The 46,501-nt window shown below is 63.8% G+C and carries 39 protein-coding genes, 1 tRNA gene and 1 pseudogene; 27 read left to right on the plus strand and 14 right to left on the minus strand.

What is annotated here, in order from left to right:
- A partial coding sequence (locus tag H7007_RS07790) for an inorganic diphosphatase (RefSeq protein ID WP_287154485.1) occupies positions 1 to 226 on the minus strand: 226 nt, incomplete at its 3' end.
- A gap of 164 nt (positions 227 to 390) precedes the next feature.
- Positions 391 to 2,916, minus strand: coding sequence for a magnesium-translocating P-type ATPase (mgtA, locus tag H7007_RS07795; protein ID WP_287154486.1), 2,526 nt, complete (start codon positions 2,914 to 2,916; stop codon positions 391 to 393).
- A 198-nt stretch (positions 2,917 to 3,114) separates the two neighbouring features.
- Between mgtA and H7007_RS07800 the strand changes: the two genes are divergently transcribed.
- The 7 genes from H7007_RS07800 (at position 3,115) to phoU (ending at position 10,532) form a co-directional block, all read left to right on the plus strand.
- Positions 3,115 to 3,813, plus strand: a complete 699-nt coding sequence (locus tag H7007_RS07800) for a response regulator transcription factor (protein WP_287154488.1) — start codon at positions 3,115 to 3,117, stop codon at positions 3,811 to 3,813.
- Between the two features lie 4 nt (positions 3,814 to 3,817).
- A complete protein-coding gene (locus tag H7007_RS07805) occupies positions 3,818 to 5,611 on the plus strand; it encodes a sensor histidine kinase (protein ID WP_287154490.1) in 1,794 nt (597 codons plus the stop codon).
- Positions 5,612 to 5,829: 218 nt separating this feature from the next.
- Positions 5,830 to 6,684 (plus strand): phosphate ABC transporter substrate-binding protein, encoded by an 855-nt coding sequence (locus tag H7007_RS07810; protein ID WP_287154492.1) that lies wholly within the window; start codon positions 5,830 to 5,832, stop codon positions 6,682 to 6,684.
- A 113-nt stretch (positions 6,685 to 6,797) separates the two neighbouring features.
- Entirely contained in the window at positions 6,798 to 7,664 is an 867-nt protein-coding gene (gene pstC, locus H7007_RS07815; RefSeq protein WP_287154493.1) for a phosphate ABC transporter permease subunit PstC, read from the plus strand.
- Positions 7,665 to 7,684: 20 nt separating this feature from the next.
- Positions 7,685 to 8,632: a phosphate ABC transporter permease PstA gene (gene pstA / locus H7007_RS07820; protein WP_287154495.1), complete on the plus strand. Its 948-nt coding sequence runs from the start codon at positions 7,685 to 7,687 to the stop codon at positions 8,630 to 8,632.
- Positions 8,633 to 8,645: 13 nt separating this feature from the next.
- Complete coding sequence (pstB, locus tag H7007_RS07825; protein WP_287154497.1) at positions 8,646 to 9,542, plus strand: phosphate ABC transporter ATP-binding protein PstB; 897 nt, start codon at positions 8,646 to 8,648, stop codon at positions 9,540 to 9,542.
- Between the two features lie 354 nt (positions 9,543 to 9,896).
- Positions 9,897 to 10,532 carry a phosphate signaling complex protein PhoU gene (gene phoU, locus H7007_RS07830; protein WP_287154499.1) on the plus strand — a complete coding sequence of 212 codons (636 nt, stop codon included), beginning with the start codon at positions 9,897 to 9,899 and terminating at the stop codon, positions 10,530 to 10,532.
- A gap of 46 nt (positions 10,533 to 10,578) precedes the next feature.
- On the opposite strand, the gene H7007_RS07835 is transcribed toward phoU, so the two are convergent.
- Positions 10,579 to 12,105 (minus strand): phosphoenolpyruvate carboxykinase (ATP), encoded by a 1,527-nt coding sequence (locus tag H7007_RS07835; protein ID WP_287154501.1) that lies wholly within the window; start codon positions 12,103 to 12,105, stop codon positions 10,579 to 10,581.
- 724 nt (positions 12,106 to 12,829) lie between these two features.
- Between H7007_RS07835 and H7007_RS07840 the strand changes: the two genes are divergently transcribed.
- From H7007_RS07840 to H7007_RS07865, 6 genes and pseudogenes are all read left to right on the plus strand, one after another.
- Positions 12,830 to 13,906, plus strand: coding sequence for a hypothetical protein (locus H7007_RS07840; protein ID WP_287154503.1), 1,077 nt, complete (start codon positions 12,830 to 12,832; stop codon positions 13,904 to 13,906).
- A gap of 348 nt (positions 13,907 to 14,254) precedes the next feature.
- A complete protein-coding gene (gene gltX / locus H7007_RS07845; protein ID WP_287154504.1) occupies positions 14,255 to 15,673 on the plus strand; it encodes a glutamate--tRNA ligase in 1,419 nt (472 codons plus the stop codon).
- A gap of 242 nt (positions 15,674 to 15,915) precedes the next feature.
- Positions 15,916 to 16,548 (plus strand): annotated as a pseudogene (cysE, locus tag H7007_RS07850) (serine O-acetyltransferase); the annotation flags it as partial.
- 233 nt (positions 16,549 to 16,781) lie between these two features.
- On the plus strand, positions 16,782 to 18,290 hold the full coding sequence (cysS, locus tag H7007_RS07855) for a cysteine--tRNA ligase (protein WP_287154506.1): 1,509 nt from the start codon (positions 16,782 to 16,784) through the stop codon (positions 18,288 to 18,290).
- Positions 18,287 to 19,027, plus strand: a complete 741-nt coding sequence (gene rlmB / locus H7007_RS07860) for a 23S rRNA (guanosine(2251)-2'-O)-methyltransferase RlmB (protein WP_287154507.1) — start codon at positions 18,287 to 18,289, stop codon at positions 19,025 to 19,027. Before cysS ends, rlmB begins: the two co-directional genes overlap by 4 nt.
- Positions 19,028 to 19,100: 73 nt before the next feature.
- Positions 19,101 to 19,610 carry an NYN domain-containing protein gene (locus tag H7007_RS07865; protein WP_287154509.1) on the plus strand — a complete coding sequence of 170 codons (510 nt, stop codon included), beginning with the start codon at positions 19,101 to 19,103 and terminating at the stop codon, positions 19,608 to 19,610.
- Positions 19,611 to 19,618: 8 nt separating this feature from the next.
- On the opposite strand, the gene H7007_RS07870 is transcribed toward H7007_RS07865, so the two are convergent.
- Positions 19,619 to 19,693, minus strand: a tRNA-Thr gene (locus tag H7007_RS07870).
- 432 nt (positions 19,694 to 20,125) lie between these two features.
- Here H7007_RS07870 and H7007_RS07875 point away from each other — a divergent pair.
- Positions 20,126 to 21,022 carry a DMT family transporter gene (locus H7007_RS07875; RefSeq protein ID WP_287154510.1) on the plus strand — a complete coding sequence of 299 codons (897 nt, stop codon included), beginning with the start codon at positions 20,126 to 20,128 and terminating at the stop codon, positions 21,020 to 21,022.
- Between the two features lie 91 nt (positions 21,023 to 21,113).
- Here H7007_RS07875 and H7007_RS07880 read toward each other — a convergent pair whose 3' ends face one another.
- Positions 21,114 to 23,513, minus strand: coding sequence for an efflux RND transporter permease subunit (locus H7007_RS07880; RefSeq protein ID WP_287154512.1), 2,400 nt, complete (start codon positions 23,511 to 23,513; stop codon positions 21,114 to 21,116).
- Positions 23,514 to 23,760: 247 nt separating this feature from the next.
- Positions 23,761 to 24,231, minus strand: coding sequence for a MarR family winged helix-turn-helix transcriptional regulator (locus H7007_RS07885; protein ID WP_287154514.1), 471 nt, complete (start codon positions 24,229 to 24,231; stop codon positions 23,761 to 23,763).
- A 189-nt stretch (positions 24,232 to 24,420) separates the two neighbouring features.
- Between H7007_RS07885 and H7007_RS07890 the strand changes: the two genes are divergently transcribed.
- Both H7007_RS07890 and mnmA read left to right on the plus strand, forming a co-directional pair.
- A complete protein-coding gene (locus H7007_RS07890) occupies positions 24,421 to 24,546 on the plus strand; it encodes a hypothetical protein (RefSeq protein WP_287154515.1) in 126 nt (41 codons plus the stop codon).
- A gap of 253 nt (positions 24,547 to 24,799) precedes the next feature.
- Positions 24,800 to 25,888 carry a tRNA 2-thiouridine(34) synthase MnmA gene (gene mnmA, locus H7007_RS07895; protein WP_287154547.1) on the plus strand — a complete coding sequence of 363 codons (1,089 nt, stop codon included), beginning with the start codon at positions 24,800 to 24,802 and terminating at the stop codon, positions 25,886 to 25,888.
- 50 nt (positions 25,889 to 25,938) lie between these two features.
- On the opposite strand, the gene H7007_RS07900 is transcribed toward mnmA, so the two are convergent.
- From H7007_RS07900 to H7007_RS07915, 4 genes are read right to left on the minus strand one after another with little or no spacing between them, the layout of a single operon-like run.
- Positions 25,939 to 26,334 (minus strand): DUF169 domain-containing protein, encoded by a 396-nt coding sequence (locus H7007_RS07900; RefSeq protein WP_287154549.1) that lies wholly within the window; start codon positions 26,332 to 26,334, stop codon positions 25,939 to 25,941.
- A 50-nt stretch (positions 26,335 to 26,384) separates the two neighbouring features.
- On the minus strand, positions 26,385 to 27,194 hold the full coding sequence (gene thiM, locus H7007_RS07905; RefSeq protein WP_287154516.1) for a hydroxyethylthiazole kinase: 810 nt from the start codon (positions 27,192 to 27,194) through the stop codon (positions 26,385 to 26,387).
- Positions 27,194 to 27,916 carry a class I SAM-dependent methyltransferase gene (locus tag H7007_RS07910; protein ID WP_287154517.1) on the minus strand — a complete coding sequence of 241 codons (723 nt, stop codon included), beginning with the start codon at positions 27,914 to 27,916 and terminating at the stop codon, positions 27,194 to 27,196. Before H7007_RS07910 ends, thiM begins: the two co-directional genes overlap by 1 nt.
- A gap of 51 nt (positions 27,917 to 27,967) precedes the next feature.
- Positions 27,968 to 29,620, minus strand: coding sequence for a glycerol-3-phosphate dehydrogenase/oxidase (locus H7007_RS07915; RefSeq protein WP_287154519.1), 1,653 nt, complete (start codon positions 29,618 to 29,620; stop codon positions 27,968 to 27,970).
- A gap of 744 nt (positions 29,621 to 30,364) precedes the next feature.
- Here H7007_RS07915 and H7007_RS07920 point away from each other — a divergent pair.
- Together H7007_RS07920 and H7007_RS07925 are read left to right on the plus strand one after the other, a co-directional pair.
- Positions 30,365 to 31,693 (plus strand): GAF domain-containing sensor histidine kinase, encoded by a 1,329-nt coding sequence (locus H7007_RS07920; protein ID WP_287154521.1) that lies wholly within the window; start codon positions 30,365 to 30,367, stop codon positions 31,691 to 31,693.
- A gap of 448 nt (positions 31,694 to 32,141) precedes the next feature.
- Positions 32,142 to 32,534: a response regulator gene (locus H7007_RS07925; protein ID WP_287154522.1), complete on the plus strand. Its 393-nt coding sequence runs from the start codon at positions 32,142 to 32,144 to the stop codon at positions 32,532 to 32,534.
- 134 nt (positions 32,535 to 32,668) lie between these two features.
- Here H7007_RS07925 and H7007_RS07930 read toward each other — a convergent pair whose 3' ends face one another.
- Positions 32,669 to 34,081 (minus strand): FAD-dependent oxidoreductase, encoded by a 1,413-nt coding sequence (locus tag H7007_RS07930; RefSeq protein ID WP_287154524.1) that lies wholly within the window; start codon positions 34,079 to 34,081, stop codon positions 32,669 to 32,671.
- A 375-nt stretch (positions 34,082 to 34,456) separates the two neighbouring features.
- On the opposite strand from H7007_RS07930, the gene H7007_RS13725 reads away from it, so the two are divergent.
- The gene (locus H7007_RS13725; protein ID WP_287154525.1) at positions 34,457 to 35,638 is read left to right on the plus strand and encodes a thiolase family protein; all 1,182 of its coding nucleotides are present in this window, start codon (positions 34,457 to 34,459) and stop codon (positions 35,636 to 35,638) included.
- A gap of 187 nt (positions 35,639 to 35,825) precedes the next feature.
- A complete protein-coding gene (locus tag H7007_RS07940) occupies positions 35,826 to 36,218 on the plus strand; it encodes a Zn-ribbon domain-containing OB-fold protein (protein WP_287154527.1) in 393 nt (130 codons plus the stop codon).
- Between the two features lie 531 nt (positions 36,219 to 36,749).
- On the opposite strand, the gene H7007_RS07945 is transcribed toward H7007_RS07940, so the two are convergent.
- From H7007_RS07945 to yedE, 3 genes are all read right to left on the minus strand, one after another.
- A complete protein-coding gene (locus tag H7007_RS07945) occupies positions 36,750 to 37,001 on the minus strand; it encodes a putative Se/S carrier protein (protein ID WP_287154529.1) in 252 nt (83 codons plus the stop codon).
- 67 nt (positions 37,002 to 37,068) lie between these two features.
- A complete protein-coding gene (locus H7007_RS07950; RefSeq protein WP_287154531.1) occupies positions 37,069 to 37,287 on the minus strand; it encodes a sulfurtransferase TusA family protein in 219 nt (72 codons plus the stop codon).
- Positions 37,288 to 37,333: 46 nt separating this feature from the next.
- Positions 37,334 to 38,398, minus strand: a complete 1,065-nt coding sequence (gene yedE, locus H7007_RS07955; RefSeq protein WP_350340633.1) for a YedE family putative selenium transporter — start codon at positions 38,396 to 38,398, stop codon at positions 37,334 to 37,336.
- A gap of 901 nt (positions 38,399 to 39,299) precedes the next feature.
- Between yedE and H7007_RS07960 the strand changes: the two genes are divergently transcribed.
- The 7 genes from H7007_RS07960 to H7007_RS07990 form a co-directional block, all read left to right on the plus strand.
- Positions 39,300 to 40,412, plus strand: coding sequence for a hydrogenase small subunit (locus tag H7007_RS07960; protein WP_287154534.1), 1,113 nt, complete (start codon positions 39,300 to 39,302; stop codon positions 40,410 to 40,412).
- Positions 40,412 to 42,007: a nickel-dependent hydrogenase large subunit gene (locus H7007_RS07965; RefSeq protein WP_287154536.1), complete on the plus strand. Its 1,596-nt coding sequence runs from the start codon at positions 40,412 to 40,414 to the stop codon at positions 42,005 to 42,007. Before H7007_RS07960 ends, H7007_RS07965 begins: the two co-directional genes overlap by 1 nt.
- A 16-nt stretch (positions 42,008 to 42,023) precedes the next feature.
- The gene (locus H7007_RS07970; protein ID WP_287154538.1) at positions 42,024 to 42,521 is read left to right on the plus strand and encodes a hypothetical protein; all 498 of its coding nucleotides are present in this window, start codon (positions 42,024 to 42,026) and stop codon (positions 42,519 to 42,521) included.
- The gene (gene rsxC, locus H7007_RS07975; protein WP_287154539.1) at positions 42,521 to 43,846 is read left to right on the plus strand and encodes an electron transport complex subunit RsxC; all 1,326 of its coding nucleotides are present in this window, start codon (positions 42,521 to 42,523) and stop codon (positions 43,844 to 43,846) included. The genes H7007_RS07970 and rsxC overlap by 1 nt, the downstream gene beginning before the upstream one ends.
- A 6-nt stretch (positions 43,847 to 43,852) precedes the next feature.
- Entirely contained in the window at positions 43,853 to 45,007 is a 1,155-nt protein-coding gene (locus tag H7007_RS07980) for an RnfABCDGE type electron transport complex subunit D (protein ID WP_287154541.1), read from the plus strand.
- Between the two features lie 72 nt (positions 45,008 to 45,079).
- Positions 45,080 to 45,568 (plus strand): HyaD/HybD family hydrogenase maturation endopeptidase, encoded by a 489-nt coding sequence (locus H7007_RS07985; protein WP_287154543.1) that lies wholly within the window; start codon positions 45,080 to 45,082, stop codon positions 45,566 to 45,568.
- A 170-nt stretch (positions 45,569 to 45,738) separates the two neighbouring features.
- On the plus strand, positions 45,739 to 46,501 hold a 763-nt coding region (locus tag H7007_RS07990; protein WP_287154545.1), incomplete at its 3' end, for an acylphosphatase.

Here is a 46,501-nt window from a genome sequence, read left to right on the forward strand (position 1 = left end):
CCGAGAAGGTGGGCTCGTCGAGGAGGACCAGGATGTCCACCTCGTCGCCGTCCTCGGCCAGGGTACCCTCCACGTAGCCGTAGTCGGCCGGGTAATGTACGGCGCTGAACAGCACGCGGTCGAGCTTTATACGGCCCCTCTCCCGGTCGTATTCGTATTTGTTCTTGGAGCCCTTGGGCACCTCCACGATAACCGAGACGACATCCGGGAATTCGGCCGTGGGCATCTCTCTCACCTCCATATAGAACAGGCGGCCACTTGTTGCCGTCATGCCCGGACCATGCGCTTTCTCGCGTCTTCCGGCGATCCTCCTTGAATCATAAGGTTTCTTTGCCGCGCCCGCCACCGCTCGCGCCGGGTGAAGACGCCTTTCGCGCGGGAACCTTTATCTCAGGTCGGGAGATGCCGGTAGAACAGGCGTTTGGTCAGCTCGGCCCCCAGGGCATAGAGTAAGACGATGAGGGCCAGCACGGGTAAGAAGGCGGGGGGGATTTTCCTGAAACCGAAGACCTCGCCGAGCGGCGTGAAGGGCAGCGCGAGAGCGGTCAGGATGACCAGGAAAGTGGCGACGGCCAGGAATTTTCCGGGACGGCTGCGGAAAAACGGCTTACGTGTGCGGATGATCAGGACGACGAGGGAGGCGGAGACCACGGACTCCATGAACCACCCGGTGCGGAACCCGGAGGCATCGGCGTGGAGCAGCAACATGAGGGCACCGAAAGTGAGGAAATCGAAAAGGGAGCTGAGCGGGCCGAAGACCAGCATGAACCTCCTTATGAACTTCACGTCCCACCGGCGTGGCGCCTGCACCAGCTCCTGGTCCACGTTGTCGGTGGCGATGCCCATTTCCGGGAAGTCCGTCAGGAGGTTGGTCAACAGTATCTGCCCGGGCAGCATGGGCAGGAAGGGCAGGAAGAGAGAGGCGCCGGCCATGCTGAACATGTTCCCGAAGTTGGCGCTGGTGGCCATGAACACGTATTTCAGGGTGTTGTTGAAGGTCTTCCTTCCCTCCATCACCCCCTGCACCAGGACCTCCAGGTCCTTCTCCAGAAGGACAATCTGAGCGGCCTCTTTGGCCACGTCCACGGCGCCGTCCACGGAGATGCCCACGTCGGCTGCATGCAGCGCGGGAGCATCGTTTATCCCATCGCCCATGAACCCCACCACGTTTCCCGCTTTCTTCAGGGCCAGGATTATCCTTTCCTTCTGGTTGGGCTCGATGGAGGCGAAGATGTCCACCTCGTTCACCTTGCCCAGAAGGGCTTCATCGCTCATGTGGTGCAAATCGGTGCCCGTGAGCACCCGGGGCGAGGCCATGCCTATCTCCTCCCCCAACCGCCCGGCGGTAAGCGGGCTGTCCCCGGTGATGACCTTGAGCTCCACCCCCAGTTCACGCAATCTCCGCACCGTCTCTTCCACCCCAGGTTTAGGGGGGTCGTGAAAGACGAGAAGTCCGGCGAAGGTCATCTCCTTCTCTTCTTCGGTGGAAATGGCCGTCTTGTCCCGCATCCTGCGGTAAGCCACGCCGAGCAGGCGGAGGCCTTGACGGCTCTTTTCCTCGGACAGCCGGTGGATCTCCTCGGCCGCCTCTTTCAGGTCCTTCGTCTCGCCGTCGGAAGTATCCACGTGAGTGCAGATCTCCAACACCTTGTCCAGGGCTCCTTTGGTGACCATGAGGGCGCCCTCCCCGTTCTCCACCAGGATACTGAGGCGTTTGCGGAGGAAATCGTAGGGGATCTCGTCGAGTTTACGGTAGGCGCTGAGGTCGAAGTCGCATTCCCGCCGCAGCGCCTCGTCTATGGGATTCGGAAAACCCGTCTCCAGGGCGGCGTTCAGACACCCCAGATGCAGGACCCTCCGGTCCGGCCGGCCCTCCGGTCCCAGGGCGGAATCCAGGTGGACCTCGCCCCTGGTGAGGGTTCCTGTCTTATCCGAACAGAGTACGTTCATGCTTCCGAAGTTCTCGATGGAGGCCAGGACCTTCACGATGACCTTCCTCTGGGCCATGCGCCGCGCCCCGTGGGAGAGGTTCACGCTGATGATGGCGGGAAGCAACTGGGGAGTCAGCCCTACGGCAAGGGCCAGCGAAAAGAGCAGCGAGTCCAGGACGGGTCTATGGAAGGCCACATTGACGGCGAAGATGAAGAGCACCAGGATGAGGGTGACCTCCATGAGCATGTAACCGAACCGGCTTACTCCGCGCTCGAATTCCGTTTCCGCTGCTCTTGACCTCAAGCGGTCGGAGATCTTTCCGAATTCGGTGTCCCGACCGGTGAGAACCACCAGGGCTCTGGCCTCCCCGCTGACCACGTGGGTGCCCATGAAGAGCGTGTTGGTCCTCCCGGAGAGAGGGGTATCCGCCGGAAGTACGCCGGGTCTTTTCTCCACCGGGAAGGTCTCACCCGTGAGCACCGCCTCGTCCATGTAGAGGTCGGTGGATTCCAGTATCAGGCAGTCTCCCGGAACCGAGGAGCCGGCGGCCAGGAGTATCACGTCTCCGGGTACCAGAGCCTCGACGTCCGCCTCCACGGGTTTCCCGTCGCGCAGCACGCGGGCTTTGGTCTTCACCAGGGAGAGGAGCCCGGCCGCGGCATCGGCGGCCCCCTTTTCCTGCCAGAAGCCGAGCAGCCCGCTTATCAGGACGATGGAGAGGATGATGATGCCGTCCGAGGGGTCGTGCAGGAAGAAGGATACCGAGGCCGCGAAGACCAGGATGAGGATGATGGGGCTTCGAAACTGGTTTAAGAGAAGGGAGGGAATGCCTCTCCTCCTCTCCTTACTCGGCAGGTTGGGCCCGTACAGTTTGAGCCGGCGTAGCGCCTCTTCCGAACGCAGGCCCTGAGGAGAGGACTCCAGGCGACTAAGCGCTTCCTCCGGGGAAAGGCCCCAGAATCGTCCCAGGTCCCGTTGATCCATGCCCTCGCCTTCTTATCCCTGGCTACGCGTTTTGGATTTCGTCATCTCCTACAATTCTACCCCCGACCGTACCCGCGGTTTCCGGTTCTCCGCCCCTTCTCTGGCCGCGGTCCGTTTCCCTCACATTCGGTTTAAGAGGCCGTTGATGTATATTACTTCAGGAGCCCGTTAATCGAGCTGTCGGTAACGAGGGGAGACGTGAAGAGGATACTCATCATCGAGGACGAGAGACCGCTGGCGGAAGCCGTGGCCTTCAACCTGGAAAGGGAAGGGTTTCGGGTGGACGTCGCCCTGGACGGGGAGAGCGGCTGGGAAAAATGCCTGGAGGGAGGCTACGACCTGGTCATACTTGATCTCATGCTGCCGGGCGTGGACGGCATGGAGATATGTCGTCGGCTGCGCAGGGATAGCGATGTGCCGGTGATCATGCTCACGGCCAAGGATTCCGAGGTGGACAAGGTCCTCGGGCTGGAGATGGGAGCCGACGACTACGTTACCAAGCCCTTCAACATGCGGGAGCTCCTGGCACGGGTCAAGGCCGTCCTGCGCCGCTGGGCGAGGGAGAGAGAGGAGAGAGAGGGTAAGGAGAAGGGTCTCCTGCGGGCCGGAGACATCATTCTCGACCGGGAACGGCATGAGGTCAAGGTAGGGGGAAGGGTAGTGGACATGCCACTCATGGAGTACCGCCTCCTGGAGCTCTTCATGCGCCATCCCGGAAAGGCCCTTCCCCGCGAGTACCTCCTGAGCCAGGTCTGGGAGGGCGATTACTTCGCCCAGAGCAAGACCCTGGAGGTGCATATAAGGCGGCTGCGGGAGAAGATCGAGGCGGATCCGTCCCGCCCCAGCCGCATAATCACCGTGCGTGGGGTGGGCTACCGGTTCGAGGCCGGCGGTTAGGACGTTGAAGAGCCTGAATCGCATCCTGATAACCCGTTATACCGCCATCGTCGCGGCGATACTGGTCGTTCTCTCCTTACTGGTAATCGTTCCCATCAGGAATTACACCCTCTCCAGGGAGAGCAGGGACCTCAAGGTGCAGGCCCAGCTCTTTGCCGGGCACGCGGAGTCATACTTCCGCGAGGGGATGTCCGTGGAGGAGATCGACGACCGCCTCGAGGATCTGGCGGGCCAACTCCCCGTGAGGCTGACCCTCATCGACACGGAGGGGAAGGTCCTCGGTGACTCCGAATACCCAGCCGAACACATGGAGAACCACGCCGGCAGGCCGGAGGTGGCGGCAGCCCTGCGCGGCGAGGTCTCCTCGGCCCGGCGCGAGTCGCGCACCCTGGGCGAGAAGTTCATCTACGCGGCCGCTCCGGTGCAGGTGGACGGGAAGATCGTCGGGGCGGCCCGCGTCTCCGTTCAGGAGGAGGACGTGATGCCGGTCATCCTCAGGGTCTGGTGGATATTCTTGGCAGCCTTCGGATTGCTACTGCTGGTCATCGTGGGCGCCAGCCTCTGGACGGAAAGGACGGTGATGGGGGCGCTGAGGGAACTACGGGAGGCGGTGGCCTCCGTGGCCAGGGGGGAGCTGGAGAGAGGGGTCACCGCGCCCCGCATCGCTGATTTCTCGGAGCTCGCCGAGAGCTTCAACGTCATGGCCGGTGAAGTACGCAAGCGCGTGGAAGAACTGGACTCGGAAAGGAAAAAGCTGGAAGCCATATTGAAGAACGTGTCCACGGGGATTCTGGTCGCCGACGGGGAGAACCGCGTGCTGCTCCTCAACCCCGCCGCGGAGGCCATCCTGGGCGTGAGGCTCGAAAAGGCGAGCGGGCGGAGGCTTGTCGAGGTCTTCACGGGCACGGAGTTGGAGGAGGCCGTTAGGATTGCCGCGGCGGGGGAGAAGGTGGAGAGGGAGATGGAGCTCCTCTACCCCCGCCGCATGACCCTGCACCTGAAGTCGCAGCCGGTGATCGGAGCGGACGGGAAGGTCTCCGCCACCGTGAGCACCCTGGAGGACGTCACCCTCTTGAGGCGCGTGGACCGCATACGTCAGGATTTCGTGGCCAACGTCTCTCACGAGCTGCGCACCCCGGTGGCCACAGTGCGCGCCCTCGTGGAATCCCTGCTGGGCGGGGCCCTGGAGAGGAGGGAGACGGCTGAGAGGTTCCTCCACGACCTGGACCGCGAGACTTCCAGGCTCTCCCAGCTGGTGGAGGACCTGCTAGCCCTGAGCCGTCTGGAGGCGGGCGAGACCGTCTTGAGGATGGAGGAGATAGACCTGCGCGAACTGGTGGACGAGCGACTGGAGGGCAAGGCCAAGCTGGCCGCTGAATACGGAGTGGAGATGGACGCCACATCTTGCGGGGAGATGATGGTGACGGCGGACCGGCGGCTCCTGGCCACCCTCCTGGACAACCTGCTGGACAACGCCATCAAATACAACCGTCCGGGAGGGCGGGTATTCGTGGGTTGCCGGGCCGAGGAAGGTGCCCTGGTCCTGGAGGTCAGGGACACGGGTGTGGGTATGCCCCCCGAGGAGCTCCCGCGCATATTCGAAAGGTTCTACCGTATCGACCGGGCGCGCTCCCGGGAGACGGGGGGCACGGGGCTGGGCTTGTCCATCGTCAAGCACATCGCCGAACTGCACGGCGGCACGGTGAGCGTGCAGAGCGAGCCCGGAGAGGGGTCTGCCTTCTCCGTGCGCCTTCCACGGCCCCCGGGAGGCGATCGGGGGATGGGTTCACCGGCATAAAGGCCAAAGCCGATTCATCGCTCGCGGTTAAACACCTGTTAAACTGCCCTTGTTCAAGAATTTACCTTGCATCAACCCGCTTTTAAACGCCATGCCTTTAATTCGTTTGGTGGGAAAAAGGAATGGCGGAGGCCTGGGTTCCCCCACGTGACGGACGCGCGTTTGTGTTCGAGGCGGCCGGGAGCGGATGCCCGGCGGAAAAGAAGAAGGAGGTAGGTATGTCAGTCAAAAGGTACGTTTTCGCCGCTTTCGCCGTGATGGCGTCGCTGCTCCTGATGCTGGCAGCGGGATGCGGCGGGAACGAGAGCGTGGAGGGAGGGCAGCAGGAGCCAAAGCTTTCGGGTATCTTGAACCTCTCCGGTTCCACCACCGTCCTTCCCATAGCCCAGGAAGCGGCGGAGATGTTCATGGATGAGAACCCGGGTGTGACGGTCAACGTGCAGGGTGGGGGGTCAAGTGTGGGCATCTCCAACGTCGCAGAGGGCGTGGTGGATATCGGCGATTCCTCCCGCGAGCTCAAGGACGAGGAGAAGGGCCTGGGGCTCGTGGACAACAAGATCGCCCTCGACGTCATCGTGGTCATAGCCCACAAGGACGTTCCCGTGGACAACCTCACCGCCGCTCAGGTCAAGGACATCTTCACTGGGAAGATCACCAACTGGAAGGAAGTGGGAGGACCGGACCAGCCCATAAAGGTGGTCATCCGCGACGAGGCTTCCGGCACCCGCGAGATGTTCGACGAGAAGGCCCTGAAGAAGGAAAAGCCGGTGGCCGGCGCCATCGAGTGCAACAGCAACGGCATCGTGCGCCAGACGGTCTCATCCACCCCATTCTCCATCGGGTACATCTCTTTAGGGTACCTGGACAACTCGGTCAAGGCCCTGAAGTACGACGGGGTGGCAGCGAACAAGGAAAACGCGGTGAACAACACCTACCCGCTCTCTAGGTACCTGCACATGTTCACCAAGGGCGAGGCAACCGGACTGGCCAAGGCCTTCATCGACTTCGTCCTCTCGGACCGGTTCCAGAACGAGGTCGTGGCCAGGGAATACATACCCATGACGCAGATATAGGCTAAGGGCGATGGGAGCGGGCGTTGCATGAAGGCTTCACCTTTTGCAGTGCCCCTCCTTAGCTTGACCGCCGTACGGATGGAGATGGCGGGAAAAGGGGAGCGAGTGTCCCGATGACGGTGATAGACAGGGAATGGTTGGTGAGGAAGATACTTATGACGGCGGCCATGGTGGTCGTGCTGGGGCTTGCCTTAGTCGTCTTCTTCGTCGCCAAGGAGGCCTTTCCCAGCCTGAGGCATGCCGGACCGGCAAATCTCTTCTCCTCCGAGTGGGATCCCGGGGAGGGGCGTTACGGGATGCTCGTCTTCCTCGTCGGTACGCTTGTCACCACCGCCGGGGGGCTGCTCCTGGGCACCCCCCTAGCCCTGGGCTTGGCCCTTTTCCTCACCCAGGTCGCCCCTCGGCGTCCTCGCGAGATCATCAGCAGGGCCGTGGAACTCCTGGCGGGAATCCCCTCCATCGTCCTGGGATGGCTGGGTTTCACCGTCCTCGTCCCCCTCATAAGGAAGGCGACGGGGACCTCGGGCAGCGGGATACTCACCGCGTCCGTGATACTGGCGGTGATGGTGGTGCCGACCATAACCACCATATCGAGGGACGCCCTGGAAGCCGTGCCCAAGTCCTATTACCAGGCGTCCGTGGCCCTCGGGGCAACCCGCTGGCAGACGGTGAAGGGGATCATACTCCCGGCCGCGAAGAACGGCATAATGGCCGCGATCGTCCTGGGGATGGGCCGGGCTATAGGAGAGACCATGGCCGTGGCCATGGTCATAGGCCCGGCCTCTGTGTTCCCCACATCCCTCACCTCGCCCACCCACACCATGACCACCAAGATACTCATGGAGATGGGTGAATCCACCGGCATCCAGCGCTCGGCTCTCTTCTCCATGGGACTGGTCCTACTTTTGCTGGCCATGGGGTTGGTGATGCTCGTGCGCCGGGTCTCCAGGACTGGGCACGGATATTCATGGGTGGAGTGATGGGCGAGAGGAACGCTTTTGTGGCCTTGGATAAAGCGGGCATGCCCTGGGAGTCCGGCCGGGGCACATCGAGAGGGGCGGCCCCGGCGCGGCGGGCTCGTGCCCCGCGCTCCAGGCAGGCGATGGCCGATCGGTTGGCCACGGGGGTGATATGGACGCTCGCCATGGCGGCGCTGGCCGTCGTGGCCGCGATCATCGCGCTCGTCCTCTGGAACGGCCTGGGTACGGCGCTCGACCCCTCCTTCGTTTTCGGCAAGCCTCAGGCCATGCGGGAGGGAGGGGGAATCTGGCCTATGGTGGTATCGTCCTTTTACCTTGCCGCCCTCACCCTCCTCCTGGTCATCCCCCTTGGGGTGGGGGCGGCGATCTACATGTCGGAGTTCGCGGGAGATGGACGGATGTCGCGGTTGATACGCTTCGGGGCGGATTCCCTCTCCGCGGTCCCCTCCGTGGTCTTCGGCGTCTTCGGCATGTTGGTCTTCGTCATCTACCTCGGACTGGGTTATTCGTTGCTTGCCGGCGCTTTGACCCTGACCCTGCTGAACCTGCCGACTGTCATGCGCTCCGCTGAGGAGTCCGTCAGGTCCGTGCCCCGCTCCTACCGCGAGGCGGCGCTGGCCATGGGTTGCACGCGGTGGGAGGCGGTCAAGAAAGCCGTACTCCCCGTGGCTATGCCGGGCATCGCCACCGGGGCCGTCCTCACGGTGGGAAGGATAGTGGGCGAGAGTGCCGCCGTAATCTATACCGTGGGGCTCTTCGTGCGCAAGGTACCCTGGTCGCCGTTCCGGCCGGCCGCGCCCATGGCGGCCAACATATGGCACATGTACACGGAGGGGGCTCTGGTGCCGGACTGGTTCCGGGTGGCCAGCGGTGAGGCAACCTTCCTCCTTCTCGCGGTGCTGGTGCTCAACCTGGCGGCCAGGGCCTCGGCGGAGCTGCTCAGAAAGCGGATGGGCTATCGGACATGAAAGGATGTGGGCGGTGGGTATTCTTGCCCTGATGGGGAGGACCTATCCCCGGCGCGAGGTAATGGAGAGTGCAGGTGGAGGCGCGGCGCCCCGCTTCCGGGAGCTCGCCAGCGCCCGCGAAGAGGATGCTTCGGCGGAGAGGGTGAAGTTCAGCCTTCGGGGTCTGAACCTCTATTACGGGACCAGGAAGATATTGGAAGATATTACCATAAACATACCCGAGAGGAGGATTACCGCCGTGATAGGGCCTTCCGGCTGTGGCAAGTCCTCCTTTCTGCGCTGCCTCAACCGCATGAACGATCTGGTGGAGGGATGCCGCGTGGAGGGCGAGGTCCTTCTGGACGGCGAGGACGTCTACGGCAGGGACTGCGACGTGACCTCCCTGCGGCGGAGAGTGGGGATGGTCTTCCAGAGGCCCAATCCTTTCCCCAAGACCGTCTACGACAACGTCGCTTTCGGTCCCCGGGTTCTGGGGATCAAGGACCGCGGGACGCTCGACGGGATAGTGGAGAACAGCCTGCGCCGGGCCGCGCTCTGGGAGGAGGTGAAGGACAAGCTGAGGGAACCGGCTCTGGCCCTCTCGGGTGGTCAACAGCAGCGCCTTTGCATCGCCCGCGTCCTGGCCGTGGAGCCGGAGGTCATATTGCTGGACGAACCCTGCTCCGCCCTGGACCCTGTAGCCACGCAGCGCATCGAGGACCTTCTGGCCGAGTTGAAGGAAAAATATACCATTGTAATCGTGACCCACAACATGCAGCAGGCGGCCCGGGTCAGCGACTACACGGCCTTTTTCCTCATCGAGAAGCAGGGAGACCCCGGGCGGCTGGTGGAGTTCGGGGAGACCGGCGCCCTCTTCACCGCCCCGGCGGACGAGCGAACGGAGAGGTACATCACCGGGAGGTTCGGTTGAATCTTCGAGATGGGACTAGCGTCCGCGGATCGCTCCACAGGGCGGTGAGCCGCTCGCGGATGAGCTGCGCTCCACACGAGCCTTGCGAAGGGGCCTCGGCAGGAAAGACGAGGGGCCCGGGCGGGCGGACCGTTTCGGCCTCCGGTTCGCCTCCTGTCCGGGTGCCAGTTTCCGGGAACGCAGGAGGCCGGATGCACCACGGGTCGAGCATAGGGGGAGGGAAACGGGAGGCGGCAAGAGCTTCTTCGGCGGGGCTCGTCGAGCCGCACGGGTTGCTCCCGCTCGTGGAAACGCCCTCCCCGTGTTTTCGGTGGCCGTTGGATGAAACCGGCATCTCTTAACGGAGGAATGATGGTGGAGCCGCGAAGGGACTTTCACCACAGGCTTGACGAGCTATACGTGGAATTGCTGCGCATGGGCGGCGGACTCCTGGCCACCATGGAGAAGACCCGCCTGTGTTTCCTGGAGCTGGACCATGTCGCCGCCGACGAGATCATCGCCGGGGACCACCTTTTCGACGATTACCGCAACCGGCTGGAGGAAGAAGGCCTTGAGCTCCTGGCGCTGCAAGCCCCGGTGGCCGTGGACCTCCGCATGATCGTCGTCATCATGCGCATCGCCCAGAAATTCGAGCGCATGGCCGACCTGTGCGAGGATATCGCGGTGGCGGTGAAGAACATCCGCGCGGTGAGCCTCCATTCCTGGATAAAAGAAGCCATCGACGAGATGGCTCGCCGTTCCCTGCGGCTGGTGGAAAGGGCGCTGGAGGGCTTCAAGGAGCGCGACGCGGGCATGGCCCGGGAGCTGGAGGCCATGGACGATTCGGTTGACCGGCTTTACCGCGGCTTCTTCAGGGAATTCGACCGGGGCAGGGATGAGGAGCTCGACGTGGCCGTGAGGGTGATCATGGTCGCCCGCTTCTTCGAGCGCATCGCCGACCATGCCGTGGACATCGGCGACAACGTCCGTTTCCTGGTCAGCGGGAGGTGACAGTGGCGGTCCGGCGGACAGGCGGTTTCCACGCAGTGGGGCGCGGTCATCCTCCCTGGATGGCCTCGAGGATGTCCGGGTCCAAGCCCTCGAACCTCTCCAGCCACTCTATGCGCTCCCTCCGTAAGGATTTGTTGAGGGACTCGATCTCGTCGGGCTGGTAGAAGTTCTCCAGGTCGAATCGCTGGTAATCTATGCCCGGCACCTCCTCGGGCACCTCGTAACCCCAGAAGGAGTCCTCCTTCCACTTGATTTCGTCGCGGGCGATCATCTCGATTATCTTCGCGGAATCCCTGATGGTTATCTTCTCCCCCTCCGATCCCTCTTTGGCGCCAACCCTTCCCGTGTTGATGAGGTAACAGTTGATGTCCGGGTTGGCCCTGAGTATGGAGAGGAAGATGTTCCCCTCCTCGGCCTCGGGCCCGATGATGAAGGGGTTGGTGCCCACAACCCTGATCGCCCTCCCGGCCATGGTGGGATCGCCGGCCGAGGTCTCGACCGACTCGCCGAGCATGAAGACCGCGGCGGCGAATTCCGGGCTGAGCTTGGCCACGGGAGGCACGACATCGTTGCGGCGGGTTATGAAGACCACGTTCTGCACCTTGTCCAGGTCGATGCGGTCGTCGGTGAAAGCCACGTCGCTCCTCTTGACCATGGCCCGGCCGTTGGAGGTGATGGAGGTGTCGTGGAAGTCTATCCGCCGGTCCTCCTTGTGCACCTTGACGTTCTCCAGAATGGTGCGCGGCGAGAGGCAGGCGGCGTAGAGTAGGGGCTGGGAGTCGAGGTCCAGGGCGTCGGTCTTCACGTAATATGAACTCTCCGTGCCCAGCGCGCTTCCGTCCGGACGCAGGATGACCACGTCGTCCTGGCGTATGATCACCCGCTCCGGGTGTTCCAGCCAGTGGGAGTGGCAGGTCAGGCTGGTCTTTCCGGTGCCGGACAGGCCGAAGAAGAGAAACCCCACGTCGGTGAGTTGGCCCCCGCGCCTGACCCTGATGACTTTGGAGCCGGCGTGTAATCCCAGGCACCCTCTTTTCTTGACCGCGTACATGAGCTGGCGCAGCATGGCCTTCTTGTTCTCGCCTTTGTAATCGCTGCCCAGGATTATGGTGATTCCCTGCTCGGGGAACACCATCACGCGCCGTGTGGGCCATTCGGCCACGGTGATGGTGACGAAGTCCGGGTCGTCGTCCTTGTCCTCGATGGGGAACAGGGTGTTGCCCCACATGAGGGGGATGCGGGCATATTCGGAGGTTATGTAGACGCGGGCGTGAAAGTGGAAGTCCGGGTGCGTGCACATCCGCCTGTCCAGCCGGATGACCTCCTTGTTCCTCAGGTAGTCGAAGACCTCTTCCAGAAGTGCCAGGTCCTTCTCGTCCGGGTCCTTGCCGTGGTAGATCTCGGTGAACTTCGCGCTCCTGCTCCTGACGTTGGTGATCACCGCCAGGTTGCCTACCTGGGTTATTATCCCGCCCTGCTCGATAGCCCAGGCCCGCAGCTGCTCGTCGTCCGGGTTGTCCAGGACCTTTCCCGGTTTGAACGTCCTCCCGTAGAGCTCAAAGGTGTCGTTCATCCTGCTCTCCTTTTATAGACGGCTTCATATGGTCGAAGGGCTGCGTTCGTTCGTTATTTCATAGGTGTAGAAATATATAGCATCATAGGGCGGCTCAGTTCAAGGAACCCTTGCGGGGGGACGCCGGGAGGACTTTTCGCCCTCTCGACATGATGGTCAAGAGGATATCTCACGCACCCTTCCCCATCACCCGTCACGGTGCATCATCGCTTGAGGAACAGGCGCACTCGAAAGGTACGCAGCCGTCTCCTCCGACGCCCACAGGAGACGCCGCGGGTCCTTTCGTCGACACTCCTCACTTTGTTCCTTTTCCCATTCCCGCGGGAGGCGGAGGACAACAAGTCCCTTGTGCCCGAAAACTCGGGATGATCGCTGATTCCCCCTCCCAGTGGAGGCAGGGAAATGAGCCCTACCGGGTAAAGGTGGGAAGCCGACCCGGCCCGGGACGGGTTTTAACGGCCGGGGAACCGGATTCGCCTCGGCTGTTCGTCTTTCCGTGGGGTCGAACGTGCCGAACATCGGCGGGTGCTTGTTGCCCCCCATTGGTCACGGCGGCTAAAATAACTGCACGGCGATGATGTCCTCGACGTCCGGGACGATTGCCCCCGGGATATCGGCCTGCCAGGGTACACGGTTCGTTTAACCTCATCCCGTTCGGCATTGAATGTGGTGCCGGCGGGTCGAGGAAAGCGCGGAAAAGCACGAAACCGAAAGGAAGGCGGACATGACGGAAACCGACACTTGTACCCGGTGCGGGCTTCCCCTCTACATCAGCAGCCAGCATGTATGGATGGACAACGGGGTCATCACCGCGAAGAGGGACGCCCGGCAACGCCTGGTTCTCTTCGAGTGCGGGAACTTCGACCCCTTGTTCCAGGGCATCGGCGAGATCATCGGTGTACCCATTGAGCGGCTGGTCATCGACGCATCGCGGAGGTCCACCAGGGAATACATGCGCTTCGTGGTCCCCGACGACGTCAAGGAGACGATCAGGAAACGGGAGATAGACCTCCGGCTGGTGTTCGATTCCACCTTTCTCATCTGGAGGGCAATGGGCTACGGAAAGCTCTCTTTGGAGGATGTGAGGTACGAGGGAGGCGAGGGGGACTTCATCGCCGTCATCGCCGAGCGCCCATACTCGGTGCCCCTGGCGGTGGGCAATTTCGCCGGGTCGCTGGAGGCCATCGTGGGAAGGGAGCCGGGCGTCAGGTACGAGGAGACGGCACCCGGAATTTACCGCATCACCGTCTTCGAGGCGGAGAATCCCCCCGAGTTGAAGGACAGGCTGCGGTGGAGAGGGTACGAAAGGGAGTACAAGCCGGGTGATTTCAGGCCGGAGAGGTGCGAGAACTGCGGGGCACCCCTGGCCCTTCAGGAGTTCAGGTGGGACCTGGCCAACGGCTCCATCCGCAGTTCCGTCACCGGGCGGAGGATGGTCATGACCGGGCCTTCCATGATCGACCCCGTCTTCGAGGAGCTGGAGAGAGAACTTGGCGAGACCATCCCGCGGGTGGTGGTGGAGGCCCAGAAGCGCTTCGTGAAGTCCGGCTTCTTCGCCGTGGAGGAAGTGGCCGGCGAGGAGGGGATGCGCGAGAAACTGGCCATCCGGGGGCTCGGGTACCTCCGTTACCTGCGCGTCGGAAGAAGAGGCGTGCAGGTCAAGGTGGAGAACGTGGCCCTTCCCCTTCTGGGCGTGGGGCTGGCCCAGGGACTCTATGAGAGGGCTTTCCAAGTGGAGAGCGACGTGGAATGGGAGCTGAGCGAGGAGGGCGACCTGCTCGTGGAGGTTACCCCGCGTTGAGCGCGTTGTGCATGTCGTGAAACCCGATCCAGGCAATAAATGGTAATATAACATGATCTGGCGGATTCCTCTTGATCGTCATGACAGGGTTGGTGAAAGCGCCGGCTTTTCCGGTTAGGCGGCAAAGCGCCGTCGATGTCATGGCTCGCTATGGGTCGATGCCCTCCATCGGGTAGGCGCTTTCGGGTTTAAGGCAGGCCGGGAGGCCACCCTGTGGTCCTGACAAGGCTGGATGCAGTCTGACAGGGCGAAGGGGGCGATCTCTGGGGCCGGCTTTACGGAAGGCCTGATAAACACGAACATCTACAGGATGCGGACGACGGACCTCTTGTGCGAAAGGGGCAGTATATGGTCAGGGTGAGGTTCGCCCCATCTCCGACGGGCCGCCTGCATCTGGGCTCGGCGAGGACGGCGCTTTTCAACTGGCTTTTCGCCCGCGGACAAGGCGGTTCTTTCATCCTGCGCATAGAGGATACCGACGTGGAGAGGTCCAGCCGGGAGATGGAGGAGTCCATCCTCGAGGACCTCAAATGGCTGGGGCTGGACTGGGACGAGGGCCCCGACGTGGGCGGGCCTCATGCCCCCTACCGGCAGAGCGAACGGGGAGAGGTCTACCGCGAACACGCACGCCTGCTGGTGGAGAAGGGGATGGCCTATCCGTGCTTCTGCACCCCGGAACAGCTGGAAGAGAAGAGAGAAAGGGCCCTGGCCGAGGGGCAGTCTCCCCGTTACGACGGTGCCTGCCGCGACCTTGAACCGCTGGAGGTGAGGAAGAGGGAAGGGCGTGGCGAGAGACCGGCCCTCCGGTTCCGGCTACCCGAAAAGGAGGTCGTCTTCCAGGACCTCCTGCATGGGCTGGTCCGCTTCCCCCCGGGTTCCTTCGGGGATTTCATCATCATGCGTTCCGACGGGCGGGCCGGTTTCCATTTCTCCGTAGTGGTGGACGACGCGGTCATGGGGATAACCCACGTCATAAGAGGCGAGGACCACCTCACCAATACCGCCCGCCACGTGCTGCTCTTCGAGGCACTCGGGTATCCGGCGCCCATGTACCTGCACCATTCCCTGCTCCTGGGGCCCGACGGGGGCAAGATGAGCAAGCGCCACGGAGCGACCTCGGTCCGCGAATACCGGGAGATGGGTTACCTCCCCCAGGCCTTGGCCAACTACCTGGCCCTCCTCTCCTGGTCCCCGCCGGAGGGCAGGGAAGTGCTGGACCTCTCGGAGCTGGTGGAACTCTTCGACATCGGCGACCTCTCGCGGAGCCCGGCGGTCTTCGACCGGGAACGGTTGGACTGGCTTAACGGGAAGCACCTGCGCCGCATGCCCCTGGACGAACTGGTGAGGGTCGCCGGGGTCTACGCCCCACGCTGGTCGGGGCACCCTCTCTTTGCGGTCATGTTGGAATCCGTTCTGGATAATATTACCAATTTGGGAGAGCTTCCCTCTTACCTGGAGGCCTACGGCGAGCCCGCACGACCGGGGGAACGCGCTGCGGAATGGCTGCGGGGTGAGGTCGCCGGGAGGGTCCTGGAGAAAGCGGAGGAGATTCTGAGGGAGGAGGGGATCCGGGATCTGGAGCACGCCCATCACCTGGTGGCCAGGCTGCGCCACGCCTTCGACGAGCGGGACCTGAAGCCCAGGGAGATCCTCATGCCCCTTCGGGTGGCCCTCACCGGAAGGGACCGCGGTCCCGCCCTTCCCTACCTGCTCTACGTGCTGGGGAGGGACGAATGCCTCCGAAGACTCCAGGGGGTCAGGTCTTGAATCGTGATACCCCCATGGGTATAAATTTCGGGGCCTCCGGGTAACGGTATCGCTCCGCAGGCTCCGCTGCGACTGGCCCGTGCGGCCCCGCAGGGGAGGATGGAGGCGGGCTCGTCCTCCGAGACACCCGCGGCGGCCAAAACCCGGCTTCCCAGGAAAAGTGCGCAGTCCTTTTCCGAGCGGCAACCTTTATAATATTCTTTACGCCGCGGGAAGAGGAGGAAGAGTGGATGCTGCGGGAGATACTGGAAACCCTGAAACAGGACATACAGGCGGTACGGGACCGTGACCCGGCCGCTCGGAGCGCCCTGGAGATAATCCTGGCCTATCCCGGCGTCCACGCCCTGTGGATGCACCGCGTGGCCCACTGGCTGTGGAACCGCGGCATTCCCCTCGTCCCCCGTCTCCTCTCGCACCTTAACCGCTGGCTGACGGGAATCGAGATACATCCGGGAGCCCGCATCGGAAAGGGCGTTTTCATCGACCACGGCATGGGGGTGGTGATTGGGGAGACGGCGGAGATAGGGGACAACGTCACCCTTTACCAGGGGGTGACCCTGGGAGGAACCGGAAAGGAAAAGGGCAAGCGCCATCCCACGGTGGGGAAGAACGTGGTCATCGCCGCCGGGGCCAAGGTGCTGGGCCCCATAACCATAGGCGACGATTCCAAGGTGGGAGCCGGGGCGGTGGTCATCCGGGACGTCCCTCCCCGGTGCACGGTGGTGGGGGTGCCCGGGAAGGTGGTGGTAAGGGAGGGTGAACCGGTGATAGACCTCCATCACGAGGCCATCCCCGACCCGGTGATGGACAGGATCGAGGCGCTGGACGGGATGATACGCAAACTGGAGGAGAGGCTGGAGAAGACCCACCGCGAGCTGGAGAGCGCGGAGAGGAAGTTGCGCCGCGCCGAGGAGGAGCTCAAGACCGTGGAGCGCAGGATAGGGCTGACCGGGGAGGCGGAAGAGGGCAGCGCGAGAGCCGCCGCGAGTGGAGGCTCATCCCGCGGGAAGGGCGAAGGGAGCGCCGCGAGGAAGGGAGAGGGAAGCGGCGCGCGGCGGAAAAGATCCGGGGGCGGCACGGAGAGCGAAGGGGAGGACTGAAAAAGGCCATGGGCCTCAGGGTTTACAACACCATGACCCGCAGGAAGGAGGAATTCGTGCCCCGCGAGGAGGGCAAGGTGTCCATGTACGTCTGCGGGCCCACGGTGTACAACTACATCCACGTGGGAAACGGGAGGGCCTACCTGGTCTTCGACGTCATCCGCCGCTACCTCCAGTACAAGGGATACCAGGTCTACTGCGTGCAGAACTTCACCGACGTGGACGACAAGATCATCGCCCGCGCCATGGAGGAGGGAAAGACACCCGAGGAAGTGGCCCGTTTCTACGAGCAGGCCTTCCTGGAGGACATGCGGGCCCTGCGCGTCATGCCGCCAGACGTGTCCCCCCGCGCCACGGAGACCATACCCCGTATGCTGGAGATGATACAGGGCCTGCTGGAGAAGGGATACGCCTACGTCGTGGACGGGGACGTATTCTTCAGCGTGGAGAGGTTCCCGGGGTACGGGAAGCTCTCCCGCAGGACTCTGGAGGAGATGCGGGCCGGGGAGCGGGTGGAGGTGGACGAGCGCAAACGCCACCCCATGGACTTCGCCCTCTGGAAGTCGGCCAAACCGGGAGAGCCGGCCTGGGATTCCCCCTGGGGGAAGGGACGTCCGGGATGGCACATCGAGTGCTCGGCCATGTCCCTCCACTACCTGGGCATGGGTTTCGACATCCACGGCGGCGGCCAGGATCTCATCTTCCCGCACCACGAGAACGAGATCGCCCAGTCCGAGGCCTATACCGGGCAGGAACCCTTCGTCCGCTACTGGATACACAACGGCTTCGTCAACATCCGCGAGGAGAAGATGTCCAAATCGCTGGGGAACATCGTCCTGGTGCGGGAGATACTGAAGAAATACCCCCCGGACGCCGTCCGTATGCTGACCCTCCAGACCCATTACCGGAGCCCCATAGACTTCGGCCCGGAGGCCCTGGAGGAGGCGCAACGGGCTTTGGAGAGGCTGGAGAACTGCCTCTTCGCCCTGGACAGCTTCCTTGCCAAGCCCGCCACTCGCGTGGCCCCCGTGCGCACCCAGAGGGAGGTGGAGCTCTCCGACTCCTTCTTCGACTTCGAGCGGCGGTTCGAGGAGGCCATGGACGACGACTTCAACACCGCCAAGGCCATGGGCGTGATCTTCGAGCTGGTCAAGGAGCTCAACGCCTACCTGGCGGAGCAGGAGAGGTTCCCAACCCCCGCCGCCCCCATCATCGCCGGGCTGGGAAGGGACCTCCTTCTCAAGCTCTGCCGGGTCCTGGGCCTCTTACAGCCCCCGGAGGAGGCGGAGGAGGAATGCCTCCCCGCGGAGGAGGGCGAGGAGAAGAAGCCCGCCGGGTTTCCCGCCGCGGAGGACCTGGTGGAGCTGCTCCTCGAGGTCCGCGCCTTGGCCCGCAGGAAGAAGGAATACGAGACCGCGGACTTCATACGCTCCCGCCTGGGGGAGATGGGCATTCGCGTGGACGACCTCCGGGAGGGCCAGCGCTGGAAGTACGTGGGGAGGCAGGAGCGGGATTGAGATACGAGCAGGTGGAGGGGAGGAGGGCGGTCCTTGAGGCCCTGCGCGGGAACCGAGCCGTCTTCGAGTTGATGGTGGCGGAGGGGTTGCGGTCGGCGGAGGTGCTGGAGGAGATCCTCTCCCTCGCCCGCAGGAAGAAGATACCGGTAACCGTGCTGCCCCGGCGCGAGATGGATCGTCTGTCGGTATCCGACAGCCATCAGGGCGTCATCCTCCGCGTCGAGCCTTACCGCTACGCCACCTTCAAGCAGGTCTACCGGGTGCTGGAGGGGAAGGACGACCCCCTGGTCGTCCTCCTGGACGGGGTCACCGACCCCCGCAACCTGGGGGGCATAGCGCGTACCTGCGAGGCCGCCGGCGTCGATGCGCTGCTCCTCCCCCGCAGCCGCTCCGCGCCCGTCACGCCGGCCGTTTTTCACGCCTCGGCTGGGGCGGTGGAGAACCTGGCCGTGGCCACGATCCCCAACCTGGTCAGCGTGATGCGGGAGCTGAAAAAGCTCGGCATATGGGTGGTGGGGGCCGATTCCCGCGCCGAGGAATCCTGTTTCCGGGCCGATCTGACCGGCCCGCTGGCCGTGGTCATGGGCTCGGAGGGCGAGGGGCTGCACCGCCTGGTGAGGGAGAACTGCGACCTCCTGGTCAGGATACCCATGTTCGGAAAGGTGGGCTCGCTCAACGTCTCCGTAGCCGCGGGGGTCATCCTCTACGAGGTCCTCCGCCAGAGAGGCGTGGTGTGAGCGGCATGCGGGTGGACGGCGGGCCGGGCTCCACCCGCAGGCGGAAGGGCTTCTGCAGAGGTGGATCGGGGCCATGAGCACTCTGCTGGTGGACGGGTACAACCTCATCCATTCCCACCCCGTACTCTCGCGCCTGATGAGGAGCGACATGGAGTCGGCGCGCGAGGGGTTGCTGCGGGAACTCCTCCCCCTGGCCTCGCCCGACTACTACCGCACCGTCCTGGTGGTCTTCGATGCCGCCGGATGGGGCGGGCCGGAGCCGATGCTCGAGGACCGCAGGGGGCTGGTGGTCGTCTTCACCAGGAGGCGGCAGTCAGCAGACGCCTTCATCGAAGCGGCCGTGCGGGCGATGGCCTCCGGGGAGGAGGTGACCGTGGCCACCTCCGACCGCATCCTCCGCCGCATGGTGGAAGGGTATGGGGCGGGAGGTGTGGATGGCGAGGCGCTCCTGGAGATGGCCAGGGAGGCCCGCAAGGAGATCAGCGCGGAAGCGGAGAGGTTATCCGGCGACCGGAGGGTGCCCCTGGAGGAACGAGTGAGCCCTGAGGTGCGCCGGATGCTCGACCGCATGCGTTACCGCTGAGGAAAAACTGGAGCCGGTGAGAGGAATCGAACCTCCAACCAACCGCTTACAAGGCGGACGCTCTACCATTGAGCTACACCGGCTCTTGTCATGATTATATCAGCATGGGACTGTTGGCATGGGACGTTGCCCTCGCGCCCGCCTGCGTGATCAGAAGGTTCGAGCATTGTCCCAAAGCCCTCGCTCCGGCGCACAACGCGTCGGTCCGCCGGCGTTTTCGGTGAGAGATGCGTCCCCGTGCCCGGTTCATTCGGTAACCGGTTGGAGGGGGCCTCTCGATCACATGATCGGGTCATATAAGAAAGCCGGACTTCCCACCGTATTTGCCCGAACGCACGCCGGGGATGGCGTTCCGGGATACTTCAGGGAGGCATTTCCGGCATGGTGCGAATTCCCCGGGAGACCCGAAAAACCGCGCTTCTTCACATAAAATATGTAAAATAGGTGAAAAAAGAAGATCGGGAGGTGGGAACATCCTCGTCCTGGCGGTCATCCTGGCCATGGTGGCCACCACCATGATCAACTACAGCGGTTACATGCAGAAGAGGGAGCTGGACAAGCTGCCCCTCATCGGCTCGCAGAGACCGCTGCAGACGGCCAAGGCCTTCCTCGCCTGCCGGCCCTGGCTGGAGGCGCAGGGGCTGCAGTTCGCGGGAACCTTCGTCAAGGGCATCGCCGTGGGCCTGGCTCCTCTCTCCGTGGTCCAGCCCATCAACACCGCCGGGATCGCCGTTCTGGCCGTGCTGGCCATCACCAAGCTCGGGGAGCGACCCTCCATCTCCGACTGGCTGGGCATCGGCACCATCGTGGTGGGCCTGCTCATGCTGGGGAGGAGCCTCATCGGAGTGCCCTCCAAGGCCTTCAGCTACAACCCCGTGGTGCTCTGGTTCTTCGTGATCTTCTTCTTTGCCGTGGCCGGGGTCAGCCTGTTCAGTGGCATCACCAAGAAGGGGGAACAGGCACCCAACCTGATCGCCGTGGGGTCCGGCGTGCTGGTGGGGATCACCGCCGTGCTCATCAAGCTGGCCTGGAACGATTTCGGGAGCCGCTTCTGGCTGCACGGCTTCCGCCACGCGCTGGCCTCTCCTTTCATCTGGATGGTCTTCTTCCTGCCTTTCATCACCCTCATCCTGGACCAGATGGCCATGCAGCGGGGGAAGGCCATAGTGGTGGTGCCCATCACCACCGGGATGTCCAACCTCATACCCATCATCATCGGCATACTGGCCATGCACGAACCCATGCCCTCGTCCGCGGGCATGTTCCTCCTCCGGCTGGGTTCCTTCGTCTTCATCATCGGGGGAGCGGTCATCCTCTCCCTGCGCAAGACGGAGGAGAGCGGTGCCCGGCCCGACGGGCGGAGGGTTGGGAGCTCCATCCGTCAGGCCGGGGAGGAAGCCCGCGCATCCTGAAGGTTTGCAGGATCCGCGTCCGGGCATCACGCTGTTTGCCCCGCCCTTTTACCCGCGACCTACAGGCTCCGGCCCAGCGGCAAAGCTTGTTTCAGGCCACCTGTCGCTTGCCCCGCCTCTCCACCAGGTTGGCGTACCAGGCCAGTATGGAGGGGAGGACCAGCAGCGAGGCCAGGAGGGCGAAGGTCAGGGAGAGCGCGGTGATGCCGCCGAACCTCCGCAGAGGGGTCACGTCGCTCAAAGCGATTATGGCGAAGGCGCCCGCCGTGGTCGCCGCCGCGGCCACCAGGGCCTTTCCCACGTGCCCCACCGTCCTGCGAATGGCCTCGTCGACTTCCATACCCCCGTGCCATTCCTCGCGGAATCGGTGGGTCACATGGATGCCGAAGTCGATGCCCGCACCGATGACCAGGGAGGAGATCATCACGGTCATGAAGTCCAGGGGCCAACCCAGGATGACCAGGGCCCCAATCTCCAGGGCGATGCCCAAGAAGACCACGCTGGTGGCGGCAAGCCCCAGGAAGACGGACTTGAAGACCAGGATGACGATGAGGGCACAGAGGAGCAGGGCGAGCCCGGAGGTCTTGAGCTGGGTGGGCACGATGGAGGCCAGCAGGTCGCTCATGAGGATGGGGAGGCCGCTGAAGGCCATTCGGACGGAGGGGTTCTCCTCCATGACCTCCCTCCCGGCCTCACGCATTATATTGGCAATATTTTCCATATCGCTCTGCGAACCCCGGGCCACGCGGACGCTGATCATGGCCACGCGGCCGTCCTCGCTTATCAGGCGCATGCCGGAGTTCTGGCCGTTGCCCCTCAACTTCATGAGCATGGAGATCACTTCTTGCTTGCTGGCCGGTATGGCGCCCCCTCCCACGTTGCGGACCACGTCGGCGATGCTCATCACCCGGCTGCGCTCGATGAGAGGATTACCGTCCCGGTCAAGAAGGCCTGTGGAGGAGATGCGGTTCTCGAAGTCGAGCATGGCCTCCAGGTTATCCGGCTCGAGGATGTCCCCCTCGACCAGCGCATAACCTATGTTCTGCCCGCCGAAATACTGGTTGATCAGCTCGGAGGCCCGCATGGAAGGTGTATCCCCCTTCATCATCCGGGAGAGGTCGGCCTCCGTGGATATGTTGAAGGCCAGGATGCCGCAGGTGGCCAGGACGAGGAAGGTCACGATCCCCACCAAGACCCGGTGGTGCTCCGAGAGTACGGCGACGCGGGAGAGGAGCTGATCCAGCCAGGTCGCCCCCGACTTTTCCGCGCGTCGGCGGTTCTTCCGTTCCCACTTCTCCTGTGCCTTGGGGCTGCGGTCGCGCAGGACGACGGTCGCCGGGAGGAGGGTCACGGAGAGGAGGAAGCTGAACAACACCCCGGCCACGCAGAGGATGCCGAACTGCACTATAGGAGGCATGTCGGATATGGAGAAGGAGGCGAAACCGAAGGCGGTGGTGGCCGCGGTGAGGAAGACGGCCACCCCCGTGGTCACCACGGCCTTGGTGGAGGAGGCGTAGGGGTCGTTCCCCCCGCGCCGCTCCTCGTAGTAACGGGACATGACGTGTATGGCGTAAGCGATGTCTATACCCAGGAGGAGGGGCATGATGGCCGTGCTCTGGTAGGTGAAGGGAAAGCCCAGCCAGCCGGAAAGGCCCATCACCCAGATGATGGTGACCATGATGACCATGAGGGTGAGGAGCACGTCGGAAAAGCGGCGGAAGGTCAGGAAGAGGACCACGAGGATGAAGGCGAAGGCCAAGGCGAAGAGGAAGCGGGTCTCCTTCATGGTCTGCTGGTTGGCGTCGCGGTTCAAGGAGGCGTTTCCGCTCTCGTACAGGTTCACCCCGGCCAGATCACCGAAGTATTCCCGGGTGTAGGCCTCAAACGGGTCCACCAGCTTGATCTGGTCCATGGTGTCCTTCTCGGGGTTGATGCGCGCCGTGAGGAGCAGGGCTTTCTCGTCCTGGGAGATGCCGCGGATTCCGGCACCCGGCACGCCCAAGGCTCTGGCCCTCTCCGCGGCTGCGGCGATGTTCAGCCTCACCTGGGCCACCAGTTCGTCGTCGCTCAACTTGTCCAGGTTCTCCAGTAGGTATTGCTCGGTGGGCTGATAGTTCCCTCCCCCGGCGTCGACGAACAGGTTCATCTCATCCAGTGGGGTCACGACGTCGGTGACGAAGGTCTCCCATACGTCGGGGTTTTCCCGGAGAAAGGACTTGTAACCGGCCACCCTCCGCAGGACGTCCCCCCGGAGGACGTCGCCCTCCAGCATGACCTGCTCCTCTATGGTGCCCCCGAAGATGTCCTCGGCCTCCTCAAGAGCCTTGACCGATTCCAGGTCCTTGGGCAGCATGGCCTTGTAGCTGTATTCCGACTTTATGAAGCGGAAGCCCGCCAGAGCCAGGGCGGTGATCGCCAGGATCACCAGGATGACCAGGACGGGACGTTTTTCGCTCTGGTTGGCCAGTCCTCGGAAGACCTTCTCCACCATGGCTTACTTCCCACCTCTCTTACGATCCAATAAACGTTCTTCCCAACGTTTTCCCGCGTACTCGACCAAGCGGGACCGAACGGGTCCGGTCATCCGTTAACTATTCGGCATGCAGGGCGACAAGCTTTCGGACCCTCTTCGATGTCCTTCGGAGCGGCTTTCGCGCTGACTTCGCCTTCCGCAGAGGTACGTTCCCCCAGCCGGAGAGTGAAACGCATGAGCTACGGGTGCCCTTCTCATCGACCCATCACATCCTTTCCCTCCGGGGCTCCCGTTCCAGGAATTCCTTTATCCTCCGGAAGAGGTCCAGCAGATCGCTCTTTTCCCGTGGCGGAATGCTACGCAGGAAGGTCTTTATCTCCTTCAGCTTCTGCCTCTCCATCACGTCCACCAGCCTTTTCCCCCTTGTGGTCGGGGACAGGAGCACTACCCGGCGGTCCTCCGGGTCCCGGGACCTGGTCACCAGCCCCTTCTCCACCAGGCGGTCGACCATCCGGGTTATGACTCCCTGGGACACGCGGAGGCTTCTGGCCACCTCTCCCGACCTCGCGGGTCCATGGCGGTAGAGGTGGTGGAGCAGCATGAACTGGGGAAGGGAGAGGTCCTCGCTTCTCCTCCATTGGCTTTCTTCCCGGAAACGGGAATTCACCCGGATCATGGTTTCCAGGAATTCCCGCGCCAGCTCGTCCAATTCGTCCTTTACGAATTTTCTTGCCATGATTAATAATTGTTTTTAGCAAATATTAGTTGAAATAATAAAAGATCACGGGCACGCTGTCAACAAGTCGCATTGAATCATGAAAGAGCACTCCAAATGGATTCGTTGCATCAAAATTAAAACGTACTCCGGGAGGCAAAAGGTATTGACGTTCCCCTGGGTGCCGGAAACAGCCGGGGGAGGTGGCCGATGAGGTTGGAAATGCAAACCGGGAAGAAGGTCACGGCGAAGATGGCGGAGAGATATTCACAAGGCCTCCAAGGCGGAAAAGTGAAAAATGTTGGCCAAGGCGGAAAAGTGAAGAACGGTGGTTGAGTCCGCGCTCTTTGCGGCCACAATCGCTCCAACGTGCCCGAGCTGTTCGGAGAAAGGACCGCCCTCCGGTCGGGTGGCAGGAAGGCGGCGGGCAGGCCTTGCGGCGCGAGGGGCCAGGCCGCAAGCCGGCCAATGGCGCCGAGGGTGATCCACCCGTGGGGGAGGCGCGAGCCTTTTCTGGCACGCACTCCGCTATTCTTAGGCCGCGCGGGTTCGGCGGCACGGCCGGTCCCCGGTGCATTATCATGTGGTCATGGAACGTGGAGCGAGGCGGGAAAGGGCGGTCCTGGCCATGAGCGGGGGGGTCGATTCCACCGCGGCGGCCGTCCTCCTCCTGGAGATGGGATATGAGGTCCTCGGGGTGACCTTCCTCCTCGGAGGCCCCAGCGACGTCGCCGGGGATCCCGTTTCCGACCGTGAAGCCCGACATGTCGAACTGGCCGCGAGGGCGGCGGCTGTCCTGGGCCTGGAACACCAGGTGCTCGACCTGCGACAGGAGTTCCGCACCCAGGTGGTCGAGCCCTTCGCGGCGGAGTACCTCAGGGGGAGGACCCCCAACCCCTGCGTGGATTGCAACCGGCGGGTGAAATTCACCGCCCTCTTCCGGGTGGCCGAGGAGGCCGGTGCGGAGATGGTGGCCACCGGTCACTACGCACGGGTGAGGGAGAACCCGGACGGCACCTTATCCCTGCTCCGGGCAAACGACTGGAGGAAGGACCAGTCCTACGTGCTCTACCGCCTGGGGCAGGCGGAACTGCGGCGATGCCTCTTCCCCAACGGGACGCTCACCAAGGATGAGGCCAGGTCCAGGGTGGCCTCCAAGGGGATCGCCGTGGAGGAGATGCGGGAGAGCCAGGACATATGCTTTCTGGCCGGGTGGAATTACCGCGATTTCCTCGCCCTGCATTGTCCCGAATGCCTGGATCCGGGGCCCATCCTGGACACGCGCGGCAACCTGCTCGGCGAACACGAGGGGCTGGCCTTCTACACCGTGGGGCAGAGGCGCGGCCTGGGGGTGTCCGCCCCTCGCCCCCTTTACGTGGTCGGGCTGGATACGGAGAGGAAGGCCGTTATCCTGGGGGAGAGGGAGGAGGTCCCCGGGACGTGGCTGGAGGCGGAATCCGCCTCCTGGGTGCGCGGGGAACCACCTGGTAATGATTTCCATGCACAGGCCGCGGTGCGCTACAACGCGCCTGCCGTCCCCTGCCGGGTGACCCTGGCCGGGGAGGGGTTCACCCTGCGCTTCGCTGAGCGGGTATGGGCCATCACCCCGGGACAGCATGCGGTGATCTACAGCGGAGAGGAGGTCCTTGGAGGCGGGGTCATCGCCAGAGGCCGCTGAGGCCGGGCCGTTCCCCGACACCGCGGGCGGTCGGTCCGCTTGCGGAGAGATCAGCTCCCGGCACTCCCGCCTCCGACCCTGGTCATGAGGTCCAAGAAGGGCAGCCGGTAGTTGAGGAAGGTGGGTATGGGGTAGCGTATGCCTCTCCGACTGGTGGCCTCCAGGCCCTCCTCCACCCTATCAGCCCAGGGAGCCGGGAAGGCGAAGAGCAGCTCGTCGTCCTGCGTGGCGGCGAAGACCCGGTCGCCGTTGCCCGGCAGAGCTACCCGGCGCACCCCCTCGAAGAAGGTGCGCACCAGCCCCTCGTTGCAGGAGCCGCCGATGCCGCCGAAGCCCACCCTTACGCGCTCTCCCGTCCATCGGCTCCCCGCCTGCACCAGGCGCATGATTCGGGCGGGGTTGCCGAAGACCATTACCAGATGGGGTTCCACCCGGGTGCGGGTCAGATTTCCTCCTCAACGCCGTTCCTTGGCCGGCTGGGATGGAGCCTACGCGCTCAGGTGACGCGCAACCCCTCCAGGTCAAGGCGGGTGCTCAGCCCATAAAGGGCGTTGTAGAGCTCGACGTGGAAGGAGCCGGGCCTCTCGCCGGCGACTTCCGCAGCCCGTTCGCCCGCCAGGCCGAAGAGGGCCAGGGCGGCTGCGGCGGCCTCCAGGAAAGGCTCGCCCGCCGAGGCCATGACGGCGATGCAGGTGGTGGCCATGCAGCCCGTACCGGTGACCTTTGCCAGCATGTGATGCCCGTTGCCGACGTGGAGGACGCGTGAGCCGTCGCTTATCACGTCCACCTTGCCGGTGACGGCGGCAACGCAGCCCAGCCGGGATGCGGCGCTTCGAGCCACAGCCTCGGCGTCGCCGCCCGTGGAGATGGATTCCACGCCCCTTATCTCCGCCTCCATGCCCGCCAGAACGGCCATCTCCGCGGCGTTTCCCCTGACCACGGCGAAGCGGATCTCCTCCACCAGTTTGCGGGCCAGACGGGTGCGGTAGGACGTGGCTCCCGCACCCACGGGATCGAAGACCACCGGGACTCCGGCGCGGTTGGCGGCCCTGCCCGCGGCGAGCATGGCCTTCTCCAGGTCCGGATAGGGAGTCCCCATGTTGATGAGCAGGGCTCCCGCCTGGGAAGCCATCTCCTCCACCTCCTCCAGGGCGTGGGCCATCACCGGGAGGGCTCCCAGGCAGAGGGTGGCGTTGGCCGTCTCGTTCTTGACCACATAATTGGTGATGTGGTGCACGAGAGGCTTGCGGGCGGCCACCCATCTCAGCCTATCCTCAAGGAAAGCGCGGCAGTCAAATTCTTCCATCACACCTCCTCCGTCCAGGCTTTGATGCCAGTTATTATACGATACCCGAATTCCTCCGGAGGCACCGGTTTCACTTCCAGCCGCTCTATACCGGCTTCTCGGAAAGCCTCCCTCCACACCCGGTCGGTGGTGAAGTACTCGCCGTCCTCGGTGAGCACAGCGGGGATGTCGCCGAGGTGCAGGAGCATGGTGCGGTAGGCGCCGTGGTCCAGGTCGTAGAGGGATTTACCCACCATCTTCTGGATGATGTCCCGGCAGCGGTCCGGGTCCTCCGGAGGCCCTTCCACGTCGCAGAACAAGTCCGCGTAGACCAGCCTACCGCCCGGGCGAAGGACGCGGGCTATCTCCCGGGCGCAGGCCGGCCTTTCGGGAGGGGGCACGTGGTGCAGGGCCAGGTTGGAGAGGACGGCATGTACGTGCTCGTCGGGGAGGGGGATACGCAGGGCGCTTCCCCGCAGGATGCGCACCCGCGCGCTGTGGCCGAGACGGCGCTCGCACCGCCGCACCATCTTCTTCGAGGGATCCACGCCGTAGAGCTCGGCGTTGGGGAAGGCTTCCGCCAGGCGGGAGAGGAAGACCCCCGCCCCGCAGCCGAGATCCAGCGCGCGCTTCCCTGCGAGGTCCCCGGAAAGCTCGAGCATCATGTCCAGGGCTTCCCCGTACATGGGATCCCTGTCGAACAGGCTCTCGTAATCCCCGTCGAAACGGTCCCAGAAGCCCATACGCCGTCCTCGAACCCCTTCACGAAGCCCTGCCGAGCCGCCGGATGATGGTCATTCGTCGCGGTAGGCACGCGAGAGCTCCACCACCCGGCGGTACTCCTCCACCTGGCGTCTCCTCTCTCCCTCGTCCCAGCCCAGCTCCCGGCCCAGGAGATCTGCCACTCTCTCCGCGCACCCCAGGCCCTGTTCCCGGTCCTCGTAGAAGATGAGGCTGCGGCGCACCATGAAGTCCTCGAGGTTTATGACCATCTCCTCGCGCGCCGAGTAGACCACCTGGGCCTCGATGTACGGTATGCCCTCGCCCAGCCTGCGGGAGAGCGAGGGGTCCTCGGCCAGGAGGCCCAGCACCCGCAGGGCCCCCGTCCCCAGGAGCTGGAGCCTGTGGATGACGTCGTCGTCCAGCCGGACATCTCTGGCAAGTCTTTCCATCCGCTTGGAGAAGTCCCTGCCGTCCTTGCCGTAGACGGGGGCGTTTTTTGTGGAGCAACGCGGGATGCCCCGTATCCCGTATCTCTGTTCCAGCCGCCGCGCTGCCAGGTCCACCAGCTCCTCGGCCATGGACCGGGCGGTGGTCAGTTTCCCACCGGCGATGGAGAGCAGACCGGAGTGGCTCTCGTAGATGGAGTGTTCCCTGGAGACCTGGGATTCCTTGACGTCCTTCCCCCCTCCCTCCAGCACCAGGGGGCGCAGCCCGGCGTAGGTGCTGAGGACGTCGTCGTAGTCCAGCCGGGCCCTGGGGAGGGCGCGGTTGGCGGCCTCGAGTATGTAGTCGACGTCCTCCCGCGAGGCGCGTATGCGGTCGTAGTCCCCCTCGTAATCCGTGTCCGTGGTCCCGATGAGGGTGAAGCTGCGCCAGGGGACCACGAAGAGCATGCGCTGGTCCCGGGGTGAGAGGATGGGCATGGCGTTGTAGACTTTCACCCTCTCCCAGGGCACCACCACGTGGGCGCCCTTGGTGGGGCGCAGCTTAGGAGCTGCCTCCGGCTCGTCGAGCCGGCAGACGGAGTCCGTCCAGGGACCGGTGCAGTTGAGGACCAGCCTGGCCTCGATGTCCAGCTCCCTTCCCCCTATCTCGTCTCGGGCGCGGACGCCGCAGACCGACCCGTTGCGGCGCAGGAAGTCGGTCACCCGCACGTAGCTCAGGCAGCAGGCCCCCTCCAGGTGCGCGGACTGGACGTGGGAGAGGGTGAGCCGAGCGTCGTCGGTGGCGCAGTCGTAGAACTGCCCCCCTCCCTTGAGGCGTTCCCGGTCCAGCTCCGGCTCCACCTCCAGGATGCGCTTGGACCCGTGCAACTGGTGGTTCTGCACGTTGCGGAAGAGGGCCAGGATGTCATAGAGCCAGAGCCCCATAGCGATCATGAAAAGGGGGTTCTTGTCCCCCTTATACACGGGGAAGATGAAGGGTTGCGGCCAGACGACGTGGGGGGCGTTGAGCAGGAGGCGCCTTCTCTCGCGGCAGGCCTCGAAGACCAGCTTGAAGTCGAAGAGCTCTAGGTAACGCAAGCCGCCGTGCACCAGCTTCGAGGAACGGGAACTGGTGCCGAAGGCCCAGTCGTTCTTCTCCACCAGCACCGTGGAGAGGCCGCGGCGGGCCGCGTCGCGGGCCACGCACGCTCCGGTTATCCCTCCCCCGATGACCATAACGTCGAAGGTCTCCGCCGACGCCGTTCTCAGGTTCTCCTCCCTACGCTGCTTTGAGAACATCTTCAACTCCTTCTCCCGACTCCGTCCTAGGATACATGATAGCCCATAGCGCCTACCGCGGGCCGGGAATCCGCTGTGTTCGGCCCGGGTATCCGGGAAGATTTGCACCATGCCTCGCGAATCGGCGGCCCGGGCCCTCGGGACCCGCGATCCGGCCCGTCCCGGGCACAGGAAGGAGGGATGCGGCGAAGAGGTCCTGGGACGCGCCGCCCGGGCTGCGGATTGACGGGCTGGGACGGCGGGGGGTACGCGGTAAGTGCCTTTCCCGTACGGAAAGTGTGGAGGGCGGGAATTGGTGAGAATCATGGGGATTTTCTCCTCACGGCATCGTTCGTGTGAAGAACAGCCGGGTTTGAGGCAGGCCTCAAAAAAGAAACCCCTTCTGACATCCTGATGGAAAAGCGAACCAAGAATGGGAAAAGTCCTCTCAACGCGACTGGTGAGCGGAAGCTGATGCTCGTTTCGGAGGCGCTTTCAGGGTTGAAAAAAGACCGGGAGGTCGGGGTGGCAGGAACATGCAGGGGGCGTAATGAGAAATGGTTTATAATAGACGACAATAGAAAGGCAAGGGTAAAGGCATCTCGGCAGCACCGCCCGGGCGTTCGGATGAAGACATTTTACCAATAAATACCAGAATTTTGAGCCGCCGTAAGCGCGAGGCTGCGTGAGGTTTGTGGTGAGGCGGCTATCCCGCGGGAGGCCGTTCGCAGGGATACCGGATTTCGAAAGGACGGGGGGAACGGGTTGCGGCAGCAGATCATCCAGGAGATAGCCCGCTCCGTGGTCGCCGCGGGGGGCGTGGAGAACATCGTGCGTTCCCTGGTGGAGGCCACCGCACGGGGGACGGGCGCCAAGGGCTGCACGCTCTTCGCCCTGCGCGAGCAGGATGGGGCGCTGACCCCGCATGTGAGCTGCGGAGTGGGGGAGGTCTATCTCCAGAGGGGCCAGATCATCGCGGACCACGCCCTGCGCCAGGTCCTGAAGGGCAATTCCCTCTTCATCTGGGATGCGAACGCCGACCCGCGCATCGTCCGCCGCGAGGAGTTGAAGAGGGAGGGGATCTCCTCCATCGTCTTCCTTCCCTTCCGCGACCGTCGCGGAGTGCGTGGTTTGATGCGCCTTTACTTCGATGAGCCCCGCAAGTTCGGCCGCGAGGACCTCGACTTCCTCAATTCCGTGACCGAGCTCTGCGGGGCCATCCTGGAGATGGCCGAGGAGCGCGAGCTGGTGATCCGGGATGCCGAGGAAACCCGCCGCACCCTGGTGCGCATGCAGGACGAGAGGCGCCATTTCCTGAGTTTCCTTTCCATGGTGGCCCACGATCTCAAGTCGCCGCTGGTGGCGGTGCAGGGTTACCTGAAGATGTTGCTGCGCAAGGCCTCTGACCGCCTGGACGAGCGGCTGCTGCAGGGGATAAGGCGCAGCATCCAGCGTATAGACGGGATGATGGAGCTCATAAGCGACCTCCTGGAGCTCTCCCGCCTGGAGAGCGGGCAGGTGCTGGCGGAGCTCAAAGAGGTCTCCTGGGAGGAGGTGCTCTCGGCGGCGGTGGAGATGGCCCACGAACTGGCCGACCCGAGGGGGATCCACGTGGCATCTGATATCCAGCATCCCCTGCCGAAGGTCTTCGCCTCGGACATCCGCCTTCAGCAGCTCATCCTCAACCTGGTCTCCAACTCCGTGCGCTTCACGCCGCGGGGAGGCCGCATAACCATCCGTGCCCGCCGCGATGACGACCGGGTTGTGGTCAGCGTGGAGGACGAGGGAACGGGCATCGAGCCGCAGAAGCTCCCCCACGTCTTCGAGGAGTTCTTCAAGGGGGACCCCGAGTCTCCGGAGGGGACCGGGCTTGGGCTCAGCATATGCAAGCGTATCGTGGACTTGCATCACGGTGAGATATGGGCGGAGAGCCCGGTACCCGAAACCGGCAGGGGCACCAGGGTGACCTTTGCCATCCCCGTGGGCGTCACGTGCGATCTCCGGGACCGCTGGAAGCTGGGTGAAACGGGTGCGGAGACCCCCTCACTGTGGAGGATGGGGGTGCGGGGCTCGCAAGGGGGCGATCGGGTTTGAGACGTTGATGCGGCTGGGACCTGACGACGTTTCGGGCGGCGGGAATGCCCGATTTTCCCGGTCTCAACTCGTGGATGGCCAGTGCCGCTTTGGGTCGCCCTTCCGGCATGGAGGGGTCATCCATTGTGAAAACCCACTTAGACATGTTTGAGGCGACATTTCGGGGTTCGTCGCCCGTGGGAAGAGAGTCATCTTTTCGGCTCCCCGCTCGTTGTGGTCGGTTGAGCCCCTGTGAGTGGCGTATGCGGTTACGCCGGAACGACTGTCCTGTCCGTGACCTCGACCGGATGGCGGGGGCCGGCAAGATGACTGCGGCGGGACCGTGGAGAGGACGCACGAGCGGTCCGAGGTATTATCATGTTCTCGTGAAGGTCCGTGAGGGAGACCGAGGGGCGGAGCTTAAGGCGAGGCCCGGGCGTGCAGGACGCGGCATGGTTGGAGGTGCGTGATGCAGAAGAAAATTCTCTTAGCCGACGATGACCCCGACGTGGTGGAGGTGGTCTCTATGCTCCTCGAGGACGAGGGCTACGAGATCGTCACCGCCAAGGACGGGGCCGAGGCCCTGGAGAAGATCAAGCTGGAGAACCCGGACCTCATAATCCTGGACCTGCTCATGCCCCATGTGGACGGTTTCGCGGTCTTCGACATGCTGCGCGACCCCCGCTACGAGCGCTGGTCCAAGATCCCGGTGGTCATCCTGACCTCGGTGCGGGAGGAAGTGAGCAACCGGCGTTACGAGCTGGAGACGGGGCGCAAGATGGATTACGCCGCGTACCTGGAGAAGCCCGCGGACCCCGACGTTCTCCTGGAAACCATTTCCAGATTGCTCTCCGAGAGGTGAGGCTCGCCGGCGAGGCGGTCGATTGACTCCTGGTCCTCAATCATACCAGCCGTCCGCCCACACTCGGGGAGGATCACCGAGCCGGATTCGCGCCCGGAATGTCAGCTGACCCCCAGGAGAGGCGACCCTAGCCTTTACTCAAGACCTTCGGCGTCACAGGTGCATATCCGGCCCAGGACCCGGGCCTCGGCCAGGTTCCCGGCCACGATGGGAATGTCCACCGGCCTGCTGAAGGGTGGGGCATATGCCAAGTCCAGGGAGGACAGATCGCTTGCCGTGAGGTTTCCCAGCAGGCATACGGAGAACACGTCCAGCCGTTTGTCTATCTGGGCCGCGAAATCCCCCAGTACCTGGGCCCCGAGTATCCTCCCCGTCCCCTTTTCCACAGTCACCCTGGCCGTGAGGCGGGGCAGCGAGTGAGGGGCGTAGTATCCGGGGAGCACGGAGTCCTCAAGGGTGACGGCGTCGGCCTGGAACCCCGCTTCAGAGGCCTCGGAGACGCTCAACCCCGTCTTCCCCGCGGCCATGTCGAAGGCCTTGAGGACGAAGGTCCCCAAAACCCCGGGGAAGGAGGACTCGTTTCCCGCCGCCGTCTCCCCGGCGACCCTTCCCTGCTTGCGGGCCGTGGAGCCCAGGGGTATCCAGCTCTCTTTTCCGGACACCCGATGGAAGGTGGTGGCGCAGTCCCCGCAGGCCAGCACATCGGGGGCGCTGGTGCGCATCCCGCGGTCCACCCTGACAGCGCCGCGGGCACCCAGCTCGATGCCCGCCTGGCCGGCCAGCTCGCTGACCGGACGGATGCCGATGGAAAGCAGTACCAGTTCCGCATCCAACGGTCCTGCGGAGGTGACCACACGACGCACCCTGCCGTTCCCGTCTCCCTCCAGGCCCTCCACCTTCTCCTCCAGGTGGAGACGCACCCCCCTGCTCTCCAGGTGCTCACCTAGTCTCGCCGCAAGGTCGGCATCCAGGGGAGGCAGGACGTGGTCCTGGAGCTCCACCAGGTGCACCTCCATGCCCAGGCGGCGCAGGGCCTCGCACATCTCCAGGCCGATCGCCCCTCCGCCCACGATGACCGCGCTGCGCGGCGCCTGGAGGTCGATGAAGGATTTCATCTCCAGGGCATGGGTGAGGGTGCGGAGGACGAAGACCCCTTCCAGGTCGCGCCCGGGCAGGGGTGGGACCACGGGAGCGGCGCCGGTGGCCAGCACGAGCACATCGTACTCGATGGAGAGCTCGCTCACCCCCTCCAGGTCTACCACGCGGAGGGTCTTGTTTTTAGTGTCGATGGAGCTGACGCGGTGGCGCAGGAAGACGCGGATCCCCTGCTTTTCCAGGAACTCGTCCGGGGTGCGGGCCAGGAGCCTGCGCCAGTTGGGGGAGTGTCCCCCTATGAAATAGGGCAGCCCGCAACCGGCGTAGGAGATGAACTCGTCCTGGTCGTAGATCTCTATCTCCGCACCCGGGCAGCAGCGCCTTGCCTTGGAGGCCGCCGTGGCCCCTCCGGCCACCCCGCCGACCACGACGATCCTGCGTTTGTTGGCCATCTCACATCTCTCCCTTCGCGCAGCGATAACCTCTCCGCCGTATTGGCTTGGGAAAGCGTCTTCCCAACCGGGCAGCAGTCTTATCATTCCCATCATCGTTCCCTTTTAACCCGACCGCCGGGCCTTCCGGCCCCCTGAAGCGCCTCCTTGAAACGCGTCCAGGGTCAAGGCGGGAGATGCCGGGATTGGCGGAGGGGCGATTGGCGCTGCAGTTGCCATCCATGATAATTATACGAGGAAAGACCGAGGGGATGCCCGTCTCCGCGGGGTATAGTGCGAGATGGTCTAGTGGCGCCCCTTTCCGCGGTCTTAATAGGGTATGCAGCTTTTGCGCCCTCTCGGAGAGGATCGAGCATCGGATGGAGGTTTAACGGAGTGAAAGGGGTGTACGTCGCCGGCGTGGCCATGGCCGACGTGGGGAGGCATGTGCTGGACCCGCACGAGCTGGGAGCGAGGGTATGCGCCGAGGCTCTGAGAGATGCCCGGCTCCTCCCGCGGGAGGTGGAGGGCATCGCCACCACCCCCCACGGCTACATGGCCGAATTCCGCCGTTTCCCCAGTCAGAGGATGGCCGACTATCTGGGCATCACCGCGGGCTTCATGATGGACGTGGACAGCGGGGGCAACTCCAGCGCCGCCGCCGTGCAGGCCGCCTGCGACCGCATCCGCCTGGGCAAGATAAAGTCATGCCTGGTCTACGCCGCCCAGAGGGAGGTGCCCAAGAAAGAGGTCCAGAAGGACGTGTTGGGCCACTTTCATCTCATCAAGGCCGCCAATTCCCTTTACGATTCCTACCAGGCGGCCTATGGTGTGATAAGCCCCCTTCCCTTCTACGCCATGGCCGTGCAGAGGTACATGCACAGGCACGGGGTCTCCCCGGAGGATGTGGCAAGGGTGGCGGTTCTCCTGAGGGATCATGCTTTGAGGCATCCCCAAGCCGCCTACAAGGAGCCTCTGACCGTGGAGGAAGTACTTTCCAGCCCGCTGGTGTCGCCTCCCATCCACCGGCTGGAGAGCTCGGAGATGCACGACGGTGCGGCGGCCGTGGTGCTGGTGTCGGAGGACCTGCTCCGGGACAGAAAGCGGGCGGTCAGGGTTGCAGCCCTGGCCGAGGCCCACGATCCCACCAACTTCGTCCCCTACCGGGGTGAGATCGACGAGTTCCCCTGCGTGGAGCGCGCCGCCCGCGCCGCCCTGGCGGAGAGCGGCTACCGGGTGGAGGAAGTGGACGTGGCCGAGGTTTACGGGGCCTTCGCCGGGCTGGAGCTCATAATGTACGAGAGGCTGGGCTTCTTCCCCCGCGGGGAGGCCCCCGCCGCGGTCGGGGAGGGCAGGACCACCCATGGCGGGGAGGTGTTGCTGAACCCCAGCGGGGGTAGGCTTTCCCTTGGCCACCCGGCCTACGTCACGCCTCTGCTGGAGATCACCGAGGTGGTGCGACAGCTGCGAGGCGAGGCCGGTGAGCGGCAGCGCCCGGGGGCCGCGGTGGGACTGGTGCACACGGAACAGGGGTTCATAAATGGATCCATTGTGATGCTCTTGGACAAGGAGGTGTGAGTTTTCACGGAGGAGGGAGGGCGGTGAAGAGGGAGGCCACGATCGTATAATACCGGCCATACCGGAGCTTTTCGACCCCCATGCGCATTCGCGATCCATAAAGGACAGGGATGTGGCTCCGGGGAAGGGGCTCAAGTGACCTTATTAGAGGATAAGGTTGCCGGAAGGTTCCTTGAGGGAGGCGGAATTGGACACCAGGCCTTACATGCAGGACCGCGCCGCGGAGGAATTCTTTTCCAGGCTGGCGGAGGGGATGTTCCAGAGCACCCGGTGCGTATCCTGCGGAGTCCTGAATTACCCACCCCGCGTGGTGTGCCCGGATTGCCTGGGGGAGGAGATGGAATGGGTGGACCTACCCCGGGAGGGAACGCTCCTGGCCTTCACCTGGCAGGAGGCGGCCATACGCTGCCGCAAGCCGGAGATCCTGGGGCTGGTGGAGCTGGAAGGGGTTGGGAACGTCCTCACCCGCATCGACGCCCCTTACGAGAGCCTGCGCATCGGGCAGCGTGTGGCCTTCGACACCTGGACCTCCCCGGACGGGCTCGTCCTCCACCAGTTCCGTCCCCTGGAGGAGGGTTGAAGTCCGTTTCCGCAGGGCACACGCCAACCGCCTTTCAGCCCGCACTTTTTGGCGCCGCCATCCGGTTCGATCTCGAACCGGGGAGGCATCTCTCAACGGATTCATATATATGGAATATATATTGAGGCCCGGATATTCCCGATGGAACCGGAGACCCTCGAAGTCCGTGTTGCGGCGGCATTTCCGGATGCGATCCCTGAGACGATCCATGTGCATTGCATGAATTGAAAGGCGTCGGCGCGGGCTTGGAGACGAGTGCGCATCCTGGCTACCCTTAGCGCCCCAACGCTCACGAGTCCGCCATCCTTCCGCACGGGGCCCTCGCTGCCGCCCAGGGTGAAAAGAGGTCGCGGCAGAGCTCATGAGCGAGCTCTACCGTGCGATCCCCGGAAATCGACGGTCCTCGCCCATGGAATCGCGGGCTGGAGTGCGGCGATGTACAGGAGGAGAGCGCCATACCTGGGCGATCCGCCCGTTTGGCGAGGATAGGGGACGCCCTCAGGCGCTCGCCCTCTCGATTACCCCAAGGCGTCAGAGATCCTCGAAGCGGTCGTATTCCACGCCCGCCGATTCCAGGACCTCCCGCAGGCGCTCGCTCTCCGAGGCCAGATGTTGAAGGCATACCCCGCAGTCCGAGCTCAGGTGGCGGGGTATGGGTATCAGTTTTACGCGGAGCCCCTTTTCCATAGCCAGCTTTTCCGCCCTGATGGCGTAATGCATGGAATAGAAGAGAGCCACGCGGGTCGGCTTCCCCTCGAAGAGGCCTCTGGGTTTTTTAACCATCGTCTTCCTGCACTTGCCTGGGGTGACGGACTTCCCTCAGTCCCGGCCCCCCCAAAGGCGGTGACCGTCATTTCTTGGTGATGGTGAGGATGAACTCCTCGTCTTCCGTCTCCCTTACCTCCACGTCGCATCCTTCTCTGGCCGCCAGCCGCGAGACGTTGTCCCGTGCCGTTCCGGTGTCCACGAGCACCTCGAGTTTCCCGCCGCTGGACAGCCTTTCCAGGTGCTTGCGGGTCTCAACCACCGGCAGGGGGCAGGAAAGTCCACGGCAATCGATTCGCTCCATGCCCTAACACCTCCAATCGACGCGCGGATTCGCTTAAGTGCTTATCTCAGGCCTTGGCGGTCGCCGTGCTCCGCATGGTCAGCCCGATCACCACGCAGAAGACGAGCCCCACGAGGACGGCAGCCGGTCCCCAGCCCCAGTTGGCGGGGTTGTTGGGATAAGGCGTTCCCGCAGTCCCGAAGTTGTGGGCGAAGGCGGCCCCGACGATCATACCCAGGACGAAGACCGCTGCGTCGCCGTCCCCCTCGCCGGAGAGGAAGAGCTGCCTCCCGGGACATCCCCCGGCCAGGGCGAAGGAAAGCCCCGCGAGGAGCATCCCACCGAAGTTGAGAAGCTGGTTGGTGTGCGCCACCGGCTGTCCGGCGAAGCCCCAGTGCGCCTGGCCGTAGATGAGGTTCATGATGAAAGCCCCCGCCAGGAGGGCCACCACACCGCTCATCAGGTGGAAGTCCCGCATGAGGATGACGTCGCGGATGGCCCCCATGGTGCAGAACCTGGTCCTCTGGGCGATGAAGCCGATGACCACCGCTATTCCCAGGGCCACCAGATAGTTGGCGTGCTGCGAGCCCGGACCCTCGGTGCTGAAGAAGGGAGCTCCCGTGGAGAGCACCGGCTTCACGATGAGAAGCAGCAAGAGCCCGAGCATGATGAGGGGCAGGACGGCACCCGCGACGGGGCTGCCCTTCTGGCTTCGCCCCAGGTTATAGCCTCGTTTGATGAAGAGGACCCCGATCCCCACGCCGCAGGCCAGGCCCACCAGGGCGAGGATGGCGTTCCCGTCGCCCCCCGCCAGGCGGAGCAGGGCCCTCCAGGGACAACCCAGGAACACCAGGGCGCCCACCATGGCGAAGAAGCCGAGCATGAAGCGGATGACGGGAGCCGAGCCTGCCCTGGCACGGTATTCGCCGAAGATGAGGGCGGCGATCATGGCTCCGAAGACGAAGCCGATTATCTCCGGCCGGATGTACTGCACAAGCGCGGCCCTGTGCAGTCCCAGCGAGCCCGCTATATCCCGCTCGAAGCAGGCCACGCATATCCCCATGTTCTTGGGGTTGCCCAGCTTCTGCAGGGTGGAAGCCAAGACGCCGATGGACAGTCCGACGAGGATCATGCCCCAGCGCGACCGAAAGAACCTGTTGACCCTTTCCAATTCTACCTCCGAATCCTCCCGATCCAGACTGAAGCCGATTCCGTGACGAGACAAGCGGGAATTTCCTTGGGTAGCATCTCCTCTATCGTATAAACCTAAAAGATGATCGGCATCACCACCTTTGCTGTAAATTAAAATGATTATTAATTAATTTAATATAATATATAAATATTCGCAATATGGTCCGTGGATATGGAAACCAGGATAAGCTCTCGAGCGGGAAAGGTATTGACAAGACAAACATGCTTTGCTATACATTTCCAACCAAAGGGCAATTGCGGGTGATTCGGTTTCAGAGGTAAGCCTCAACGTCGAGGCAAAATCCAAGTAAGAACGAAGGATTTTTCGTTCTCGAAAAGTAATTTTGCTGTCATAGAGAATGATCATGTTCAAGAAAAACAAGAAGGGGATAAATTAGGCGAACATTGGGAGGAATCATCGGGTGATCCTCAGGGCATGTGGAGGATCTCGTGGGCATGGAAGATCGTGATTCTCGAAGGAAACGGTGGAAGTCGCCGTATAACTCATCGGGATGAAAGAAAGTGGCCCTTGAAGCTTGAGAGGCCTTGCCGAGTCTATTGCGCATGGAAGCAACCGGCATACGGATTGCCGGACGTGTGGCGGTGATCGAGGACTGATTCGCAGAAACACGCATGAAAGTTTTGGAAGGACGCACGAAGCGTTTGCCACCGTGTTTTTTCATGCCCGGAGTGAGGCGGGAGCGGTATCCATCCGCGCGGCTTGAGGAAACCCCCACTTTCCTAGGTCGATCCCGTCCCTCCGGGCATTTTTCATATACGGGTCGGTTGAGGTTAGAGCCTCTTGGTCGAGCCAATGTGATCCTGCAGGAGGTGAAAGGTTGGTGGAGAAGAAGGGTGTGACCAGGCGCCAGTTCCTGAAGTACGCCGGCGCCACCGCGGCTCTCCTTGGGTTGAGCGAGTCCCTCATCCCGGAGATCGCGCGCGCCCTGGAGGAGCTCTCCTCCGGGAAGCCGCCCGTGCTCTGGATACAGGGACAGAACTGCACGGGGTGCTCCATATCGTTCCTGAACACCAATTACCCCATGGTCGCGGAGATCGTGCTGGACAAGCTCTCCGTGCGTTATCATCCCACGGTGATGGCCGCGGCGGGGGACAAGGCCTTCGGCGTGCTGGAGGAGACGGCCAAGGAGCTGGCCGGGAAGTACGTGTTGGTGGTTGAGGGCCCCGTGCCCACCGCGGAGGGCGGCGAGTACTGCACCTTCGGGCTGGAGAAGGAAACGGCTTCATTCCACGGTTATCAGCGCCGCAAGGACAAGCCCATGACCGCCTGGATGGAGGAGCTGGTCCCCGGCGCCGCGGCGGTGGTGGCTCTGGGCAACTGCGCCTCCTTCGGCGGCATACCCGCGGCCAACGCCTCGGTGACCGGGACCAAGCCGGTACAGGAGATAGTCAAGGAGATCGCCAAGGACAAGCCGGTGATCAACATCGGCGGCTGCCCCGCCCATCCCGACTGGTTCATCGGCACGGTCCTGGACTACCTCATCAACAAGCGGGTCCCCGAGCTGGACAGGCACAACCGGCCCAAGATGTTCTTCGGGAAGCTCATCCACGAGAACTGCGAGCGGCGTGCGGCCTTCGACGCCGGGCTGTTCCTGGAGGACTGGAACGACGACAACCCGGACATGAAGCTCTGCCTCTTTAAGTTGGGGTGCAAGGGGCCGGTGACTTACGCCGACTGCCCCACCCGCCGCTGGAACTCCGGGGTCAACTGGTGCGTGGGGGCCAACGCTCCCTGCCACGGGTGCGCCGAGCCTTCCTTCTATAAGGACCTCTCGCCTCTCTACGAGCCCCTGCCGGAGGTGCACTTCGCCGGCCTCACTCCCATGGTGGACACCCTGGGCTGGATCGGTGCCGCGGCAACGGCGGCGGGCATCGGAGCACATTACCTGTACAAGCAACTGGGCAAGAAGGAACCCGAGGGAGGTGAGTCCTGATGGCCCAGCTCATCAGCATAGACCCGGTAACCCGCATCGAGGGGCACCTCCGCATCGACGTGGAGGTGGAGAACGGCGTGGTCAAGGACGCCTGGTCCTCGGGGACCATGTTCCGGGGCATCGAGATGCTCCTCAAAGGGAAGCACCCCTTCGATGCTCAGCAGGTCACGGAGCGCATCTGCGGCGTGTGCCCGCTGGTGCACGGGACCGCGGCCTCCTATAACCTTGACGATGCTTTGGGCGTGGAGCTCCCGGACAACGCGCGCCTCATCCGCAACCTGTGCCTGGGGGCCAACTTCATCCAGTCCCACATCCTGCATTTCTACCACCTCGCGGCCCTGGACTACGTGGACGTCACCGCGGTGGCCAAGTACTCCGGGAACGACCCCGCGCTCGCGGCCCTGCGCGACAAGGTGGCCGCCCTGGCCAAGGCGGGGGACGTCTATCCCTTCCTGCCCCGTTACGAGTCCGACGACTACGTGAGCGACCCGGAGCTGGCCACCGTTCTGGTCAGCCACTACGTGCAGGCTCTGGAGATGCGCAAGAAGGCGCAGGAGATGCTCACCATCTTCTATGGCCGCATGCCCAGCTTCGTGGGGACGGTGCCCGGCGGGGTGACCGTGCATCCCACGGTGTCCAACATCGCCGCCTTCCGTGCCCGCCTCACCGAGCTGCGGGCCTGGATCGACAACGTCTACGTCCAGGACATCCTCACCGTGGCCGGCGTCTCCGCCTATGCGCCTTTCCTCACCGCAGGGGATTCCGGCGGCAACTACCTGGCCTACGGCGGTTTCGACCAGGACTCCAGGGGTGAGGAGAAGTTCCTGCCCCGGGGTTACATCACCGGAAACAATGTCTCCTCCGTGGGGACCTTCGACGAGAACAAGCTGACCGAATCGGTGAGATACTCCTGGTACAAGGACGAATGCGAGTGGCTGCATCCCAAGGAGGGAAAGACGGAGCCCGACGTGCACAAGGAGGGCGCCTACTCCTTCCTCAAGGCTCCGCGCTATGACGGCAAACCCATGGAGGTGGGCCCCATGGCCCGCATGCTGGTGCTGGCCGGCCTGGAGCTCTCCGGGAAGAGGAAGGAGAAGAAACTCCTGCCCCTGGTGGAGAAGCTGGGCCTCGGCTCCGCGGTGGACGCCTGCGTCAAGGCCGGTAAGTTCGGCATCCTGCCGCGGCACGCCATGCGCGCCCTGGAGTGCAAGCTCCTGGCCGATGAGATGGACAAGTGGCTGGACGAGCTCAAGCCGGGCGAGAAGATCTGGGATAAGAGGAGCATTCCCAGCGAGTCCTACGGCCGGGGCCTGGTGGAGGGGCCGCGCGGCGCCCTGGGGCACTGGATTCACATCAAGAACAAGGTCATCGAGAATTACCAGTGCATCGTGCCCACCACCTGGAACGCGGCACCGCGGGACAAGGACGGAAACCGGGGCCCCATAGAGACCGCCCTCATAGGCCTCCCGGTGCCCGACCCGGAGAACCCCATCAATGTGGTACGGTGCGTGAGGTCCTTCGACCCCTGCCTGGCCTGCGCCATCCACGTAATCCACCCCGAACACAACGGCGTCAAGGAATTCCGCGTGGTCTGAGGAAGGAGGGGTACCTATGAAAGAAAAGATCAAGGTACCCGGCCCGGCGAAGGTCATGTACGCCACCTACCTGAGCGCGCTGGCGGTCTCCCTTTACGCCGGGTTCAACAACTTTCACCTCTTCCTCTCCGGGTGGAGGTACCCCTGGCAGATGATCGTGGCCAAGAACCTGGGCTTGGCCTCCGTATGGGTGGTAGCCCTGACGGCAGGGGTTTTTCTCTACTACTCCACCCTGGGCCGGCCCAAGGGATGGAACGAGCCGCTGGGGATCTTCCGTGCCCTGCTGGCACTGCTCGCCATCTGGTATTTTCTGGTAAGCTTTGCCGTATACGACCCCAACGGCTGGCTGCGTGGCCTGGTGGCCTGGCTGGGTGGGATCGCGGGCACCTGGAAGGTCTATTCCGTCTTCCTGTGGGTAGTGCTCCTCTTGAACGTCATCTATCTCTACGCCCGCTGGGCCAAGTCGGAGCGCTTCCCCCGCCTGCGGGCTGCGAGCGGAGAGGGGGTGAAGTGATGTCCGGAAAGGCCACTTACAAGACCTTCAAGGGAGGCATCCACCCCCCCTATAACAAGGAGCTGGCCTCGGGCAAGTCCGTCCGCCAGGCGCCGGTGCCAGCGGAGGTGTTCATCCCCCTGCAGCAGCACATCGGGGCGCCCAACGAGCCCCTGGTAAAGGCCGGCGACCGGGTGGAGCTGGGGCAGAAGATAGGTGCGAGCGAGGCCTTCGTGTCCGCCCCGGTGCACTCCTCGGTGGCCGGGACGGTGAAGGACATCACGGAGATCACCGGCTTCACCGGTGCCAAGGTGAAATGCGTGGTCATCGTCCCGGATGCCGAGCAGCCGGAGTTCGCCAAGCAGGACCGGGACGTCACCGCCCTCTCCGACCAGGAGATAAGGGACATCGCCCGCGATGCGGGGCTGGTGGGCATGGGAGGAGCGGCCTTCCCAACGCACGTCAAGCTCACCCCGCCCAAGGAAAAGCCCGTAGACACGGTGATCATCAACGCCTGCGAGTGCGAGCCTTTCCTCACCTGCGACCATCGCCTGATGCTGGAGAGGCCCCACGACCTGGTGCAGGGGTTGAAGCTCCTCATACGGGCGGTTAACGCCAGGAAGGGCATCATCGGCATCGAGGCCAACAAGATGGACGCCGCGGACGCGGTGCGCGACGCGGCCAAGGGGGAGTCGGAGGTGGAGGTGGAGCTCCTGGAGGTCAAATACCCGGAGGGGGCGGAGAAGATGCTCATCTTCGCCTTGACGGGGAGGAAAGTGCCCCCGGGAAAGCTCCCTTCCGAGGTGGGCTGCCTGGTGCAGAACGTGGGCACCGCCGTGGCCCTCTACGAGGCCGCGGCCTGGGGAAAGCCCCTCTACGAGAGGGTGCTCACGGTCACCGGGCCGGGCATCAAGGAGCCGGCCAATCTCCTGGCCCGCGTGGGAACCCCCATCTCCACCCTCATCGAGGCCTGCGGCGGTTTCACCGGCGAGCCCGGTAAGGTGATCATGGGCGGCCCTATGACCGGATGGGCGCAGCCGGACACCAGGGCTCCAGTGGTCAAGGGGACATCGGGCGTCGTTGTCCTCACCCCGGAGGCCGTGGATGTGGGCACGGAGGAGGAGTGCGTGCGCTGCGGGAAATGCGTGGACGTGTGCCCCATGTTCCTCCTCCCCAACTTCATCGTCCAGGCGGTGAAGAAGGGGCAGTGGGACCGGGCGGAGATGTGGGGAGCGCTGGACTGCTTCGAGTGCGGCTGCTGTTCCTATACCTGTCCCGCCTACATTCCGCACGTGGATTACGTGCGCAAGGCAAAGGCCGAGATCGCGGCTCTGAAGAGGAGATAGGGGGTGATGAAGATGGCGGACAAGATGCTGGTCACCGTTTCTCCTCACCTGCACAAGAAGGACGAGACCATAAAGCGCGCCATGAAGGACGTGCTCATCGCGCTCACGCCGGCCGCGGTCTGGGCCCTCGTGGTCTTCGGGTTCAACGTGGTGTACATCCTCGCCGTGAGCTGCATCACCGCAGCCCTCTCCGAGGTGGTCATGCGCAAGATCCTGAGGCGCAAACCCACGCTCGGGGATTATAGCGCAATGGTCACCGCGGTGATCTTCGCCTTCCTACTGCCGCCGACCACCCCTCTCTGGGTGGTGGCCATCGGCGCCTTCCTGGCCGTGGGCATCGGGAAGGAGCTCTTCGGCGGTCTGGGCAAGAACATCTTCAACCCGGCAATCTTCGCCCGGGTGCTGCTCTGGTTCTCGCCCCTGGCGGTGTACACCACCAAGTTCGTGAAACCCTTCTATTGGAAGGCCTCCGGGTTTTTCACCCCCATCGCCACCAGCATCAACGAAGGTGCCGTGGGCAGGGTGGTCTACAAGACCCTGGCCGGGAACCCAGTGGCCGATGTTGCTTCCGCGGCCACTCCACTCTCCCTGCTCAAGTCGGGGAAGTGGCTCCCGGAGGTGGTCTCCGGGCCCACCCCGGTGGGCGCCACCTGGGTCACCTCGGGAGGCAAGCCGAACTTCTGGTCCCTGTTCCTGGGCCTCAAGAGCGGGTGCATCGGCGAGGTGTGCATCCTGGCCCTCCTCATCGGAGGGGCCTACTTGCTCTGGCGGCGCACCATCGACTGGCGCATCCCGGCGGGGATCATCGGGACCTTCTTCCTCCTCACCCTGGTGACCTGGCACCATCCCATATACAATCTTCTCTCCGGGGGCCTGTTCCTGGGGGCCTTCTTCATGGCCACCGACTGGGTGACCAGCCCGGTGACCCGGAGGGGCAAGTTGATCTTCGCCGTGGGTATCGGGGCAACGGTGTTCGTCATGCGCTTCTGGAGCCTGCGGCCTGAGGGTATGGCCATCGCCATCTTCCTGTGGAACATTGGCACCCTGGTCATCGACCGGTACATAGCGGTGCCCAGGTTCGGGGAGGTGGGGGCCAGGGTCTTCAACAAGCTCCCCGCTATGCCCGAGCCGGCTCCGGAACCGGCGAGGAAACAGGCCTAGAAGGAGACAGGAGGGACGGCCCCCCTTACGGGGGCCGTCCTTTATTCGAACGGTCCGAGCAGGTCTTGAGCGATGTCCGGAGTGGTGGTCATAGGAATAGGCAACGTCCTTCACCGGGATGACGGTGTGGGCATCCATGCCGTGCGCAGGCTGAGGGGAAGCCTACCACAGAAAGTCGAGCTCGTGGAGGGTGGCGTGCTGGGGCTGGACCTCCTTCCCTACCTGGAGGGGAAGGAGAAGGCGGTCTTCATAGACGCCGTGGACGCCGGTGAGGCCCCGGGGGCGGTCTTCCGTTTTTCCCCCGACCAAGTGCCCCGCGCCGAGACCCCGCTCCCCGTGTCCCTTCACGACCTCGGGCTCTACGATCTGGTGGGCGCCGCGCGACTGCTGGGGCAGTGCCCGCGGGAGATGGTGGTCATCGCCGTGCAGGTGAAGGAGCTCGGCGTGGGAAGCGACCTTTCCCCCGAGGTGGAGGCGGCTCTCCCCGTTGTGTGCCGCCTGGTGGAGGAGGAGTTGGGGGGAGCGGGTGAGGGTCGCGGAAAGGGTGCCCCACTTCAGTGACCGTCATCCACAGAGGTACGTGGAATCACGATAGCAAGTAGCGGCAGCGACATTAGCCGCGGCACGAGGATAAAGGAAAAGATGTGGCTCCAGTAGAAGACGATGGGTGTTTCGCTTCGAGAAGCCACGATTCGGGTCTTACCCGAGCCGTGGAGTGGAAGTCTTTTCCAATGAGAGAGAGCAAGGCAATACGCATCGAGGTCAGGGGTATCGTCCAGGGCGTGGGCTTCCGGCCCTTCGTCTACCGCCTGGCGCGCGAACACGGGATTACAGGCTGGGTGGAGAACACCGCGGAAGGAGTTCACGTACTCGCCCGCGGGGGGGAAAGGGAGCTCCGGAGCTTTTTGGAAGACATTACCAGAAAGGCGCCTCCCGCATCGGTCATCGAGGAGGTGCGCGCCCTGGAGGTCCCCGAGGCGGCTCAGGACCCCTCCGTCGACGGGGAGTTTCGCATCCGCGAGAGTTCCTCCACCGGGGAGAGGTTGGCCCTGGTCTCCCCGGACCTCGCCACCTGCCCGGACTGCCGGAGGGAACTCTTCGATCCACTCGACCGCAGGCACCGTTACCCCTTCATCAACTGCACGAACTGTGGGCCCCGCTTCACCATCATCGGAGGTATCCCCTACGATCGCCCGATGACGACCATGGCCAAGTTCGCCATGTGCCCGGAGTGCCGGAGGGAGTACGAGGACCCTGCGAACCGGCGGTACCACGCCCAACCCAACGCCTGTCCTGCATGCGGCCCCCGTGTGTGGTTGGAGGACGACAGGGGGAGAGCGGTTCCCGGCGACCCCCTCGTCCAGGCGGCCCGAGCCCTACGGGCGGGAAAGATAGTTGCCGTCAAGGGGCTGGGGGGCTTCCAGCTGGCCTGCGACGCCACGAGCGACGAGGCAGTATCACGGCTTCGGGAGCGGAAACGTCGCTATGCCAAGC

It is taken from the genome of Candidatus Solincola tengchongensis (genome assembly GCF_015711935.1).
In the GTDB taxonomy this organism is placed as follows: Bacteria; Actinomycetota; Geothermincolia; order Geothermincolales; family RBG-13-55-18; genus Solincola_A; species Solincola_A tengchongensis.

Bases quoted from the DNA above. Each gene is read 5' to 3' on its own strand.
- mgtA (WP_287154486.1), bottom strand. From the start codon at position 2,916: ATGGATCAACGGGACCTGGGACGATTCTGGGGCCTTTCCCCGGAGGAA.
- H7007_RS07810 (WP_287154492.1), top strand. From the start codon at position 5,830: ATGTCAGTCAAAAGGTACGTTTTCGCCGCTTTCGCCGTGATGGCGTCG.
- pstC (WP_287154493.1), top strand. From the start codon at position 6,798: ATGACGGTGATAGACAGGGAATGGTTGGTGAGGAAGATACTTATGACG.
- H7007_RS07835 (WP_287154501.1), bottom strand. From the start codon at position 12,105: ATGAACGACACCTTTGAGCTCTACGGGAGGACGTTCAAACCGGGAAAG.
- H7007_RS07840 (WP_287154503.1), top strand. From the start codon at position 12,830: ATGACGGAAACCGACACTTGTACCCGGTGCGGGCTTCCCCTCTACATC.
- gltX (WP_287154504.1), top strand. From the start codon at position 14,255: ATGGTCAGGGTGAGGTTCGCCCCATCTCCGACGGGCCGCCTGCATCTG.
- cysS (WP_287154506.1), top strand. From the start codon at position 16,782: ATGGGCCTCAGGGTTTACAACACCATGACCCGCAGGAAGGAGGAATTC.
- H7007_RS07865 (WP_287154509.1), top strand. From the start codon at position 19,101: ATGAGCACTCTGCTGGTGGACGGGTACAACCTCATCCATTCCCACCCC.
- H7007_RS07875 (WP_287154510.1), top strand. From the start codon at position 20,126: ATGATCAACTACAGCGGTTACATGCAGAAGAGGGAGCTGGACAAGCTG.
- H7007_RS07880 (WP_287154512.1), bottom strand. From the start codon at position 23,513: ATGGTGGAGAAGGTCTTCCGAGGACTGGCCAACCAGAGCGAAAAACGT.
- H7007_RS07885 (WP_287154514.1), bottom strand. From the start codon at position 24,231: ATGGCAAGAAAATTCGTAAAGGACGAATTGGACGAGCTGGCGCGGGAA.
- H7007_RS07890 (WP_287154515.1), top strand. From the start codon at position 24,421: ATGAGGTTGGAAATGCAAACCGGGAAGAAGGTCACGGCGAAGATGGCG.
- mnmA (WP_287154547.1), top strand. From the start codon at position 24,800: ATGGAACGTGGAGCGAGGCGGGAAAGGGCGGTCCTGGCCATGAGCGGG.
- thiM (WP_287154516.1), bottom strand. From the start codon at position 27,194: ATGGAAGAATTTGACTGCCGCGCTTTCCTTGAGGATAGGCTGAGATGG.
- H7007_RS07910 (WP_287154517.1), bottom strand. From the start codon at position 27,916: ATGGGCTTCTGGGACCGTTTCGACGGGGATTACGAGAGCCTGTTCGAC.
- H7007_RS07915 (WP_287154519.1), bottom strand. From the start codon at position 29,620: ATGTTCTCAAAGCAGCGTAGGGAGGAGAACCTGAGAACGGCGTCGGCG.
- H7007_RS07925 (WP_287154522.1), top strand. From the start codon at position 32,142: ATGCAGAAGAAAATTCTCTTAGCCGACGATGACCCCGACGTGGTGGAG.
- H7007_RS07930 (WP_287154524.1), bottom strand. From the start codon at position 34,081: ATGGCCAACAAACGCAGGATCGTCGTGGTCGGCGGGGTGGCCGGAGGG.
- H7007_RS07945 (WP_287154529.1), bottom strand. From the start codon at position 37,001: ATGGTTAAAAAACCCAGAGGCCTCTTCGAGGGGAAGCCGACCCGCGTG.
- H7007_RS07950 (WP_287154531.1), bottom strand. From the start codon at position 37,287: ATGGAGCGAATCGATTGCCGTGGACTTTCCTGCCCCCTGCCGGTGGTT.
- yedE (WP_350340633.1), bottom strand. From the start codon at position 38,398: ATGATCCTCGTCGGACTGTCCATCGGCGTCTTGGCTTCCACCCTGCAG.
- H7007_RS07965 (WP_287154536.1), top strand. From the start codon at position 40,412: ATGGCCCAGCTCATCAGCATAGACCCGGTAACCCGCATCGAGGGGCAC.
- H7007_RS07970 (WP_287154538.1), top strand. From the start codon at position 42,024: ATGAAAGAAAAGATCAAGGTACCCGGCCCGGCGAAGGTCATGTACGCC.
- rsxC (WP_287154539.1), top strand. From the start codon at position 42,521: ATGTCCGGAAAGGCCACTTACAAGACCTTCAAGGGAGGCATCCACCCC.
- H7007_RS07980 (WP_287154541.1), top strand. From the start codon at position 43,853: ATGAAGATGGCGGACAAGATGCTGGTCACCGTTTCTCCTCACCTGCAC.
- H7007_RS07985 (WP_287154543.1), top strand. From the start codon at position 45,080: ATGTCCGGAGTGGTGGTCATAGGAATAGGCAACGTCCTTCACCGGGAT.